Raw genomic sequence first — 57,671 nt, 5'->3', positions numbered from 1 at the left:
GAAAAGTCTAGGACAATTGAACACAAAAATTGAGGCGAATCAAGAAAAGTTACAGAAATCCCTAAATCATCTGGACACTGAACAAGAAAAGAATATGAGCCAGCTCCATAGTCGGATGGAGGAAATACAAGAGAAAATACGTGACATGCTTCATTCGCAAAATGAAAAGCAAGATCAGGTTGTCAAACAGTTGGATGAAAGAATTGAGAAGGTAACGGACTCCTTTAACACGCAAAGCATGGAGCAGGAGCATAAGGTTAACGAACTACAAAGTAGTATTGAGGAAGTACAAGAGAAAGTGACGGAATCGCTTATTGCTCAAAAAAAGGAGCAGGACGAAGAGATAACCAAATTGCGTAGTGGAATTGAGGAGACGTACACGAGTTTTAGGAATTCTTTGGAGACGCAAAACATGGAGCAGGAAAATAAGGTTAACGAACTGCGTATTAGGATTGAGGAAGCACAGCAGCAAGTAACGGACTCGCTTAACGCTCAAAGTAAGGAGCAAGAGAAAAAGATATCTGAATTACTTAATAAGATCGAAGAAATACAGGAAGATGTCTTCAATTCTTTAATCAGTCAAAGTAAGAAACATGAGCAGGACGCAAATCGATTGGATAGTAAAATCGAGAAAATTCAGGAGGAGCTCGACGAGTATCTAAACGCTCAAAATCCTTTAATTCAAGAGTTAAAAAAGTTAAAACCTAATTATCCTGTAAATCAAATTATCATAAAGGGTATACCGATAAAGGTGTCGCAGTTTATTTCAATGAATTCCAACAATGTAGTGTATTTTAAAGAAAATGAAACACTAAAGATAATTGATGGGAATAAAATTGATGGTATTGAATTTTAAAACATCTAATCTATCGTTAATACATGATTAAAAAAGCAGAAGATGAGTTTGGAATCAATCTTCTGCTCTTTTTTACAATTTAGTATTCAATTAAAATTTTAAGCCGTCAATGCTATCAACATTAAATACTTTAATGTCATTCCCTTCAATGAAATAAGCTAGTCCATTGTTGACAGTTACAAAGTTTGTAGTTTCTTTGGAATCGCCGTCAACATAAACTCGCTCTACTCGATAAGCTGGAGGTAAGGATGCGAGTAAGTCGCTTACATTCATATTATCGCCTCCTTTCATAATAATTCCTCATTGAATTAAGAGGTAATATACAATATTCTTTTTCATAAATTTATGTTTGGACAAGTGTCTATATGTTTCAGTCCAAAATGCTGATTTTTTTATAAATCGGGAATTCAAAATATTTTATGCCATTTTTGTGGACAGTTTGCGAAACTTTATGAAGTCCAAATACAAAGAATTGTATTTATGCATTCTATTTTGTTATAGTAATACCGAATCTTGAGGAGGGTTGGATATGAAAATCATCTGTTTTGGAGATAGCTTAACTCGTGGTGTAACTTTCGTAAAAGGACGCTTGAAAATTTTGAAAAACAATTATCCAAAAATCTTACAAGAGTTATTTTTGAATAACAATAAAGGTAAATTTGAAGAAGACATCCATATTATGAATAAAGGAGTTTTTAATGACAACTCCGATTTACTTATTCAAAGATTAGATCGTGACGTCATTCAAGAAAAACCGGATTATGTCATTATTGAAATAGGTGGGAATGATTGCGACTTTGTGTGGGCAGAGGTAGCAAAAAATCCTACAGATGTACATGAAGCAACGGTGCCGGTAGAACGATATATAAACAATCTGAAATCCATCGTGATAAAGATAAAGGAAGCAGGACTCACACCCATTCTTTCTACTTTGCCTCCTTTGGATCCGGTACGATACTATGAGCGAATCGTGGAGAGTTATAGCTCACAAGTGAGTGATTGGATTTGCAAAGTTGGTGGCATTGAGCATTGGCATAGCAATTACAATCGTTCCCTAAAAAAATTGGCGGAAGAATTGAATGTTATGAGTATTGATGTGAGAAGTGCTATTAAAAGGGCAGGAGATCTGAAAGATTTAATTAGTGATGATGGGATTCATTTAACGGAAAAAGGCTATAAGGTTTTTGCAGAGGAAGTTTTTCAAAAGTTAAGTAGGATTTTGGAAAATGATGCTCGAATTAAGATGGATAAAATATAAATTTTCATAAAAGCATTTGGTGCAGGGGCATTGAATGCTTTTTTACTAGAAATGAGCAAGTAGGGAGTGTCGGGTAGATGATAATTAGGGAAGCTACATTACAGGATTTAGAGTCGATCATGAACATCTATAATGAAGGAATTGAAGACAGAGTCGCTACGCTAGAAACAGATACGAAAGATCTATCCTATATGGAAGATTGGTTTCACGGTCATTCAGAACGCTACAAGGTACTCGTCGCTGAAGAAGATGGAGAAGTTGTAGGGTGGGCCTCTTTAAATCCCTACAATAATAGATGTGCTTATACAGGTGTTGCAGATCTTTCCGTTTATATAGCGAGAAATTCGAGAGGGAAGGGAATTGGAAGTAGGCTGTTGACTGCGATTGATGAGGCTGCACGCGAAAATGGCTTCCATAAAATTGTTCTTTTTACTTTTCCTTTTAACGAGTCAGGGCAAAAGCTTTACCATAAGCAAGGATATCGCACGGTCGGAATTTTTAATAACCAAGGTATACTAGAAGGAAAGTTTGTTGATGTGATGGCGATGGAGAAGCTATTAAGCTAAGGAGACCAGGCGCATTTATGCCTGGTCCCACACTTTAAAACTACTATTCTATTCTTCTTTATAAATGAAGTAATCAAAATCAGCGTGCTTGTTTTGCCCGGATGTATCTTGGCATTGCATGCCAACAAAGGCTCCTGTGAAAAAGCCTCCACCTTGAATATAATCGTCGGATAGTTTATAGGATTCGAATTCAATCGGAATCGTATTCCAATGCTCCCCATCAAAGGAGTAAGAGTATTGATAGATGTTTGTCTTTACCTCAACACGTAAGTAAGCGTATTCATTATTGTCAGGAATAATAATTTCTTTTCCCTTTAATGGTTGATCAAAAACAAAATTATCGCACGTCACAAGTTCGAGCACTCTTCCTTTTGTTTCGTGCCAAGTGATTTGAAGAGAAGTCCAATTTTGCGTATTGTAATAGTTTACTAGACCAGCAGATTGTTGGAAGGTTTCCGGTTGATAAGCTACTTTTGTTTCTGCTGTAAAATTAAAGTGTTGCCAACGTCTTGCCACAAACGCTTGTGTAAACTTAGAAGTCAAGGATTCTTTCCCATATAGTCTTAGATGACCTGGATGATCCGTTAGTGATGCAATATTCTCTCCTAATGGAATACGAAGTGATTGGAAATGAAGGTTTAAGGTTGATGAGTCAAAATCATCTTTTTCTGGGTAATCTCTTTCCCATTTCACTTCTTCTATATTTGGACCGGTTATTTCTAAGGATGGATGGTTTCCTCCGACTACATACGGCCAATCATTTTTCCATTCCAGACGCTGGATAGCAGTTTCTCTTCCTAGTGGACAAAAACCTCTTGGATCGAGTAATGGATGTCCATCACGTGGTAACGGTCTACTTGTTAGATGAACCAAAAACCATTCGTCTGTGTGTGTATGCACAATGGATGAGTGACCTGCTTTTTGCAATGGAATTCTCGGATGAGCGAAAGAGCTAATCAGTGGATTCTCTGGATGCACTTCATATGGACCACGTAAATTCTTGGAGCGAGCAATGGTTGATTGGTGATCATACTTTGTTCCACCCTCAGCTGTTAGTAAATAGTAATACCCATTTATCTTATATAGATGAGGTGCTTCTGTAAGCATAATATCGGTTCCTTTAAAAATAACTTCAGGTTTCCCGACCAATTTTTGTTGTTCGACACTAAACTCCTGTATAACGATTCCATAAAAGTTATGATGTCCAACTCTGTGGTCCCAGAGCATATTTACAAAATATTTCTTCCCATCCTCATCATGAAACAGCGAAGGATCAAAGCCGGAGCTATTAAGGTGAATTGGTTCAGACCACTCACCGTCAATGGTGTCACAAGTGACAAGATAATTATGACAATCTTTCCACTGGCCCTCCGTTACTTTAACATCCGTATAAATTAGCCAAAACTTGTCATCGTGGTAGGATAATGCTGGAGCCCAAATACCACCTGAATCAGGATTACCCATCATATTCAATTGACTTACCCGATTGAGGGGGCGTGCTACTAACCTCCAATTCTTAAGGTCCTTTGAATGGTAAATCCCTACACCAGGGAACCATTCAAAGGTTGAAACTGCAATGTAGTAATCTTCTCCTGCTCGGCAAATACTTGGGTCAGGATTAAAGCCGGGTAAAATTGGATTTTGAATCGTTGCCATGTTTCTCCACCTCTTGAAATAAATTTTTATATTGAAAATTTAAAACTCACAGTGCTTGAGAAAACTTTTGCAGATCACTATTGAAAAAATTCTCCACGACAAAGGCTGTAATTCCTAAAGCGGCAGAATGAGTGGATAGTTCGGAAAAATTAATTTCTAAATCTCTTTGTTGAAACCACAATGTGCGAGCAAGCATTCTTTTTTCTAAAGCATTTTTCAACCAGCGTTCAGCAGATGCCATACGGTTACCGATTATGATTTGCTCAGGGTTAAATATATTAATAATATTGTTAATCCCCACGGCAAGGTACTCACCAATGTGTTCGAACTGTTGGATCGCTATTTCATCTCCTGACTCTGCAAGTTCTAGTAAATTGTCTAACTCAGCAGAATCGGTCAGTAAACCTGCGCGTTTAGCGTTTTTGACAAGTGCTTGTTCAGAAGCATAAAGCTCCCAACAGCCCATACTTCCACAGCTGCATTTTGCTCCATCTATCTCAATTGTCATATGGCCGATCTCGCCGGAAAATCCGTTATTCCCTCGATAAAGCTGATTATTTAAAATAAGCCCAGCACCAATTCCAATTCCGACACTTACATATACGATGTTTTTGGCTTCTTTTCCTGCTCCGAACAATTTTTCTCCATAGGCACCTGCATTGGCTTCGTTCTCAATGATAATTGGAATGTTATACTTTTCCTTAAGAGTTGACTTGAGGTCAATATTTTGCCAGTTAAGATTAGGGGCTAATAGGATTTTTCCACTTTTGCTAACAGTACCTGGTACCCCGATTCCAATTCCGACAATTCCATATGGGCTTTCTGGTGTTAGAGAAATGAGATTATCAATCATTTCATATAATCTCTTCTTAATTTCTTCGTAGGACAAGTTATTAAATTTTATGATTTTCTCTTGGGTAATGTTTCCTTGAAGATCCGTCACGATGCCAAGCAGGTAGTTAACCCCTAAATCAAGCCCGATGGAGTATCCTGCTACTTGATTAAAGAGGAGCATGACTGGTCGTCTTCCACCGCTAGATTCACCAGGACCGTATTCATAAATCAATTGTTCTTCCATTAGCTCACTAACAAGAGAAGAGACGGTTCCCTTATTTAAACCTGTCTTTTGTGCGATATCTGCTCTTGAAATAGGGGAGAGCTGGATAATCGTTTTTAGAACCAATGCTTTGTTTTCTTGTTTTACAACATGCTGGTTCCATGTTTTGTGATTCATTAGCCGTTCAACTCTTTCTATAAATTTTGTTCTAGTATAGCACTTAATAATTTTATTATACACTTAGTTTATCCACTAGACAAACGATCTTTTCTCTGATATTCTAATCTTGAGCTTAGAAAATAAGCATCATACACTTTTTAGGGGGTTAATGTATGAAACAAAAGAAAGCGATTACATTATTATTTGCATTGTTTTTATCCATCCTTGTAATTGCTGGTTGCTCAAATTCAGACAAAGAAAAAGCTTCAGGTTCAGGTGATTCGGGCGACGAAAAAACGATTAAATTTATGCATCTTTGGCCAGAAGGCAGTTCAAAAACACATTACACAATTGTTGAAGAGATCATTAGCAATTTCGAAAATGAAAATCCAGGTGTGAATGTGGAAGTAGAAGTTTTAAGTAACGAACAGTATAAAGACAAGATTAAAGTTTTATCCACTTCTAATGAACTACCAGATGTAGGTATGACCTGGGCAGCAGGTTATTTAACACCTTACGTTGACGGCAAAAAATTTACTCCTCTAGATGATATCCTTCAAAGTGATTTAAAAGATAGTTTTGTACCTGGCACGGCAGAAGCGTATGCCATCGATGGAAAGACTTATGGTCTTCCATTAGAGTTAAACATTGCTACTATCTTCTATAATAAGGCGATTTTTGATGAATATGGCCTTGAAGCTCCTAAGACATATGACGAATTTAAAAACGTAATTAAAACACTTTCAGATAATGGGGTTGCCCCAATTGCTCTCGGAAATAAAGACCGTTGGACAGGTTCATTATGGTATATGTACCTAGCAGATCGAATTGGTGGAGCCGACGTTTTAACAAGTGCAATCAATCGTTCAGGTACATTTGAGGACCCTGCACTCGTATCTGCTGCAAAAGAGATTCAGAATATGGTTGACATGAACGCTTTTGTAAAGGGTTTCAATGGTTTGGCTGATGAGGAAGCGAAGAGTATGTTTATGAACAGTCAGGCTGCTATGTATCTAATTGGATCTTGGGATCTACCAAACTTCACTACAAATGAAGATATTCCTAAAGAATTTAGAGATTCGATCGGATTCTTTAATTTCCCAACTGTAGATGGCAAGGGTGAACTTACCAGCCATGTAGGCGGTCCTGGGGTTGGATTATTTGTTTCTGAAGATTCAGATGTAAAGGAAGAGGCCAAGAAATTTGTTTCCTACTTTGTTAAAGCGTGGGGAGAAAAATCTGTTACACAAGCAGGGGTTATTCCAGCTACAAAACTTGACGCAAGCTCACTTGAGTTACCACAAATGTATATTGATGTCTTAAATGAATTAAGTAATGCAACGAACATTACCTTGTTTGCTGATGTACAAATGAGTCCAGAAGTTGCAGAGGTTCATTTAACACAGATCCAAGCACTTTTTGGCAAGGAAGCAACACCAGAAGATTTTGCCAAAAAACATGAGGAAGCATTATCTGCACAATAAGAAAATATTAAACTTATAAATTACCAGAAAGAGAAAAGGACATTTCCTTCGTAGGTTGTCCTTTTCTTCTTAACTGATATGGGGTTGAATGATATGGATAAAGTAATGTCCAATAAATGGATCATCGCATTTTACGTTCTTCCTGCCCTTCTTTTAATTGGGATTTTTATTTTCATTCCGTTAGCCTTGTCGGGCTATTATGGGTTTATGGATTGGGATGGAATAGGTGCAATGACGTTTATCGGATTGGAAAATTATACAGCAGCACTACAAGACGTGAAATTTTGGGATAGTGCTTGGCATTCCTTTTTATTAGCCATTTTCTCTACTTTGAGCCTATTAATCTATTTGGCGATAGCGCTAATTTTGGCTTCAAAAATAAAAGGTTCAGACCTATTGCGAAAAATTTATTTAATCCCCATGCTTTTATCGTCAGTGGCGATTGCTCAGCTGTGGATTAAAATTTATAACCCTACAAGTGGTATGTTAAATCAAATTCTTTTGAAAATTGGTGTTGAAAATCCTCCTGCTTGGTTGGCAGAAACATCGATTGTCTTGTACGCCATCTTTATACCAATTCTGTGGCAATATGCAGGTTTCTATATTTTGATTTACTATGCAGCACTTAAAAATATCCCTGATTCCATTATTGAAGCAGCTCGAATTGACGGCGCATCACCTGTTCAAATCGCCCTTCGGATCAAATTGCCTTTAATCATGGGGATTGTGAAGGTAACGATAGTCTTGGCAGTTGTCGGTTCTTTAAAATACTTTGATCTTATCTATGTCATGACAGGTGGGGGACCAAATAGTGCTAGTGAAGTAATGGCCTCTTATATGTACAAATTAGCCTTTGATACCAATAATTTCGGATACGGAAGTGCGATTGGATTCTTGTTATTAATCATTACTCTTGTTGTAACTTACATTGTTCGTAAGCTGACAGCGACAAAAGAGGAAATTCAGTATTAGGAAGGAGGCTTTTTTCTTATGAAGCGGTTAGGTTCCTTTTTACTCTATTTATCATTGGCTCTTGTTGCGATATTTCAAATCTTTCCTATCGTTTGGCTATTCCTGTTCTCATTAAAAGATAATCGGGAAATTTTCTCTGGGGACCCTTTTGCTTTGCCATCCCAATTTAGATGGGAAAACTATACGAAAGTATGGGAAGGCGGTATTGGGATTTATTTTTGGAACAGCGTTTGGATTACTGCATTAGCCATTTTATTCACTGTTCTATTTGCAAGTATGGCCACTTTCGCTATCACAAGGATGAAGTGGAAGCTTAGTAAGCTCGTTCTTGGATTATGTATGGTTGGTATGATGATTCCGATTCATTCTTCGATCATTCCGCTATTTAAAATGTTCTTAAATGTGAATTTAATTGATAGTCCTTGGTCAATAGTAATCACGTATACAGCCTATAACTTACCCATTACGATTATGATTCTACTTGGTTTCTATTATACTTTGCCACGTGAGATTGAAGAGGCTGCGATTATTGACGGATGTTCTGTTCCTCAGATGTTTTTTCGGATCATCCTTCCGATGACGATTCCAGTTATGTCAACGACCGTTATTATTAACATGATTTATAACTGGAATGAATTTGTCTTTGTTAATACATTTATTAGTTCGGACCACTATAAGACGTTAACGGTTGGAATCCAAAATTTTATCGGTCAATACATGACGGATTGGGGAGCGATTGGTGCTACCTTGGTCATTAGCGTATTGCCTATATTACTTGCTTTTATTTTCTTTAGCAACAAAGTTGTTGAAGGTCTCTCATCCAGTGCAGTGAAAGGATAACTAGCCTTTTTTTGAAACGTGATGAAAGGCATGGAGAGACAGCCACATCGTGATAAAAGAAACTGTGCTAGCGCCGAAAATAAATGCTAACGCAGGTATTATGTACATGATGATTGCGATTGAAGCGAGACCTAGAAGCATAAGTAAACTATGAAGTGGATGAATGAGCATGATGAAAAAAGCATTTTTCATAATTGAAAAATTGTTTAAATCATAATGAACAAAAGCTGGAAAAAGGTAGAATACAAACAAAAGAAATAGGATCATAAAAGCAAACAACGGAGCAGATGTCCAAGATAATAATGTATCGCTTGTTTGCTGAATATAGTATAGATCAAGTCCGATGATGGCACCGACAAGCAGGAGAAATACGCCAAGTGAATTGCTTTTTAGGAAATCATTTTTATAGAATTTCCAAAAGCTTTGAAATATAGCAATCTCTGTATCTCCTCTTAACCAAGCACGAATAATAGCGTACATGGCTACAGTAGCTGGGAAGATTCCGAAGAGGAAGCCTCCTACTAATGTAAAAAGTACCCATACGAGCTGAAGGTAAGCAAATCGGGTAATCCAATTAAGAATATTGTAGATGACACTGCTCATCTTGTTCATACATTGATCTCTCCTGAACCTTTAGTTAATCACGGTTTTTCTCGATTCATTTAATGAATGAATCGGTTACTAATATCATAATGTAAACCATTTCATTAATCTATCATTTTTAGGAGGTATGTTTCATGTCTTATTTTAACAATGTCAGTAACATCAAATATGAAGGTTCATCTTCATCGAATCCTTTATCATTTAAACACTATAATCCGGAAGAAGTTATTGGCGGAAAAACGATGGAAGAAACTCTGCGCTTTGCTGTTGCCTACTGGCATACCTTCCAGGCAGACGGTTCTGATCCATTTGGAGTAGGAACAATGCTTCGTCCATGGGATCATTTAACCGGAATGGATAAAGCGAAAGCTCGTGTCGAAGCGGCCTTTGAATTTTTTGAAAAGATTAATGTTCCTTATTTTTGTTTCCATGAAGTAGATATTGCTCCTGAAGGAAGAACACTTGCAGAAACGTATAAAAATCTGGATGAAATTGTTGCCATGATTCAAGAATATATGAAAACTAGCCAAGTGAAATTGCTTTGGAATACAGCCAATAATTTCACAAATCCTCGCTGGTTACACGGTGCTGCAACAGCTCCAAATGCTGATGTTTTTGCCTATGCCGCAGCTAAAGTCAAAAAGGGATTAGAGATTGGCAAAGAATTGGGCGCAGAAAACTATGTGTTCTGGGGTGGACGTGAAGGATACGAAACGCTCTTAAATACGGATATGAAACTAGAACTTGATAACTTAGCCCGCTTCTTCCATATGGCTGTCGATTATGCAAAGGAAATTGGTTTCACAGGACAATTTCTTATTGAACCGAAGCCGAAGGAACCAACAAAACACCAATATGATTTTGATGTGGCAACTGGTCTAGCATTTTTGCAAAAATATGATCTTGCTGACCATTTCAAATTTAATATTGAAGCGAACCATGCTACACTTGCTGGTCATACGTTTGAGCATGAGTTAAGAACCGCAAGAATTAATGGAATGTTAGGTTCAGTCGATGCCAATCAAGGTGATATGTTAATTGGTTGGGATACAGATGAATTCCCTACTGATCTATATTCTACAACTCTTGCTATGTATGAAATTCTTTTAAATGATGGGCTGGGTTCTGGTGGATTGAACTTTGATGCAAAGGTTCGAAGAGGCTCATTTGAGCCGGAAGACTTGTTCCATGCACATATTGCGGGAATGGATGCTTTTGCAGTTGGTTTGAAGGTTGCTCATCGCTTGTTAGAAGATCGGGTGCTAGAGGATTTTATTTCAGACCGTTATGAAAGCTATACAACAGGTATTGGCCTCGATATAGTTCAAGGAAACACTGATTTCCATAAACTTGAGCAATATGCTCTTTCTTTAGGGGAAATCAAGAATAAATCTGGACGCCAAGAACGCTTAAAAGCGATTGTAAATCAATATTTATTAGAAGCTCAGGTGGCTTCGGTGAGATAAATCTTTGAAAAGTGTGCTGGGGTTTCGTTTTCCAGCACACTTTTCATCATCTAAACTAACAGTGGTAGGTGGGAACGATGAAATATGTAATCGGAGTAGATCTTGGAACAAGTGCTGTGAAGGTATTATTATTCAATCAATTAGGTGAAGTGTGTGCAGAAGCTTCGCAGGCCTATCCTCTTATACAAGAAAAATCAGGGTACAGTGAGCAGAATCCAGAAGAATGGGTAGATAAAACGATTAGGGCATTATCCCTGTTGGTGAAGGAATTTGACGGAGAGATTGAAGCGATTGAAGGAATCAGCTTTTCCGGACAAATGCATGGATTAGTCCTCTTAGATCAGAATAATGATGTTCTTCGAAATTCGATTCTTTGGAATGATGTTCGGACAACGAAGCAGTGTGAAACGATCTATGAGCTTGTTGGTAAAGACGCATTATTAAATATTGCTAGAAATCCGGCCTTAGAGGGATTTACATTACCTAAGCTCTTATGGGTTAAAGAACACGAACCGGATATCTATAAAAAAGCAAAAACTTTTTTATTGCCGAAGGATTATTTGCGATTCCGTTTAACAGGGGAGCTACATAGTGAATATTCGGATGCAGCTGGCACATTATTGCTGAATGTGGTCAAGAAGGAATGGAGTTCTGAAATATGTAATGCGGTTGGGGTGGATATGGAACTTTGTCCACCATTAGTTGAATCGCATGCTTTCGTTGGAACGATTACAAATGAGATCGCACAACAAACAGGGCTCTCGAATTCTACGAAGGTGTTTGCTGGTGGTGCGGATAACGCTTGTGGTGCAATTGGCTCAGGGATTTTATCGGATGGAAAAACGCTATGCAGCATCGGAACCTCGGGTGTTGTTTTGTCCTATGAGGAAGATAAAGAACGTGATTTAGGTGGGAAGGTTCACTATTTTAATCACGGGAAAGAAAATGCGTTTTATACGATGGGAGTAACGCTAGCAGCAGGCTATAGCTTGAGCTGGTTTAAAGACACTTTTGTTGCAGAGGAAGATTTTACTGCAATGTTACAGGGAATTGAGGATGTTCCTATTGGTGCGAATGGGCTCTTGTTTACGCCTTATCTCGTTGGAGAAAGAACTCCACATGCGGATGCACTGATTAGAGGAAGCTTTATCGGAGTCGATGGATCTCATAAAAGAATTGACTTCGTAAGAGCTGTAATAGAAGGAATCACGTTTTCCTTAAATGAGTCGATCGAGATTTTCCGAGAAAGCGGTAAGAAAATTGAAACGGTTGTCTCCATTGGAGGCGGAGCCAAAAATGATGTGTGGTTACAAATTCAGGCAGATATTTTTAATGCGAAAATCCAAAAGCTTTCTAGTGAGCAAGGTCCCGGGATTGGTGCCGGTATACTTGCGGCATATGGATGTGGTTGGTTTACTTCATTAAATGAATGTGCTGATTTGTTCTCGAGAGTTGTGAAAACGTATGAACCGATTGAGGAAAATGTGGTGAAGTATCAGGAGCTTTTTGCCCTTTATAAGAAGGTCTATCAACAAACCGAGGAAATAAGTCAAGGATTAGCACTTTTTCGTAAATAAGCTAGGTAGTAAAGATAGATTTTATTTGTAAAAAGTACGCTTCCCAACACTATTCCTAAATCAGCATAACTTCTTTTCGGTGGATAGATTTACTAAAAAATATTGACATTAACACTCGAGAGGAGTATCTTATTTTTGTTATTTATTAATTTAATAAATCAACCTTTTTGCTGAATCTTATGAGCGGGGGAACCATTTTGATAAACATATGTTTATCTTGGGGTGAATCTTAACAAACTAAGTTTGTTAGGAAGGGGTGCTCTCAATCCCTAATCCGACAGCTAACCTCGTAAGCACTGTGTGAGAGAAGGGTTAATGATGACATTGACCATTCTTTATTTGGAATGGTTTTTTTGTGTTCATTTTTGTATAAAAAGTCTCTCGTGTTGCACTAAGAAAGGAAGACATTTGATGAAGAAGTCGTTTGCTGTTTTTGGTTTGGGAAGGTTTGGAGGCACGTTAGTAAAAGCATTATCAGAAGAGGGTATTGAAGTGTTAGCAGTAGATATTGATGAAGCGAAAGTCAACGCCTACGCTGAATTTGCAACCCATTCCGTCGTGACAACTGAAATCGATGAAAATATTTTAAAAAAATTGGGTGTACGTAATTTTGATTGTGCGATTGTTTCCTTTGGGGACAATGTTAAATCCAGTATCCTTACATCCCTATTATTAAAAGAAGTTGGAGTTCCGCAAGTATGGGCAAAAGCGCATGATGACTATCACGCAAAGGTTCTTGAAAAGATTGGTGTAGACCGCGTAATTCATCCTGAACGGGACATGGCGCTGCGTATAGCTCACCACATTGCTTCAAAAAAAATCATTGACCATATTGAATTATCAAAGGAGTTTGGGATAGCAGAGGTTGTTGCATCAGATTTGATCAACCATAAAACGTTATCTGAATTAGATATTCGCGCAAGATTTGGATGTAATATTGTTGCGATCCAAAGAGGAAAAGAAATCTTTGTTTCACCATCGCCAGATATGGAAATTTTGAGAGGAGATGTCCTTGTGGTAATTGGTCGCAACGACGATATTACCCGCTTTGACAAGAAAGGGGTTTAAAAGATGGATTACAGAAAGGTCAATCTTTCTCCGTCGCAGCTTTTGATTGTGATTTTCTTTGTCTCGATTCTCATTGGAACGGGGTTATTAATGCTCCCTTTTGCAACAACTGAACCGATTCACTTCATTGATGCTCTTTTTACCGCAACCTCAGCCATGACCGTTACGGGGCTAGCTGTTGTTGATACTGGGAGTGTTTATACCGTATTTGGCCAAGTCATTATTGTTTCGTTAATCCAATTAGGCGGGCTTGGAATTATGTCCTTTGCAGTTCTCATTTATATGGCTCTCGGGAAGAAAATTGGCCTAAAGGATCGGATTTTACTCCAACAATCCCTAAACCAGACATCCATCGGTGGCGTGATCTATTTAGTTCGGAATTTATTCATTTTTTCATTAGCCATTGAAGGAATTGCGATGCTCTTTTTAGCGTTGAGATGGGTCCCAAATTTAGGATGGGGCAAAGGGTTGTTTTATAGCTTCTTTCACTCAATTTCCGCTTTTAATAATGCTGGTATGGCTTTATGGCCAGACAATTTAATGGGTTTTGTAGGTGACCCGATTGTTAATATTGTTATCTCTTTATTATTCATAACTGGAGGATTAGGATTCACCGTTTTAATCGAGTTGTGGAGGGAGAAGAGCTTTAAAAAAATGTCTCTCCATTCTAGATTGATGCTTGTTGGGACATTCGTGATTAATATCGTTTCCATGCTACTCATTTTTGTTTTGGAGTATAGCAATCCTAATACTCTAGGAGGTTTAGCTTCCTTATGGGATAAATTGTGGGCTTCCTATTTTCAGGCAGTGTCTCCAAGGACAGCTGGTTTTAATACGTTGGATATTGCTAGTCTTGATGAATCTACGATCTTTTTAATGCTTCTGCTTATGTTCGTCGGAGCCGGCAGCGCCTCAACTGGTGGCGGTATCAAGTTAACAACCTTCCTTGTCATCGTCCTTGCCGTTGTCACCTATTTAAGAGGTAAGAAGGAAGTTGTTGTCGGAAGAAGGTCAATTAGCTACGAAATTGTCTTCCGCTCTTTAGCCATTTCGAGTATCGCCCTTGCGTTTATTTTTGTGGCAGTGTTCTTATTGAATATAACCGAAAAGGAGCCGTTTTTGCCGTTGTTATTTGAGGTTATATCTGCATTTGGAACCGTTGGATTATCAATGGGAATTACCGCAAAACTAACAGTACTCGGAAAACTGTTAATCATTTTTATGATGTTTTTAGGAAAACTAGGACCACTCACGCTCGTCATGTCTTTAGCGAAACAGGATAATACAAAAATTCGCTATCCAAGTGAGAATATTCTTACGGGGTGAGGAAATAGTCACTTCAATCGAAAAGCCGCCATATGGAATATGGTGGCTTCTTAATTGTCCAATTTATCAGGTTGCTCAACCACTCGAAGAAAGACATCTACAATGTCAGGATCGAATTGGGTTCCTTTATTTTGCACAATTTCATTTAGAGTAGAATTTAGGTCTAGTTTCTCTCTATAGACCCGCTGGGAGATCATAGCATCAAAGGTATCTGCTACAGCAACAATACGTGCCAATAAAGGGATTTCTTTCCCTTTGAGTCCATTTGGATACCCTCTACCGTCATATCTTTCATGGTGATATAAAACAATATCTAAGACCCCATTTTCAGAGAAGTTTGTGATATGCTTAATGATTTTATAACCAATATCCGGGTGAGTTTTAATAATATTGTATTCCTCTTCAGTTAATTTTCCTTTTTTTCTTAATATATGCTCAGGAATGCCAATTTTTCCGATATCATGAAGCAGGCCACCAATTCGGATGATGTCGCATAATTCCTCCGATAAATTCATCTCCCTTGCGATTTCCACGGCATATTTCGAGACATTCTCAGAATGATGCCGTGTATACGGGTCTCTAGAGTCTAATGCATTGGCAAGTGCTGTTGTAAGTTCAAAATAGTCTTTTCTTACTTTTTGAACATATCTCATTAAAGCTCTGGAGATAAAAGATATTAAAAGGTAAGTAACTAAATAACTCAAAAACGTTGTAATGGTGGGCAAGGGATCTGGAATGAGGTAGAACCTGCATGTCACTACAAGAGTTGTCAGAAGGATGATAACGAAGGCGGAGTAATTGTAGAATCCAATTCCCAATAATATGACAATAAAAATATATATTAAATACATATTGTTTTCATCTTTAAAGACAAATCCATTAAGGATACTCCCTAAACTCCACAAAATGAAAAAGCCGTAACGAAAGTATTTAGGATAGCTTAGCCATGTATGAAACATGTACAGAGACCTCCATGAGCTCAGGTATACATTCACTTATTTACAATTCCCGAATTCAAAAGGAGTTATGTGTAGTAACATTGGGTGAAAATAAAAGAAGCCCCAAGTAAAACATACCTGGGACTACCTGCATTTAGAAATATAACACTTTTTCACCTGTTTCCTTGGTTTCCATAAATCTTAATTGCTCTAGTGCCTTTTCAGAAACAGGTTTACTAAAATAATATCCCTGTGCATACAAAAGATTGTTTTTTAGTAAGTATATTAACTGTTCCTCTGTTTCGACACCTTCGCAAACTACTTCGAGTTGTAACTCTTTTGCCAAAAATAATACTGCATTAATCACTGTTTGTGCCTTTTTGCCATCTTCATTCCCAACATCCTGAATAAAGGTTTTGTCGATTTTGATCTTGTCAATTGGCAGCTGTTTGAAATAGATTAATGAAGAATACCCTGAGCCAAAATCATCTAAAGAGACACTAACCCCTAATTGTTTTAGTTCACTTAATCTTTGTGATATTTCATCAAGGTTCTCTAAAAAGGCAAGTTCTGTAATCTCAAACTCAAGCAAATTTGGTGGGATATTTGCTTCCTTAATTGCTTTTACTATCTGCATCGTATTTGTCTGAGTTCGTAACGAGTTCGGAGAAAGGTTAATAGCAAATTTGACACTAGAATAACCTTTTTCAATCAAGTTTTGATATTCATACCCAACCTGTTTGATGATCCAAATGGTAATCTCATCAATGAGCCCTGTTCTTTCACAAATCGGTATAAATTCATCAGGTCCAATGTTCCCAAGGACAGGGTGTTTATAGCGCAATAATACCTCCAAACAATTGGTTATGCCAGTTCGGATATTTACTTGTGGCTGATAGGCAAGTTGAAACTCTTCGTTACGGATAGCTTGCTTTAAATCGTTCTCTAATAAAACTAAGCGGTCGAATTTTCTTTCCAGCTCATCTGTATAAAATTTGTATGAGTTTCTCCCGGCTTGCTTTGCTTGATATAGTGCTTGGTCAGCATGCGAGATTAATGTGTGTTTATCTAGACCATTTTTAGGATACATACTGATTCCGATTGAACTTGTCGTAACGAAGCGATGTTCATTTATAACCCAAGGACTTTGCAGTGCACTAATAATTCCTTCTGCAATGGATGCAATTTGTTCTTTTGAATGGATATCCGATAATATGACGGCAAATTCATCGCCTCCCAACCTGTAAATGGAATCAGGTGATGGTATTTCTGCCTTAATTCTTGTAACAATTTCTTTTAAGAGACTATCCCCAATATCGTGCCCCATCGTATCATTCACCCATTTAAACCGATCACAATCTAGGTAGAGAAGGGCAAATTGTTTATTTTTGTTCTCAGATTCATTTAAGGTATGAACCAATTGATCATGAAAATACCTCCGGTTTCGAACCTTGGTAAGCGAGTCATAATAGGCTAAGCGTTTTAATTCTTTCTCATATTGTCTTCTCTCGGAAATATCCCTAGTTACGACAATATAATGACTAAGCTCGTTGTTTTCATTCAAAAAAGGGGAACAGTTTGCTTCAACATCAATATAATGGCCGTATTTATGCTGTCTGCGATAAACCATAGTGGTTGGCTGCGGATTTCTTTTCATTTTTTCATACATTTTGAGAATTCGTGGTGAATCATCAGGGTGGACATCCATTTGAAAATGCTCTCCTTCTAATTCTTTTGGCTCAAATCCTAATAATATTTTATGAGAGGGAGAAGCATAGAGTACAAGTCCGGATTTATCTACAATTCGAATTAAATCGGTAGAGTTCTCAGCTATTAATCGATATTTCTCTTCGCTAGCACGAAGCCGTTCCTCAGCTTTTTTTCGCTTGGAAATATCTCTTGTGATGGCCGCAAATCCATCAATATTGCCGTGTTCATCTTTTAAGGTTGAAATAGATGTATTTACATAGATCTGAGAGCCATCTTTTCTAATAAATTGCTCTTCCCAATTATTTATTGTCTCACCATTTAGTAAAGATTGGCGTTTTTGCTCTTCTACTTCTTTTAAATTAGGGGGGACAATAGGTAAAAACTTACCCAAAATCTCTTCTTTTGACCAACCAAACATTTTTTCGAAGGCCGGATTTACATAAACAATTTCACTATTCAAATTGGTGATGTTAATGGCGTCAACGGTATGGTTTAAAAAATAGGTAAGCTGTTCATTCGTTTTGTGAAGATTCTTTCGCGCCCGGTCCTGTTCTGTTATATCCTGAATTACGACAAAAACACATGGATATTTCTTTTGATTCAGAAAAGGAATACATTTTAGAGTTAAAATGAGGATAGTACCATTTTTGTGGAAACCATGTACCTGAACTTCCTTGGTCTTCCCAATTATTGATTGCCCAAATTGTAAGCTAAAAAGAGTGTGATGCTTTGAATCCAAAAGTGATAAAAAGCTCTGCTCATTGACTTCTCCCAATTCATAGCCAAATACTCTTTTTATAGAGGAATTGCCATCAATGATTTTTCCATTACGGTCTAATATGAAAATGGCATCCGAATCTTGTTCTATTGAGGAATAAATAGTTGCTATATTTGAATTGTTGTTTCTATACCGGATCTTTCGGTAAAAAACTGCAAAAATAATGAGTGTACACAACAAAAAATATAAAAGTGCTTTCATCTATCTTTACGCCCCTTTGTACATCACATAAATTACTTTAGACCTATTTGTGAATTTAATAGTAACAAATTACAATCTCCTTTTTTAAAAATATTGGGGAAATGGAGATTTTACGGTCTAAAATGTCAGAATACCTGACTGTTTAGTGGGATTTTCTGCCTAAAACGTTGTCGAAAACTGTAGAAAATGTCAGTTTTGGGGAGAATATTCAGGTTGTCAGTAAGAGTAATCTTTAATATGATGAGAGATATTCTAAGAAATAGGAGAAAAGTGATGGAATATTCGGGTATTTTGGATGTGAAGCTTGTACTAATATCTGTAATGGTTTCTATAATTGCGTCTTTTGCATCATTTACTATGATAAGTAGGTATCGAGATTCAACATATAGCCAAAAAAAATGGCTTGTTTTTAGTGCGTTCATCATGGGCGTTGGAGTATGGACGATGCACTTTATTGGCATGTTAGCATATGATACGCATCACATTGTTACTTATCATTTAGGATTAACTCTACTCTCCTTATTAGTACCGATTATCTTATCTTATTTTGGGTTTTCTATCATAAACTTTTGTAAACCATCTCTTTTTAATATATGTAGTTATGCTGCGATAATGAGTTTTGCCATTATTAGTATGCATCATCTGGGAATGGAATCCTTAAATCTAGAGGACATTATGAGCCATGATATCTTTACGATTATCATCTCGCTACTTATCGCATTTTTAATTTCAGCTATATCCTGTACTCTTCTAATCAGTAACAAAGAAGATAGTCGAAATTTCTCATTATCAAAGATGATTACTAGCTCTATGATAATGGGATTGGGGATTTCAGGGGTACACTATATTTCCCTTATGGCTGTTAGGATAATTGGTATTCTTCCATCAAATCAGCTTCAAAATATTGATGGTTTATATTTGTTCACCAATGGGTTAACTGAAGATGCGCTTGCATATGGAATAGGGATTGCTACCACTTTAGTGATCACCGTTATTTATGCCATTACTTATATTGATAAAAATCAGGCAACGAAGCAACAAAGAGTTACGGAAGCTTATTATAAGTCGATTCTAGAACATAATCCCAATGTCGTGTTAACAGTGGATACAACGGGAGAAATCAAGAATGTCAATTCTAAAGTAACGGAAATATTAAAGTATCAAAAGGAAGAGCTAACTTCTAAGATGCTATTCACTCTTTTTAACACTGGGGAGCAAGAGGTAATCAAAAAGAAATTTCAGACTCTACGAGAAGGTAATAATAAGGATTTTGAAACATGGATGAAGAGTGGCGATGGCAAATGGATTCCTGTAATGGCTACCCTTATCCCGATCATAATAGATCATCAATTTGTCAGTGTCTTTGTCATAGCAAGAGACAACAGGGATATAGTCGCTTATCAAGGACGAATCAAAAAATCACAACAAAGTTTAATGAATACACTTCGCAGACAGCAGGGAATGACATTTAAGATCATTAAAGTCGGTGATGATTTTATTCATACGTTAGCGGAAGGAGCACTGTTTTATCGTCATCATTGGAATCCGAATTATGTTTTAGGAAAAAGGGTGTCCGAATTTCTTCCGGAGAAAAATGCCTCAGCTATATTAGTTAGCTATAACAAAGCATGGGGTGGTGAAATCACAAGTTTTGAGACTCACTTTAAAGGTGTCGATTATTACGTTACTCTTAGCCCTGTGATTAAGAACGGCAAAGTGGTAGAAGTTATCGGCTCTGGTGTCGATATAACGGATCGAAAAAAAGCAGAGCAGCTCCATCGACAAGGGGAAAAGTTTTATCATAATGTCCTAAATGAGATGGCAGAAGCGATAATGATTTGCACAGAGGACCATAGATTAATCCCACTAAATCATAACTTTCATCGAATGTTTGATGTCCAAGAAGACCAACCGTTTAATTGGTTCAGAGATAGACAGACGTTCCATTTAATTGATGAAAGTGGGAACTTATACAATGATTCTCCTGTAGAGAATACCTTTAGGACGAAAGAGGCTATAACGAAGTTGGTCTTAGGTCTGAAAAAAAACGATCAGATTAAATGGTTCTCAGTGAATACGAAGCTTCTAGAACCTCTAAGTATAAAAGATAGGCCTGAAGTGCTCATGACTTTGTCTGATATTACCTGGCAAAAAGAACAGGAAATGAAGCTTAGAGAAGTGAATGCTTTGATCACAACCTTAATTGACAGTTTACCATATGGAGTTATCGTAACGGATAGTGATGTGAATATTACTGCTCTAAATTTAGCGTTTTGTCGAATCTTTGAAATGGATGGGCCGATTCTGGATTATGTTGGGAAAAGCATTCATAAAGATGTCCCAGTTACTATTTTTAAGGATACGGAAAAAGAAATAGAAAGGTATCTTAAAATTTTGACTAATTATCAACCGTCCGTAGATGAAGTGATTACCAATAAGGAGCGTGTCTTAAAGAGAATATACTCTCCGTTTGAGATTGATAATGAGAACAGACACCATTTATGGATATTTGAAGATATCACCATGCAAAGGAAGATGGAGCAGGGAATCATTGAGGCGAAGGAAGAAGCAGAGAAATCCAATTTAGCGAAATCAGACTTCTTATCAAAAATGAGTCATGAACTCAGAACACCGTTAAATGGAATCCTTGGATTTTCCCAGCTACTTGAACTCGATTCAACACTTTCTCCACAACAGCAAAGCTTTAATCAGGAAATACTAAAAGGCGGACGTCATTTGTTGAGCCTTATCAACGAAATACTTGATCTTGCTCGAATTGAAACAGGGAAATTAAAGATTTCAAATGATCTATTCAAAATAGGGAATGTAATAGACGAATGCGTCAGGATTGTGGAATCAAGTGCCAAAGTGAAAAAGGTTTCGATTGTAAGCGAAACAAGTGAATGCTTTGATAAATATGTGTATTCAGACCAAGTCCGTTTAAAGCAAATTATCATAAATTTATTAGACAACGCGATTAAGTATAATCGTGAAGCTGGAGAAGTAGAAATTCTTTGCAAATGCTTGGATACATTTATCGAAATTCGTGTGAGGGATACTGGAATGGGTATTCCTATAAATGAACAGAAATCGATATTTGAACCTTTCTATAGATTGGAGCATTCCCATATTGAAGGGACAGGGATTGGATTGGCGCTTGTCAATCAAATTGTTCAATTAATGGGAGGCGAAGTAGGGGTAAGCAGCACTCCTGGTGTAGGAAGTGATTTTTGGGTTAGACTGCCACATGAACAAATGTTAGGGAAAAAAACGACTGATTTAACCGTACGATCCCAAGTTTCTGTATTTGCTGATGAAGGTGCTTATCGCATTTTGTATATTGAAGCTCAACCTTCAAATCTGCAATTGATGGAACGAATTTTTGAGAAGATACCGAATTACTCGTTAATGTATGCTTTAAATGGAAAAACAGGTTTAGAGATTGCAAAGAGTCAGCAACCGGATTTGATTCTGCTAGATCTTCACCTTCCAGATATGAGTGGATTTGACGTATTCGAACGATTGCAAGTTAGTGTTGAAACTAAGGATATTCCTGTGATTGCGTTAAGTGCGAATGCGATGGAAAAGGATATTAAGTTAGCTATAGAAATGGGATTTAGCGAATACATCACAAAGCCTTTTGATCTCTCACACTTACTAAATACGATAAAGAAAAATTTACCACTTAATATTTCGTGAAGAGTTATCTGTTATGGATAGCTCTTTTTTTGATCGTTATTGTCGAAAAGTGCTGTTTTTGTCTCTTTATGCCCAACTATTGTATTGAAATGTCGATATCATGGCCTATCGTGTCCCTAGTCAAATAGACATAAAATAGTAAAAAAGTTACATTTATCACACAAAGATTTTCGTGTTCTCTCCTCTTATATTACTAGTTAAAGCTAGTGAATATTATACACAACCGCCGGTGAAGGAGAACTACAAAGGGGTGAATAAAATGGGACAATCCATCCTCTCAAGAGGTAAAGACATAAAGGAAGCAATTCAGCAAGGGCTAGATATATTGGGAACGAAGCAAGAACAAGTCTCCATCGAGATTATTCAACAGGAATCAAAAGGTTTTATGCGTATTCGCTCAAAGGAAGCAGTTGTGAAATTGACGAAGCTTGAAGAGGAACGGAAGCAATTCAAAGAGGAGTCTTTTGAAGTTTCCTTAGAAGAAATAGAGCATTCTATATCAAAGGTGATAGAGAATATAGAACAAGTCCCATATAACACAGAAGTTGCTGATTTATTCAAAAGGGAACAAGGCTCATTTGTTCCAGAGGACAATGTAGGCAAGGTTTGGATCAAAAACGGAAGGATTCATTGCGAGCCTACCGAACTGAAGTATCCTACGATTACGGTTTGCAAAGGAGTCAAGCTTCTGAAGAATGGTGAATTGGTGAAAGGAACAGCGGTAGCGACAAAAGAGGACCAATTTGAGATAGAGACGATTGAGGAAACGGTCGAACCTAATTGGGAAATCACAATGGACGCGCAAAGACTAAATGTAATTTTACGTGTGGAGCCAGGTTTTCGAAAGAGTTATAAAGTTAAAGATATGGAGCCAGACTTTCACATAAATATCGAAGCAGAAGAGAAGATAGAAGTTATCAATAATCTCGAATATAAAAGAATACTAGAGGAATTAGAGGAACTACGTGTCGTTCATGGTTTTAATCATAGTGAAATTGTGAAAGCCGTAAATACAGAAAAGCCAGGCCGATATGTTATAGCTACAGGGATCGCGCCGAAGGATGGAGAGAACGGTCGAATTGAGATTTTAACGGAAACGAAAAACAAGGTAGGTCCAAAAGAGCGTGCGGATGGTTCCCTTGATTTTCGCGAAGTAAAGGAAATTCCGACTGTACAAAAAGGACAAGTTATTGCACTTGTTCATATGCAAACTCCCGGATTGCCAGGGGCTACGGTAACGAATGAGCCGATTCCGCCAAAGCCGACTTTTCCTTTATCGATACATACTGGAAAAGGTATAGCAATGATTGAAAATGGTACAAAAATTGTGGCTACTGAGTCTGGACGGCCGATTATCGAAAGTAAGGGATTACTGACCAAAGTCTCGATTATGCAAAAATTCGTTCATCCAGGAGATATCAATTTTACCTCAGGTAATCTTCGTTTTAAAGGGGACATAGATGTTCTTGGTAATGTTGAGGATGGCATGCTAGTTGAAGCGGAGGGTCAAATCAGTATATATCGAAATGTCTTTTCAAGTACTATAACTTCTCGAGAAACTGTGATTGTTAGTGGAAATTCGATTAATAGTACGATCTCTGCTGGGCAACAAAATGTTTTTGCTTCTGAATTGATTTTTGTATTAACGCAAATTCAGGAACAAATGGTTGCGATGAATGCATCCATCAAGCAGTTAATGAACTTGCCTGCATTTAAGACGACCGATTTTGCTAGAAAAGGACTTCTTTCATTAATCAAAATATTGGTTGAAAAGAAATTTAAGCCTCTAATAATCTTTGTAAAACAGTTCAGCGAACTGACAAAGAGTGGAAGCCAGTCGATAAATAGTGAATGGCTCATACTAGAGGAACAATTAAGATTATGTTTTCTTTCGTCGATTTCAAATGAGTATCATACCCTTGATGGGTTGAATTCACTATTAATAAGAATAGAAGAAATGATTGAAGATCATGATCCAGAAAAGGATAAGGACTGCTTAGTTGAGATGAAATATGCTCATAACAGTATTATTTTTTCAGGCGGAGATGTCCTCATTAAGGGCCAAGGGTGCTACAATTCAAAAATTCATGCAGGTGGTAATTTAGTCATTCATGGTGTCTTAAGGGGAGGAGAAGTATATGCAAGGCTTGGAGCAACGATTAAAGAAACTGGTTCTGATGGTGGAGTTGTCAGCAAAATAATGGTTCCAAGCAATGGGAAGATAAAGATCGGACACGCAAAAGAGGGTACAGTGATCCAAATTGGGAAAGCAAAATATACTTTCCAAAAAGAGCGAAAAGAAATAACAGCAAGATTAGATGAGAATGAAAGAATCATTTTTTAAATTGAGAAGAGGAGCTTAAATATGTTTTCCTATAATCTAAAGCACGATAACCTCTATGCAACTATTCAATTTCATGGAGATTTGGATATTGAAGTAACCGAAATGATGGAGTATGAAATTATTCCTGCTCTTCAGCAATTCTCTCACATAGAGATTGACTTACAAGAGGTACCATTTGTTGATTCAACAGGGATAGGCTTGTTACTGAACTTAATTCAAACGTTTAAAAAGGGTGAGGATGGAGTTCAAGTCACCATTACGAATATCCAACCTTTGGTTAAAGAAGTATTTGAAATGCTCCAGCTTGCAGATATTTTGGGTGATGAAGTCCTATCCTTTCATAGTTGAGAAGAGGTTAAACCTTTATGAAACATTTGGATGGTAAGGCATAATGTACCGCTTTGAAGTAATTTACTATGTGTCGATGAATTAAATATAGACTTCCTACGATAATAGCAAACTTATTGAAAAATAAGGACGCAAAGCTACGGATCTAAGGCTGTATTACCTGAATGAGGAAATAAAGCTATGACCGCCGGGTTACCGAAAAGGATTGGAAAAATGTTGTTTGTTGATATGCAGATTAAATAGATCTGTATACGACGAATGGACGCTCACCAATCATTTTTGGTGAGCGTTTTTTAATACAAAAAGAGAGCGAGGACTTAAATATGAGCGTTGAAATAAAAAAAGGATTAATCGAAGAGCATGTACGAGCAATATTAGATTTAATTGGTGAGGACACAACTCGAGAAGGCTTATTAGAAACTCCTAAACGTGTAGCAAAGATGTATGGCGAAGTGTTTGCGGGGGTAGGAGTCGATCCTGAAACAGCACTTACAACTACATTCGCAGAAGATTATGACGGCATGGTTGTAGTGAAGGATATTAATTATTACACATTTTGTGAGCATCATTTAATCCCGTTCTTTGGAAAGGCTCATATTGGGTACATCCCAAATGGAAGAGTCATCGGTCTAAGTAAATTTGCGAGATTGGTAGAGTTAGTTGCACAGAGACCACAGGTACAAGAACGTATGACAACCCAAATGGCGGATGCCATTATGAATGTCCTTAACCCAGAAGGGGTCATCGTTAGTGTAGAAGGTCAGCATCTATGCATGTGTGCAAGAGGTGTGAAAAAGCCTGGTTCAGCTACTGTGACCACTGTTAAAAAAGGTGCTTTTCAAAACAATGTAGCTCTTGTTGAAGAATTTGAGCGTGCTCTTGCAAGAGACTAATAGGAGGAAAATATATGCTTTATCTCTCAAGAAAATTGTCCTTTTCAGCCATGCATTCATACCGGATTGAGCATTGGACGGAAGAACAAAATGAAGCTACTTTTGGTCCTTGTGCAAATAAGAATGGTCATGGGCATGATTACACATTGGAAGTGATGGTCAAAGGAAAGCTTGATTCCGAATCAGGCATTGTTGTGAACATTACAGATATTGATAAGGTGGCAAAATCATTTGTCGAAGAAAAACTAAATGGGAAATTTTTAAATAAGGAAAATGACTTCTTCAAAGAAAATATTCCAACAACAGAAAATTTAGTTTCATATATTTGGGATGCGTTAGGTGGGAAGCTAGAAAACTGTCAACTACACAAAATTCGCTTGAGAGAAAGTGATTTTCTATATTCTGAAAAGGAGAATGCCCCTATGGTTCGATTAACAAGAAAGTATCATTTCAGCACAGCTCACAGATTGCATAGTAATCAATTAAGTGACGAGGAGAATTTAGATATATTCGGTAAATGCAATAATCCATATGGACATGGACACAACTATTATCTAGAGGTAACAGTTCGTGGAGAACAAGATCCGGTGACAGGTATGATTGCTGATTTAGCGAAAATGGACCAAATTGTCGACCGAGAAATCCTTCAAAAGTTTGACCATAAACACTTGAATTTAGATACGGAAGAGTTTAAAGAGATCAATCCAACCTCTGAAAATGTAGCAGTGGTGATTTGGCAATTACTTGCACCGAAGCTAGGAAAGCTATTCAAGATTGGTTTGTATGAAACAGAAAAGAATTACTTTGAATATTACGGTCCTGGAGTAGAAGAAAATGGAGAATAGAGTGACGTTAAAAGGAAAAACGATTGCGATAACTGGTTCTAGTCGCGGAATTGGAAAAGCAATAGCACATGCTATTCGTCAGACTGGTGGAAATCTCGTTCTTGGAAGTAGGAGTAATGTAAAACAACTAGAGGAAAATGTTTTGCAATTACCTGTGGATGTTACGGATGAGGAATCTGTAAAAGGATTCTATGAAGAAGCTGTTAAGCAGTTTGGAACGATTGACGTCCTTATTAATTCAGCGGGCTTCGGCGTATTTGAAAGTGTTCTTGACTCGCGAACGGAAGATTTTGATCGCATGATGGCAGTCAATCTACGTGGGACCTATTTAACTTGCAAATACTTTGGTCAGCATATGGTTGGAAACGGTGTTGGTCACATCATCAATTTAGCCTCGATAGCGGGTACAACAGCTTTGCAAGGCTGCGGTGGATATTCTGCATCAAAATTCGGAATTATGGGTCTAACAAAGGTTTTGCAGGCTGAGCTTCGTCACAGAGGGGTACAAGTTACATCTGTGGTGCCCGGATCAGTTAGTAGTACTTTTTGGGATGAGATCGACCCGAAGCCAGAGATGTCTAATATGATTCCTGTAGAAACAATTGCGAGTCATGTACTTTTTCTAATTAATCAGCCAAAAGGCGCTTTTGTCGACGAGATCACGATTATGCCGCCTCTTGGAATATTATAAGGAGGCACGTTTAAAGTTGGGACGGTTTTTTAGTAAGTTTAAAAAATCTACTGAAACAAAATATATAGAGCTTCCGTCTCCGCCCTCAGATATATCGTATGCAGAATTAATTTTTAAAACCAACCGAGGCTTTCTTGCAAAAAAATTGGGTCAGTATCTTAATCTAGATTCCCTAGACTGGGATGCCTTGTTCTATATGTCTCTTTCTACGAAGACCTACCCATCAATAGAAGAATTAAAGGAAACGGAAATGACTCTCTACTTGGCGGATAAAATGTTGGAATGGGGCAGAGAGCAAAAAGACATTGTAAAAGAAATCAAGAATTTTAACATCCATGTGAATTATCAAAATGCAATGTTGAAAGCATATGAAATTCATCAAAACGATTTATTTTCTCGTCTGTCTTCTGTAAAAGAAAATAAGGATATGGCCAAAGAAGATGTGGAATGGAGAATTTATCGTGATGTCATCCATGCAGCTAGCCAAGGAAAGTTTTTGCTCATTTCAAAAGAAGAGCTAGCGCATTATAAAAAAGGTCATGTTTTTTGCGAAGGTACGATTAAAGAAAGCTCCGATATTCCAAAAAATCGTAATCTAGCAAAAGAGAGATTTGAACAAAGAGAGTTAAGTAAAGCAAAAATGATGAGCTGGTTACTTGTATTATCCGAAGCCATTACAAACACAATCAAGCATGCTGAAGAAGGGAAAATGACCTTGATTGAAAATGAAGAGACCAGTGAGATTAGGTTTGTGATCGAAGATAAAGGTCCAGGTTTTCCTCTTGAACAGTTACCTAAAAAAGTGTTGTTAGCGGGGTATTCGACGAAAAAATCAATGGGACAAGGTTTCACCCTAATGATGAAAATGGCAAAGCAAATTTTCTTATACACATCATCAAGTGGATCTACGATCATTTTGACATTTGATGCTTGGGAAGAGAAAGAGGTGCAACTAAGTGTTATCAACTGATATCCAAAAAAAAAGAATGACTACCATTGATAAGACACTCTTAACGGCAAGTCTATTCGAAGGGTTTTGGGACCGTTGGATTGTACATGGGGTTTCCTATCATGATTTAGCAAAGCTACGACACTCGATCATAACAAAGGAACATTGGTTTAAAACTTGGAGCGAACTAGCAGAGGAAAAATACACAATGGCCGAATCAATAAAAAAAGTCGGGCTCGTGGAACAAGCGGAATTCATTTATCGTACAGCAGCCCTCTATTATCAGCTGAATCAATGGTTAATCCCTGAACATGGTGGAGAAAAATTAGATTGGCTGAAGCAAAGTTTACGAGTTGTTAAGAAAGCGGATCAACTGTCTGATTATAAAACGGAATATGTGGAATTCCCTATCGATGAGCACAGATATTACGGCCGAGTTCGAATTCCAAACAATCCAAAAGGCGTCATCATCATTATCAATCCTATTGATTCAACAAAAGAAGAGCTCTTTTCTTATGAGATGGATTTTGTTGAAAAAAATTATATAGTTGTTAGCTTTGATGGTCCAGGTCAAGGAGAAACGTATACAAGGCATGGATTAAAAGCGACAAGAGTGTGCTGGGAACGATTTGTGGACATGGTCATTGAATATTCATCGAATACTTTTCCCGCTCAAGACATTTTTCTTTTTGGGACAAGCTCTGGAGCAGCGTGGGCTATTTATGGAAGTAGTAATAAAAAAGTCTCCAAGGTAGTAGCAGTTTCACCGGCATTTAGAAATGAAGAGATTCAAATGCCTGATTATTTCATGGAAAGAATGTTTGCTGTTTCGGACGAAGAAATCATTCCAGACTATGCACAGATCAATCTACAAGGGCCTGTTTTGCTCGTCCATGGGAAGAAAGATGTGATGGTGAAGGATGAAGATATCTATGGCTTATTTGATAATCTCCCTTCTGGAAAAATACTTCTCAAGTATGAAGAAGAAGGGCATTGCTGCAATTACAGGCTACCGGAAATTCGCACAAAAGCGATGGAGTGGTTTCAAGGAAAGTGGGGCGTGAAGGGTGAGTTTTGAAGAGTTTAGACAAGTCATTGCTGATATCTCTAAAGTACCTTTAGAGAAAATTCATAAGGATGCGTCTTTTCGTGATGAGTTAGATGTGGATTCCTTACAAATGGTGAACTTAATCGTAGAGCTCACAGCTAGATTTAATTTAGGTTCATTCAATTTACAAAGTGATAAAGATTTAGAAACAGTTGGAGCATTGTATCAATTGATGACAATGGAGGAGAGTTAATAATGAATAATTTCTATGATTGGATTTTTGACCAAGAGCATGACCTCAACAAGGAGATTCTTTCCACCCAACGAGGCAATTTTTCTTATAGAGACATTCAGCAGGGTGTTGAAAAATATGTGCAACTGTTTGAAACGTTAGGGGATATAAAGGGGAAGAGAATCGCATTGATAGTGCCTTCCGTTTATGATTTTACTTCTTTAGCATTGGCAATTAGTAAACTACAGGGAATCACTGTACCACTTAGTCCGCTTCTACGCCATGAAGATTTAATTTCTGTTTTAGATTTTGTTAGTCCTCATATAGTTTTTACAGTGACTGAACATAATGGATTTCAGTTATGGGAGACGATTAATCAATGGGCTGCTTCAAATCTAAAAGAGACGATTATTTTGGAAAATAAAGCGGATATGAAATGGAATCAAACTATTCATATCGGTGAAAAAAATCCCCTTGAAGAAGGACAGATTCAAATTATTGGATGTACATCAGGAAGTACCGGCACTCCAAAAGGGATTGTATACGATGTAGATTTTGTCCAAAGGGTTGGAAAAGGGATTAACATAGGGCTGGATATTGTTGATAATGATAAACTATTTCTTTTAGCTCCGGCAACGGGGGTGTTCGGATTAGCGTGGATACTATCAACTATGCAGTCTAAGACACATTTGGTGCTATCGGAGAATTTCAATTTTCCAGAGATCATTCAACTATTCGAAAGCCACGCTAGCCAAAAATTCATTACGACGCCATCTCTATTTAAGGCTATGGACTTATTTGGTAAATCCTTAGGGAAGCAAGTATTAAATCAAGTATCTTTACTATCTGTATTTGGAGAATTAGTGACCAAAGAATTTTTACAAACTTATTCTGACTTCCCAGCTAAGATCATGAGCTTTTTAGGAATAACAGAGTTTGGAACGGTAATGTACACAGAAAACGATATTCGAAATGATATGAATTGGACCTTGTTACCTAATATCAAATATAAATTTGACTCACTATCGGAAGAAGGCATTGGCGAACTCATATATCAATCAGAACGACCATTTTTAGGTTATTATCAACGACCTGATTTGACTTCTGAAGTATATAAAGATGGATGGTTTTTCTCAGGTGATCTAGGAAGAACCAACGATGATGGAAAAATTGAACTTGTAGGCCGCAAAAAAGACATGATCAAAAAAGGTGGTCAGCAAGTTATTCCAGGAGAGATTGAGAACGTCTTAGAAAAACACCCGGATGTGTTAAGAGTAGTTGTCGTTGGAATTCCGCATCCTGTTTTTGGAGAACAAATTATTGCGTTTGTGCAAAAGAATAGGAGCGACCTACACAGGCAGGAACTATATGAATATTGTAATCTTCGTATTGCTAGATACAAGATACCAGATCAAATAAGATTTATTGAAGAATTTCCGATGGTGCAAGGGAAAATAGATAAAGTAGCATTACGTAAGAAAGCTACTGAGCAGGAATAAGAGGTGAGGTGAGCAGATGACTAAAAAACAAGTTTCACTAAGGAAGCAATTCTTAACACGCACTTTAGGGATAATGGTGATTATTTCAATTATATCAAGCGGTGTTCAATTATACTTGATGAAAGAACAAGTTAATTATGAACTTGATACTCAAACTAGTTTAATTTCACAAAGCATTAATCAGGGGTTTAATGGAAGTGATTTGGCCTCAAAAAGTATAGAACATCAAATTGATTTGAAGATGGCAGGATATTTAAAATATATTGGAGAAATTCTTGATGAATCAAATGCTGAAGAGCTTACGGATACTGAACTAATCAAAATTAAAGAAAACTTAAATCTTGCTGGCTTGTCCATTTTAGAGAAAAAGGATAATGACATTGTTGTTGTCAAATCTACTGATCCAAATGAAATCGGCTTTAGCACGAGAAGTTTCGGTGATATGGTTTATCAACAAACTGAAAAGGTGTTAATGGGAGAAGATATCCAAATTCCTGAATTATACTCGGATGAAGGATTAGTTATTTTACCCATTATGCAATCCGGAACCTATCAAGACAAACCAGTATTTTTCAAATATGCTTATTTTCATAAAGAAGGAACAAATTATATTTTGAATCCTTATATTTCTGCTGATGAAGTCTATCAATTCACCGAAAGTGTGGGACCTGAATCATTAATTAAAGATATTGAGAAGGAAAATCCGTTCGTTAAGGATATTTCCATTTTAGATCCAAATGTTTTTCAAAATCCTGAGTTGGAAAGTCAATATTGGCCACCAATGAAGAAAATAGTGTATGGAGATTTTCAATATCAATCAAAAAATGATCCAGAAATTTTGAAGAAGATGGTTAAGAATCCTAAGATTCAAAAATTTGTTGAAAAGGTAGATGGAAAGAAAATTTATAAGTTATTCTTGCCGCAGAAGAATGGGCAGGTTATTCATATTGCATTTGATTATGAGAAAATAATCTCTCCTTTACATCAACAATCCATTATTTTGATTGTAACGGGAATTATAGGGATTGTAAGTATTTTCCTCTTAATCTATCAATTATTTAATAGAATCTATATCAATATTCAGAAAATCACTACGCAAATAGATCTATTAAAAGATGGGGATTTAACAGCGGAAAGTGATGTCAATGATGGCAGTGAGTTAACGAAACTTTCCATTGATTTGAACGTTATGGCGAGTAATTTGAATCAATTTGTGAAAGAAATTGAGGCAGAAGCAAGTAAAACACAGATGTTATCTGAAGAATTGGAAGAAGAAGCATCACAGTCTGTCGAGAAAATATATACCCTCTCAACAGAAACGACTTTGAAGGCAAGAGAACAATTATTCGAAATCACGGAGTTCTTGGATTCAGTAGAAAAGGTGTTAGAATCACATAGTCATCACGAACACGTGAAAGATATCCTTGGTAAGATGGACAAAATGCGCGAAGTAGCCAATGAAAGAACGGCTGCAACTACGAATACAACGATAACATTATCTGATTTACTACAATCCTTGTATGGCCAATCTCAAGAGCTTTCTGAAATTGCCAGCAACCTAATGCAACAAATGAGTAGGCTGAAGCTATAAACGGGGAGGAGTATAAATGGAGTTAACCATTCAAAGTAAACAAACAGGATCGACAAAGACATTAAAGTTAAAGGGAATTTTGGACATTTCTACTAGTAGTATAATTGAACCTTATTTAGAGGAATTAGATAACGTTGAGAGGCTGATTTTTGATTTTAGTGAGTTGGAGTTTATTGATTCAACAGGAATTGGTTCCATCATGAATGCCATTTATCTTTCTAAGGAGAAGAACTTCAAACTAATCTTTAATGGTGTCGATGAAATGACACACCAAGTATTTGAAACGGTGGGATTATACCATATCTTAGAGGAAATTCATAAGGAGGACATTTGATGTATTTTGATAATTTCACCTTTCATTTTGATCAAGGTACTCCTGAAAATGAACTTGAAAAATCCTTACAGAGAGAAATAAATCTTGCAAGGAATATTCAAACGTCTCTTTTAAATGGAAAGACTCCTAAGGTTGAGGGAGGACAAGTGTCCGGGAATTCTTTGCCTGCAAGGCTGATTGGTGGAGACTATTATGATTTTTATCCATTAGTTAATGGGAAAATTCGTATTGTCATTGGCGATGTGATGGGAAAAGGAATTCCAGCTGCGATGCTGATGATTTTGACAAGGGGAGCTTTTCGAAGCGCAGCAGAAAGTACACAAGGTCCTGGTGAAACGTTAACAGCCATGAATCAAGCGATATATGAGGATTTAAGGACATTAAAATCGTTTGTTACTTTGTTTTGTGCTGATTGGGATCCGAAGTCTGGAACTTTCACTTATGCGAACGCAGGGCATCATCTTCCTTTATGTATTAGAGGAAAAAGTAATACGATTGAAGAACTTCCGAAAGTAAAAGGAATTATGGTCGGAGGTCTCCCTAATCAAATTTATCATGAGGAATCCATTCAACTAGAAGATTTAGATATGGTCTTTTTCTATACGGACGGCATTATTGAAGCCCAAAATAAAGAAGGGGAACTATATCAAATCACACGTCTAAAAGAGACCTTGTTGCAGTGTAAAGAAAAAGATGTCAAGGAAGTAGAAAAAGCGGTAATTGACACAATTAACCATTTTACATCAGGGGTTCCACAAAAAGATGATATTACGATGGTTTTATTAAAAGTATTTGATAGTAAGGCGGATATTACCAGCTTTAATTCTCCTATATTTTAATCCAATGGTATTAAAAATGAGCGATTAAAGCGATCTATTTGATGTAGATCGCTTTTTTTGATCCTAAAATGGTTATCTTAAGAATAGGAAGAGTCTCCTATTTTTTATAGAAGTGTAGGAATAGGAGTACGTGGGGATATCTTGAATCAACCAATTGATTCAAAATAAGGATAACATATTCATCCGATGAATAATTCATATTCATTTTACTGAAAATGAATGTACTTAGGTCCAGCAGTTGGACTTTCTAGAATAATTTCATATAACGAACAAAACAAGGGGAGAGATGTAAATGGAGAAAATAAGAGTGATAATAGCAGATGATGACCTCTCTTCCAGAACCATTTTAGTCCATTTTACAAAGCTTTTGCCTGAATATGAAGTGATTGGTGAGGCAACAACGGGAGAAGAACTCATTCAATTGGTTGTAAAGGAAAAGCCCGATTTAGCTTTAGTAGACATTAGTATGCCAGACTTAAATGGGGTTGAAGCTTCTAAAGCTTGTAAAGAAATTCATCCTAATTTACAAGTTATTTTTACGACGGGGCACGATGATTATGCGGTTGAGGCATTTAATTTATCGGCAGTTGATTACATTGTAAAGCCGATTGAAAGAACCCGTTTATTCATTGCATTGGAAAAGGCAAAAAAGATGATTGGGTTTCAGAATAAAGCAGAAACTCCAGCACCAAAGAATATTAGTAAACTTGCTATAAGGTCGAACAATACTTATTTATACATTTTAATAAATGATATTCTCTTTATTGAAAAACAAGGTAGAAAAACCATTATTCATACAGAGTCAGAACAATTTGAAACATCAGATCCCCTGCAAAATCTTATGGACCGTTTACCAGAGAACTTTTCTAAAACACATCGCTCCTATTTGGTTAATTTGAGAAAAGTAGCTAAAATTGAGGCGTCCGGTGAAACATATCTTGCATTCTTTTATGGGACTGATAAGAACGCTTATATTTCGAAATTGAAGATCAATGAAGTTCAGGAATTATTGTGTCTGTAACTAAAAATAGTTTTGTGAAAGAGCAAGGCTTGAATGATTTTTTCAAGTTATGCTCTTTTCTTGTATAGTTTCAAAATGTATGATTTGGAAGTAAAATACAAAAATTGCTTCTAACTATCCAAGCTTAAACTACTTCTAATTTTTCTGAATATGGTAAAATTGTGTTAGATTTTTCAATTTTGCAAGCCTGTGAGGAGGAATAGCGGTGGGAACCATCAAACAAATCTCCGATGAACTAAAAGAGTGGATTGTTACAACTCTTAATAGTGGAGTTAGTCCGGTTGTCATAGCAGATGCCCTTGTGAAAAAAGGTTTTAATCCAAGGTATGCTTACGAAAGTCTTTTTCAGATTGTTGGAAATGGAGCAGTAAAGTCGCCTGAAGCAAAGAGTGAGCTCCCATATCAATATGAAATACCCGCGATTGGTCAAAGAGGAAATACGATTTATACAAGTGACCGTGAAATTAAGGTGCTTGCAAGAATTGAAAAGCCGTTCATCCTTCATTTGGACAATGTTCTAAGTGATGATGAATGTGATGAACTAATCAGTTTATCAAAAGAGAGATTACAGCCGTCACGAGTGGTGGATTCTGTAACGGGAGAAGAAAGAGTAGTACCTGGTCGAACGAGTAAAGGCATGTATTATACGATTCATGAAAATGATCTCGTCACAAAGCTTGAAAAAAGATTCGAAGAACTTACTCAGTATCCTGTTGAAAACGGTGAAGGACTTCAAGTGCTGAACTATCACGTGGGAGAAGAGTATAAGGCCCATTTTGATTATTTTCCTTCTGGGAAGGTAGATGAGAAAAAAGGTGGACAACGTGTTGGAACTCTACTACTCTATTTAAATGATGTAGAAGAGGGCGGCGAAACGATTTTTCCAAAGGTGGGAGTCTCCATTGTTCCGAAAAAAGGCTCAGCTGTTTATTTCCACTATACGAACAGTCAAAATCAAGTCGATCGCCTGTCCGTACATAGTAGCATTCCCGTTGTAGTCGGGGAAAAATGGGTAGCGACCAAATGGATTCGTCAAAATCCGATCTACTAATCGTTTAGGAACACATCAATTTGTAAATAACATAATAAAAAAGGATGTTTACAATCCGTGAAACTCATTCAAAAATTATTTTCGAAAGAGAAAAAGCTGACGGTTGAATTTTGTGAGAGAAATCTTGATCGTTTTTTATCTGAAGAAACGTTCCCGAAATACAATGCTTTTTTCAACGAAAAAAATGTGAACTATAAGGAATATGAATGTCAAAGCAAGTGTAAGGAATGCAAAAAAGCACCTTACGCCATGATCAATGGTGAGTTTGTAACAGCAGAGACTTCTGAGGCGTTATTGGAAAAAATGAAGAAACAGCTTCATGAATGAATCCAGATATTCGACAAACCTAGAAAAAATCGCCATAATAGGTACTATATATACAATGTGATTAGCGTAGAAAACGCATCAACAAAGATTAGAAAGGTGAGTTGAGAATATGGATCAAGTTTCTACCTTTAAAGAAGTAATGGGCAATTACCCCACGGGCGTTACGGTTGTCACGACGATAGATGAAAATGGAACCCCACTTGGGTTAACGGTGAACTCATTTGCTTCTGTATCGATTGACCCGTTGATGATCCTTTGGTCGATTGATAAAAAGGTTTCATCTTATGAACAGTTTGTCAAAACGGATAAATTTGCGGTGCATGTATTGGCAGATGATCAAAGCGATATTTGCTCGCTTTTTGCCATGAAAGGTACGGACCGATTTGGCAGCTGCGAATGGCAAACTTCTAAACATAATCTTCCCATTATTTCGGGAGCACTAGGTGTACTACAATGTAAAACTTATAAAACGGTCGAAGCAGGAGACCATATGATTCTGATCGGTGAAGTAATCGACATCGTTAATGAGAACAAGGACCCGCTATTATACCATAGAAGAAAATTTGGGAAAATTCCTGGAGAATTTTATAAGTGAACATTTAAGTACCTTTCCGTTATAATGGAAAGGTACTGCTTTTTTTTTCGAGAGGCGAAGGGCCTTTTATATAGATTTTAATTTCAGAAAGGTGATTTAAAAATGGAAAACACAGAACAATACCGAGTGTTGTTATATTATATGTATGTCCCAATTGAAAACCATGAGGAGTTTGCTGCACAGCATCTTCAGTTATGTAAGGAACTAGGTTTAAAGGGAAGAATTCTTGTTGCTCATGAAGGAATTAACGGAACTGTTTCCGGAACATTTGAAGCAACGGAAAAATATATGCAAGCAATGAAGGCTGATCCTCGTTTTGCAGAGATGGTCTATAAGATCGACGAATCAGAGGGTCATGCATTTAAGAAAATGCACGTTCGTCCACGTAATGAATTAGTTACGCTGCGTTTAGAGGATGATATCAATCCAAACGAACTTACTGGAAAGCATTTAAGTCCGAAAGAATTTTTCGAGGCTATGCAGGATCCTGATACAGTTGTAATCGATGCGCGTAATGATTATGAGTTTGACTTAGGTCATTTCCGTGGTGCGGTTCGACCTGATATTCGAAATTTCCGTGAGCTTCCACAGTGGATTCGCGAAAACAAGCAGAATTTTGAAGGTAAAAAAGTTCTAACTTATTGCACTGGTGGTATTCGCTGTGAAAAATTCTCTGGATGGTTAGTACGTGAAGGCTTTGAGGATGTAGGTCAGCTTCATGGTGGAATTGTGACTTATGGTAAAGATCCAGAAGTACAAGGTCAATTATGGGATGGACAATGCTATGTATTCGATGAGCGTATCGCTGTACCTGTAAACCGTGTGGAGCATGTTATAGTGGCGCGCGACCATTTTACTGGTGAACCTTGCGAGCGTTATGTGAATTGTGCAAACCCTGAGTGTAACGATAAAATTTTTAGCTCAGAAGAAAATGAACACAAATACTTACGTAGTTGTTCACATGAATGCCGCGTTCATCCAAGAAATCGTTATGTTGCCCAACATGGGTTAACTCCTGAACAAGTAGAAGAGCGCTTAGCAATTATTGAAGAATCTTCTACTTTGGCATAATTGAAGGCGAAATAGTAGTAAAATCACCTTATAAGTTGGATAATAGAAAGTAGCAGACAATCAATGAGGTGAAAAAAATATGAGTTTTACTGTAAGTCAAGAAGCAGCTAAGTGGTATAAAGAAGAAATGGACTTACAAGAAGGCGACTACGTTCAATTTTTTGTGAAATTATATGGTGGTATTCCGACTGTCCATCCGAATTACTTTCTAGGGATTTCATTCGGAAAAGCAGGAAACATTGCGGTGAAGGATGAAGTCGAAGGAATTACATTTTTCTTTAATGATAAAGATGCATGGTTCATCGATGAGTACAACCTTAAAATCGAAGCAAAAGATGATGACGTCGAATATATCTTTAATCAAAAATGAGCTTGGAGTTTTCTCCACGCTTTTTTTTTATGTTCTAGGGAGGGAGTAGCGTTACTTAAATCTAATTAATGACTTACCGCACCCCAAAGTGGTAGAAAGCATTCAAAGTAAGATGCCCTATCCTGAATCGAGTAACCAGAGAAAGGAACATAGGCGGAGATTTTCCGGTTGGATTTAGAATGAAGGTCGTTTCAGGATATATAAGCGGAGTATTTCCGATAATACAAAGAAAAATCCTTCATTTTGAAGTTTTTCGAGCCAATAAGCGTAATTTCTCCGTCTATATAAGCCTTTTTAAATACTAATTACTAATTAAGCGGAACTTTTCCGTCTATTATTCGAATCAGGTGCTTAACCATAACCCCCAACTGCCGTTCTCGAGACTTGATGCGAAAAACGGAACCTATTAAGTTTTCATCCCGTTGCTTTTTCCAAAACGTTCACAGTTCTGTCAAAATGATTCTGATAATTATAAAAATTACTTGTTATAATGTAAGTGTAAGAGATAAGTTAACATCTTTGGAGGCTCAACCATTCGTGTTCGTTCCGACTGTGAACGAGTATAAAGGTTATTCCTAGTTAATATTCGGGAAGGTGGAGCAACTGTCAAAGTTTTGGAGGGTAAAATATCATACTGTTCAATTGAGTGTCTGGGAATGAAATACTCTTGTTGTAGATGGGGTGGATCACAACCATAAGTTTCAATTGAAACTGAAAATAGTGTGGTATCTCATTATCCTTCAAAAATGCACACATTTGCTAAGAACTAATGATCCGGATAAAGGAATATTGAGCTTAAGTCGGTGCTAATCCGACAGAAATTGTTTCATTAAGGGATTTGAATTCCATTTTAACCATGTGAATTAATTCCTTCTTCGGAACAAACACACATCGCTAAATATCATTAATCTCGTGTTAGCTCCTAACGAGATTAATAGTGAAAATTATTTTGGCTGATGTCATGGTTGGGTCTCCAAAGATGTTAATGTTAAAAAGCTCCCCCTCAAGTAGACAACTGTTGCTAGAGGGGGAGCTTTTTTGCGTTCCTATAAAGTTTCTTAAATTTGTCATAAAAAAGTAAAAACTATTTTCCAAATTGAACATAAATATAATATACTATATATTAATAAGTATAACACATTTAGTAATGAACAGAGATATATAACATCATTATTCAAGTGGATACGGGAGGGAAATGGGATTTTGGAAGGGAAGGAAACAGTATTTGTCGTATCAGATTCAGTTGGAGAGACCGCTGATTTAGTCGTAAAAGCTGTGGCTACACAATTTAATGGTGGTTTTGTGGAAGTAAAACGTAATGCATTTGTAGCAGATTTCGCTGATATCGATGATGTATTGGTAATGGCGAAGGACGTTCCATCCATCATTGCTTACACCATCGTGATTCCATCTCTTAAGGAATATCTCGATAAAAGGGCAGAAGAAGAAGGTCTTGCAACTGTGGATTTATTAAATCCGTTGATGACTGCTTTTAGTAAGACATTTAATAAAAACCCAAAAAATCAGCCAAAGCTGATGAGGCAACTTGATGATTCCTATTTTAGAAAGATTGAAGCGATTGAATTTGCGGTGAAATACGACGATGGCCGTGATCCTCGTGGACTTCTTCGTGCTGACATTGTGCTGATTGGCGTGTCGAGGACGTCAAAAACACCATTATCCATGTATTTAGCTCATAAAGGCTTCAAGGTTGCAAATGTTCCACTCGTACCAGAGGTGGCGCCACCAGAGGAACTTTATCAAATTCCACGAAGTCGATGCGTTGGCCTTATCATAAGTCCAGATAAGCTGAATTCCATTCGAAAAGAACGACTGAAGAACCTTGGATTAACTTCTGAGGCGAACTATGCAAGTTTTGAACGAATCCTAGAGGAATTAGAATACGCAGAAAAAATCATGAAAAGAATTGGTTGCCCAGTCATCAATGTGTCGAACAAAGCAATCGAAGAAACTGCTGATTCCATCTTAAAAATACTGAAAAGATAAAGTGGGGAGGAGCTTTTATAATGAAAAAATTCGTCTATATGTTCAATGAAGGAAATAGCAGCATGAAGGAATTACTGGGGGGAAAAGGAGCTAATCTAGCCGAAATGACCTCGATTGGTCTGCCTGTTCCTTTTGGCTTTACGATATCTACAGAAAGCTGTAATGCCTACTATGATGCGGGGAAAAAGATTTCTCTAGACGTGCAAGAGCAAATTTTACAAGCGTTAACTCAACTTGAGGAGTCGACTGGGAAACGATTAGGAGAGCCATCTGATCCATTGCTTGTTTCTGTCCGCTCAGGTGCTGTTTTTTCGATGCCAGGGATGATGGATACGATTTTGAATTTAGGGATGAACGATGAAACGGTTGAAGGAATGGCCAAGCTAACAAACAATCCACGCTTCGCCTATGATTCATACCGCCGTTTTATTCAAATGTTTTCCGATGTTGTCCTTGATGTGGATGTCTTTTTCTTTGAACAGCTTTTAGAAGAATATCGTGAAAAGCATGGATACAATTCCGACCCAGAATTAACAGCAGAAAATTGGCAAGAGGTTATCGCTGGTTATAAAAAAATCGTCAAAGACCGGACACGAAAAGAGTTTCCTCAGGAACCAAAAGAACAGTTATTTCTTGCGATTAATAGTGTGTTTGATTCTTGGAACAATCAGCGGGCGATTGTGTACCGCCGTTTAAATAAAATTCCGGACCATTTAGGAACCGCGGTGAATATTCAGAGCATGGTCTTTGGAAACACAGGAGACGAGTCAGGAACTGGCGTTGCTTTTACACGGAATCCTTCGACTGGTGAAAATGTGCTGTACGGGGAATATTTAATCAATGCTCAAGGGGAGGATGTGGTCGCGGGAATTCGTACGCCACAACCAATTGCGACACTTGAAAGTGAAATGCCAGAGGTGTTTCAACAGTTTGCTGAAACCTGCCATTTACTTGAGCAGCATTATCAGGATATGCAGGACATTGAATTTACAGTTGAACGAGGAAAGCTATTTATCTTGCAAACGAGGACAGGTAAAAGAACGGCACAAGCCGCGATTCGAATTGCAGTTGAAATGGTAGAGGAAGGCATCATTGATAAAAAGACTGCACTTCTTCGCGTCGATCCTGAGCAACTAAATCAGCTTCTGCATCGACGAATTGATGAGTCTCATCCACGCAACCGTTTAGCAAAAGGACTTCCAGCTTCACCAGGTGCGGCAACAGGAGCTGTTGTATTTGATGCTGATGAAGCGGAACAGTTAGGGAATGATGGAAAAAGGGTGATCCTTGTTCGACCGGAAACGACGCCAGATGATATTCATGGCATTATCGCTGCGCAAGCAGTCGTAACAAGCCGTGGAGGAATGACGAGCCATGCAGCCGTTGTCGCAAGAGGAATGGGGAAAGCATGCATTTGTGGTTGTGAAGCACTAAAAATTGATTTAAAAGAAAAGCAATTTCGTATCGGGGGTACCGTTGTGAATCATGGGGATGTGATTACTATTGACGGGGCAACTGGAGAAATCATGCTAGGTGAGATTCCAATGATTGAACCACAGCTTTCTGAGGAATTCCAATTGCTTTTAGCATGGGCGGATGAAGCAAGAAAGCTAGGTGTACGTGCCAATGCTGATAATCCAGAGGATGCACAAAAGGCGTTTGAATTTGGCGCAGGCGGAATCGGGTTATGCCGAACGGAGCATATGTTTATGGATGCGAAGCGCGTACCGATTGTGCAAAAAATGATTTTAGCTTCGAATTTGGAAGAACGTGAGGCTGCTCTAGCTGAATTATTACCCATGCAGCAGGGGGACTTTGAAGGGATTTTCGAAGCGATGCAGGGATTCCCGGTAACGATTCGATTGTTAGATCCGCCGTTACATGAGTTTTTACCAGATAAAGAGGAACTGTTAGTTGAGGTAACGAAGCTACAGATTCTTGACCCAAGTTCTGCAGAATTGGTGGAAAAAGAGCAATTGTTGAAAAAGGTTCGTCAGTTAGATGAATTCAATCCAATGCTTGGCCACCGCGGTTGTCGTCTCGGGATGATTCATCCTGAAATTTACGAAATGCAGGCAAAAGCGATATTCTACGCGATTGCAAAGCTAGTCGATAAAGGGCTAGAGGTAAAACCAGAAATTATGATTCCACTTGTGGGTCATGTCAATGAGTTAAAGGAGATGCGTCAGCTTGTGATCGATGCCGCTCTCCAGATCCAAGAGGAAACAGGAAAAACGTTCGATTATTTAATCGGAACGATGATCGAAATTCCACGTGCAGCTTTGACTGCTGATCAAATTGCCGAGGAAGCGGATTTCTTCTCTTTTGGGACAAATGATTTAACACAGACGACGTTTGGCTATAGCCGAGATGATGCAGAAGGAAAGTTCTTGCAGGCGTATATTGAAAACAAAGTGTTGCCGGAAAATCCCTTTGCTGTCCTTGACCAAGAAGGGGTTGGGAAGCTCGTTGAAACAGGCGTGAAGCTAGGAAGGGCAACAAAGCCACAGCTTAAGACAGGAATTTGTGGGGAGCACGGCGGTGAAAAGAGCTCGATTGAATTTTGCTATCTCACCGGTCTCGATTATGTGAGTTGTTCACCTTATCGTGTGCCACTTGCTCGACTCGCTGCCGCACAAGCTACAATTCGTCATGAGGCAGTTGAAAGGACATTGCAGACACAAATTTAGATTTGGGAGAGGAGAAAAACGCTGAAGTCGTTTTTCTCCTCTTTTGATTTTCATCTGGTAAATACGTGATCGTGTGCCCGAAATACGCAATCCAATCAAAACATACGTAATTCCGCTTGGATTCCGTGCAATCCAAGCCCTAATTCCGTACATTCCAACTAAAACAAATATAGTTTGTATACAAACTATATTTACACAAACTAAAATTTGGGTTATAATAAACATATTGTTCAAGTGGAGGGAATCACCTATGTCGATGGATAAATTTATTGGCTCTGCATCAGTTCGTCTTAGTAAAAAAATGACACGCATTATCAATCATTATTTGAAGCCATACCATATAACGACTGAGCAATGGGCTGTCTTAAGAACACTCCATGAATCCGATCAAATTACTCAAAAGGATTTGTCTGTTAGAACGGATAAAGATCAAGCGACTCTTACGAAAATTTTAGATTTAATTGAAAATAGGGAGCTAATCAAAAGAGTTCCTAATCCTACTGATCGTCGCTCCTTTTTAATTGAAATTACCGATAAAGGAGCCTCTTTGGTTGAAGAACTGACCAATTTTATCGAAGAAATATTCACAAAAATCGTCAACGGAATTGAGCATGAGAAGCTAGCTACTTTTCAGGAAGTTTTACATTCGCTAGAAACGAATATTGAACATTTACTAGAAATAGAAGAATAAAAGAAAGAAGGCGCATCTATGAAAGAAACATCAAAATTATGGACAGGACGTTACATGGCCATTGTGGTAATGGCTTTTTTATTTTTCATTAGTTTGCAAATGTTAACGGCAGGATTTCCGGCTTATATTACGGACGTAAAGGATAATCCAACACAAGGGGGATTAATGACGACGGTCTTTATGCTGGCAGCGATTATTACTCGTCCCCTAATTGGTTACTTGATGAATAAGGTTAATATGATGATTTTAAACTTTGTAGGCTTGAGTTTTGTTGCTATTACGATTGGGTTGAGCTTTAATCAGGAATCGGTAGCAATACTATTGCTTTTACGAGCCTTTCATGGGATTGGATTTGGGATATTAACAACCGTCCTTGCGACAATGGCAACGAACATCATTCCAACCAATCGTCTTGGCGAGGGGATTGGCTATTATGGCATGGCTACTAGCGTAGGAACAAGTATCGCGCCGATGTTGGCACTTTCCATTCTTCAATATTTTTCCTATAATTTTATGATCATCTTGACATTCCTTTTAACGATAGCCACTATTATAATTTCCTTTTTCGTTAAACCTTCAAAGACATCTCAGCCTGTAAGAAAGAAAATCTCCTTCAAAGCATATGCTTTTGATAAAAATGCACTATTTCCTGCTATCATGACAATCTTTTTTACGATCTCATTGGGCGGTGTCATTAGCTTTATGGGTGAATTAGGAAAAGATGCAGGCCTAGGAAATTCAATTCCCTTTTTCTTTTTAGTGCTATCGATCATGATGGTTCTTATTCGCCCGATTTCTGGTCGCTTATTTGACCAATATGGCCATAAGGTCATCATTTATCCAGGTGTAACGAGCGGTATCATTGGTTTATTTTTGCTATCCATTACGGAAGATACATGGTCATTGCTTCTAGCAGGGCTGTTCTATGGAATTGCCTATGGAGTTGTTACACCGACACTGCAAGCTATTGCTGTAAGAGCAGTGGCAAAAGAAAAGCAAGGGACTGCCAATGCGATGTATTTCTCCGGAATGGATCTTGGAATGGCTATCGGCTCAACGGGACTTGGTTTTATCGCGTCTTATAAGGGCTATCATTTTATTTATGGATTTTCAATTGTGTTCTTAATCGTATTGCTTATTGTATACACTCTAGGCCTTGTAAAAAGAAAAAAGGATGCAGCAATAGTAGCTAATGCATCCTAAATAGAAGCCCTCCATTCATCAGAAAGGAGGGCTTCATTCTTTTTAATTAATTTCTACATTTCCGCTCGAAACGTCGATTTCAATTTCATGCTTGCCAGATCCATGAGTACCTTTAATCTCATGTTTGTCTTGATTCTCCACTTTTAAAGGAAAATTACTTGAAATGTTACCTGAGCCTGTTTCACCTTCCAAAGTAAAATCTGCTTTATCCGGCAAGTCTAGAGTAACATTCCCAGAGCTTACATCGATGCTAATTGAATCCCTTAATTCAGCAAACTGTGCGTCAAATCTTCCGGACGAAATATCAGCCTCTAATTCACCAGCAAAATCGGAAATTTTCACATTGCCAGAACTAACATCGACACTAGTCGTTTTCGAATCAAGCGAATGGATTTCTACATTTCCTGAAGAACCATCAAAAGCAAATTCATTCACAACTAAGTCATTCAACTCAACATTTCCAGAACTCATATCTAAAATAAGATGATTCAGTTTAAAAGGCTGTTTAGCCGATTCTCCGGATAATTCCAAATTACCTGAACCAATATCAATTACCATGTCTTCCTTGTAATCTTCTGGAACATACACGTTAAGCTTCGAGTGGTTGAAGAAATTGAACCATGAGAACCACTTTTGTTTGTATTCAACAGTAATCGTATCGCCTTTTTGCTTAACTGTTACCTTCCCTTTTCCTGTAAGTTGAGCTTCTAAATCATCGCGATTTTCTGGAATAATTGTGACATTGGCTGATGCAATGTCAAACTCAATATTGTCAATTTTATCAGAGATCTCCGCTTTCATTTGGTCCTTATTCGCAAACCAGGTAAGGTTACCTATTGTAGTAAATAGAATATAACCCCCAGCAATGATTAAAAATATCAATAAAATTCGTTTCATTGTCAAAATTTCCTCCGTCAATTTATTTATAATCCCATCATAATAGAAAGTACAGGAATAATCATTGATCCTAAGCTTTATTTTGAACTACGGCTGAAGTCGTAGTTAGGAATCCTCCGTAAAGTTTTGATATTTGTCACTTTACATACCCTATGAGGGTATAGTAGTATCTAAATTAAAGGAGGTTATGCGATTGGAGATGAAGGAAAACTGTGGTCATGAGCATAATCATCGAAAGAGCCACCATTCAGAGGAAACGAAGAAAAGCTTAGTGACTCGATTAAATCGAATCGAGGGGCAAATTCGTGGAATTAAAGGTTTAATCGAAAAAGATACCTACTGTGATGATGTCATCACGCAAATTTCAGCAACAACAGCAGCTTTAAATGGTGTGGCAAAAATTTTACTAGAGGCCCACATGAAAAGCTGTATTGTCGATAGAGTTCAAGAAGGCGATCATGAAGCGATTGATGAGTTGCTTGTAACGATTCAAAAGCTGATGAAAAAATAAAGAAAGAGGGTATACAGAATGGAAAATGTGATCTTAAACGTAAAAGGGATGTCATGTGGTCATTGTGTAAAAGCTGTTGAAGGTAGTGTTGGTGAACTTAAAGGCGTGGACAGTGTCAAAGTAAACCTTGAAGAAGGTACTGTGGCTATCGATTTTAATAGCGAAGAAGTTACTCTTGAGCAAATTAAAGAAACAATTGACGATCAAGGCTATGATGTAGCGTAATTTAATATAAAGGTACGTGCTACGATACAAACGAGCACGTTCTTTTATCCTGTTAATATACCCTATAAGGGTATGGAGGCGAACGAAATGAAAGAAACGAATATGCAAATAACAGGGATGACCTGTGCGGCTTGTGCGACTCGTATTGAAAAAGGCTTGAGAAAACTTGAGGGAATTGAAGAGGCGAATGTCAATTTAGCTCTGGAACGATCTTCTGTGAAATACGATCCACAGGTTATAAATGTGGAGGCAATTCAAAAAAAGGTGCGGGACCTTGGCTATGATGTTGTGACGGAAAAGGCGGAATTTGATATTACCGGCATGACTTGTGCTGCTTGCTCTGCCCGAATTGAAAAAGGACTCAATAAACTAGAAGGCGTAACTATTGCCAATGTTAACCTAGCTTTAGAGAAGGCAACAGTGGAGTACAACCCAACCGAACTTTCAACAACAGACATCATTAAAAAAGTGCAGGCTCTTGGATATGGAGCCCGAACGAAGGACCCGGGTAAAGAGTCGGTCGACCATCGGGAAAAAGAGATCAAAAAGCAGACCGTGAAATTTATATTTTCCGTACTGTTATCCTTGCCTTTATTATGGGCGATGGTCGGGCATTTTGAATTCACATCCTTTATTTATGTACCAGACTTATTTATGAATCCATGGTTCCAACTAACGCTCGCAACTCCAGTGCAATTCATCATTGGGGGCCAGTTTTACATTTCTGCTTTTAAAGCTTTGAAAAATAAAAGTGCAAATATGGATGTTCTCGTCGCATTAGGAACTTCTGCTGCGTATTTTTACAGTCTGTATTTATCGATTGATTCAATCGGTATGCACGCTGGGCATACAGTGGAGCTTTATTATGAAACAAGTGCCATTCTTATTACGCTCATTATTTTAGGAAAGCTGTTCGAAGCCAAGGCCAAAGGGCGTTCTTCTGAAGCGATTAAAAAACTGATGGGTTTACAGGCAAAGACGGCTATTGTCGAGCGTGAGGGAGTCGAGGTTGAAATTCCATTAGAGGAAGTCGTAAGCGGAGATATTTTTCACGTGAAGCCTGGTGAAAAAATACCAGTGGATGGCGTAATTACAGAAGGGTTCTCGGCAATCGATGAGTCGATGTTAACTGGGGAAAGTGTCCCGGTTGATAAAAATGTTGGTGATGATGTAATTGGAGCTACCATTAATAAAAATGGCTTCCTAAAGGTGAAGGCAACTAAGGTCGGGAAAGATACCGCTCTTGCGCAAATTATCAAGGTGGTGGAAGAGGCACAAGGATCTAAAGCGCCGATCCAACGATTAGCTGATAAGATTTCAGGGATATTCGTGCCAATTGTGGTAGGACTTGCGGTTCTTACTTTCCTCGTTTGGTTCATTTTTGTCACACCAGGAAATTTTGCTGAAAGCTTGGAAAAACTGATCGCGGTTCTTGTTATTGCTTGTCCGTGTGCACTTGGATTGGCAACTCCTACATCGATTATGGCAGGATCAGGTCGTGCTGCGGAGTTTGGCATTCTGTTTAAAGGTGGAGAACACTTAGAAATGACGCACCGCATCACAGCAGTTGTGTTAGATAAAACAGGAACTGTGACGAATGGAACACCTGTATTAACCGACGTTTTTACGGAAATGAATGAGGCGGAATTTTTAGCATTGGTAGGAAGTGCCGAAAGAAAATCAGAACATCCGCTAGCGGTGGCTCTTGTTGAAGGCATAAAAGGGCGAGGAATTGAGTTAAAAGATGTGTCTGATTTTGAGGCAATACCTGGGTACGGTATTCGTGCCATTGTTGGTGGACAGGAGCTCTATGTTGGAACGCGAAAATTGATGGGTCTCAAAGACATTGATTTCAGTCCGGCAGTAGAGCAAATGAACGGGTTAGAAAAAGAAGGCAAGACAGCGATGCTCGTTGCCGTGGACGGCCAATTTGCAGGACTTGTTGCGGTGGCTGATACGATTAAAGATACATCTGTGGCAGCGATCAAGCGACTTAAGGACATGGGCTTAGACGTGTACATGATTACAGGGGACAATGAAGAAACGGCAAAGGCAATTGCGAAAAAGGTGGAAATTGACCATTATATCGCGGAGGTTCTTCCTGAAGGAAAAGCGAATGAAGTGAAGAAGCTGCAAGCACAAGGGAAGAGGGTTGCGATGGTCGGAGATGGTATTAACGATGCTCCAGCCCTAGCTGTAGCGGATATTGGTATGGCAATTGGAACAGGAACCGATGTGGCGATGGAGGCCGCTGATATTACCCTGATTCGAGGCGACTTAAATAGTATTGCCGATGCCATTTTTATGAGTAGAAAAACCATCCGCAATATTCAGCAGAACCTCTTCTGGGCATTTGGTTATAATACACTAGGTATTCCAATTGCTGCCGTTGGATTCCTTGCTCCTTGGTTAGCCGGGGCGGCGATGGCATTTAGTTCGGTTTCGGTTGTTTTAAACGCGCTGCGGTTGCAAAAGGTGAAGCTTTAAGTTTGGTAGAAGAGTATCCGATTAGGGGTACTCTTTTTTCAGAAGAAAGTATCTACCGCCACTCATTTTTAAAAAATCATGTATACTAAACTACTAGATACAGCAAGAGATGTCCGAAAAAAGGTAATTAACGAAAACAGCTACATATACTTTAATAGATTTTGAAATGGAGGTAGGAGAAATGGAACTATTTGAAGCACTGAAAGCAAGACGAAGCATTGGGAAAGTACAGCTAGATAAGGAAGTACCGAAAGAACTCATTGAACAAATCATAGAAGCGGCTACATGGGCACCGAATCATCATCGAACAGAGCCTTGGCGATTTTTTGTTTTAACGGGCGATGGACGTAAACCTCTAGGGGAGACACTTGCGCGAATCGCAGCAAAGGGGATGGATGATCCGAGTACTGAAGAAAATCAGGGTAAACTGGAAAAAGCGCGAAAAAATCCATTTCGTGCTCCAGTTATTATTGTCGCTGCGGTTGAACCGAGTGAAGGTGACAAAATTATTTTACAAGAAGAGTATGCAGCTGTTCATGCAGGGGTTCAAAACATGCTCTTGGCAGCTCATGCTCTAGGACTTGGGGCAGTTTGGAGAACTGGTAAGCCTGCTTACGATCCGGAAATGAGCAAGCAATTTGGTTTATCAGACAAGGGAGAGGTAGTCGGATTTGTCTATGTAGGCTATCCTGATATGACACCAGCTCCTAGAAAAAGAAGAGCTGTTTCAGAAGTGACGAAATGGATTGATAAAGAATAGGAATTAACGAACTAGCGGCGCTCACAAATGTGAGCGTCTTTATTATTTGCACGGGATTCCTTATTCTGTAAAAATGAGAATAAATAGGAGGGAATGACATGAATAAAGTTGTGATTGTAACGGGAGCAGCAAATGGCATCGGAAGAGGTATAGCCCTCGCATATGCAGAAAAGGGAGCAAAAGTAGTCCTAGCAGATATCAACGAAGAAAAAGGAAAAGAGCTAGAACGACAACTTAATGCTAAATTCGTCCGAACGGATGTCAGAAGTGAAGAAGACATCCAAAACTTAATGAAAACAACGATAAATAAATATGGAACCATCGATATTCTTATAAACAATGCAGGAATTAGCAAGTTCAAGAATGTGTATGATTTATCACTGACCGAATGGGACGATGTTCTTAATACGAATTTAAGAAGCGTCTTCATTTGCTCAAAGGAAGCGGCTAAATATATGCGCCAGAACGCAAATGGTGGAGCGATTGTTAACATTGCCTCAACGAGAGCAATCATGTCAGAGCCCAATTCAGAAGCTTATGCTGCTTCAAAGGGTGGCATTGTGGCGATTACGCATGCATTAGCAGCATCGCTATCAGAGGACCGCATTACAGTTAATGCCATTTCTCCTGGCTGGATTGAAACGGGAGACTATGGGCAACTATCTGAAAGAGACCATGCTCAGCACTTCTCGAAACGGGTCGGGAAGCCAGAGGATATTGCGAGGGGCTGCATGTATTTAACGGAGAATGATTTTGTGACAGGTGAGAATTTGGTCATTGATGGTGGTATGACAAGAAAAATGATCTATGAAGAATGATCTATGAAGAATGATTAGAGAGCCATAATTGAATATTTGTCAAAAAAATTACAATTTCGTTCATCGACCTCTTCTTTCTACCTTTTAACGGTTGAATTTTGGAAATTTTTTATTTATAATGAAACCGTACTTAGAATGATAATCATTTTCAATTATCGTTCCAAGAATAACCAGATAAAGAGGATTATACATGAGACTTTGGATGTTGATAATTGCAGCTATAGTCCTGTCTTTTCTATCGCTATTTATTGGAGCCATTGATATTAAGCCGAGCGATTTGCTAGATTGGGAGTCAGATGAAACACAAATTTTCCTAATTAGTCGCGTGCCTCGTCTAATGGCAATCATATTGGCGGGGGCAGGAATGAGTATTGCCGGTTTAATTATGCAGTCTTTGAGCAGAAATAAATTTGTCTCTCCAACGACTGCCGGAACACTAGATGCTGCGAAACTAGGAATCTTAATTTCTATGCTATTTTTTACAAATACAACATATTTGCAGGAAATTATTTTCTGCTTCGCCTTTGCTTTAGCAGGAACCCTTGTTTTTATGCAAATTCTAGATCGTGTTAAATTTAAAGATGTTATTTTCGTGCCACTAATCGGGATCATGTATGGGAACATTTTGTCCTCGATTACAACATTCTTTGGATATGAAGCAGATCTTCTGCAAAATATTTCATCATGGTTAATGGGAAGCTTCACACTAGTTATATCAGGACGGTATGAGCTTCTTTATGTAAGTATTCCAGCGGTTATTTTAGCCTATTTGTATGCCAATAAATTTACCGTTGCTGGGATGGGGGAGGATTTTGCGAAAAATTTAGGACTTAGCTACAAGCTTGTCTTAAATATCGGTCTGATCCTTGTTGCTATTATTTCTACAACTGTCGTACTAACTGTAGGGGTTATTCCGTTTCTGGGTTTGATTGTACCTAATATTGTTTCTCTTTATTTGGGTGATAACTTACGAAAAACCATTCCACACACAGCTGTACTCGGAATCGTCTTTCTATTAATCTGTGACATTCTAGGACGTGTTATTATTCATCCTTATGAGATTCCGGTTAACGTTACAGTAGCCGTAATCGGTAGTGCGATCTTCTTAATTATGTTATTTAGGGGGAGAGCCTATGCGAAAAAATAGTACGAAGTTGATTCTCTTAGCAGTTCTAGCAATTGTTAGTATATTACTGTATGCATTTTATGATATTAAAGGTGGTTTTGATTACGCCTTTCCAAGACGAATGATTAAGATTTCGGCAATGGTTGTAACAGGGATTGCTATTTCGTATTCGACCGTGGTGTTCCAGACCATTACTCACAACCGAATTTTAACTCCTTCCGTAATGGGCCTCGATTCCATGTACCAAGTAGTCCAAACAATCATTTACTTTTTTGCAGGGTCCATGTCGATATGGGTATTGAACAGATATTTAAATTTTGGTGTCGCCATTCTAGCAATGGTACTATTCGCACTGGTTTTATATCGATTCTTATTCCGTGCCGATAAGCACCCTATCTATTTACTCCTTTTAATCGGAATGATTTTAGGGACGCTGTTAGGTAGCTTTGTGACCTTCCTGCAAGTGCTGATTGATCCTGTGGAATATTTAAGCTTGCAAAGTCGCTTATTTGCGACCTTCACAAATGTTAAGGCTGACTTATTATATATTTCAATTGGGATATTGCTATTAGCGTTTATTTACGGTTATCGCATTATGGGGAAACTAGATGTCATGTCACTTGGGCGAGAAAATGCGATCAACCTAGGTGTCAATTATGACCGTATGGTGATGAATATATTGGTTTTATCCTCTGTATTAATTGCCACTTCAACGGCTCTAGTAGGTCCAATTACGTTTTTTGGCTTAATTGTGGCAAATCTGTCGTATCAGTATTTGGTTACATATAAGCATTCTGTGTTAATTTTAGGAGCAAGTTTAATTAGTATTATTGCCTTAGTCGGGGGACAATTCTTAGTTGAGCATATTTTAGAATTACGTACGACATTAAGTGTCATTATTAACTTTGTTGGTGGTATTTACTTTATTTACTTATTATTAAAAGAAAGTAGGGCAGCAGGATGATTGAAATCAAAGGGTTAACGAAGCGATTTGGGAAAAAGCCTGTTGTAGAAGACGTATCTGTCAAAATAGAATCTGGCACGATTACATCGTTTATCGGTCCAAACGGTGCGGGTAAGTCTACACTCCTTTCTATGGTAAGCCGCTTATTAAATGCCGATACGGGAGAAGTACTACTCGATCAAAATAATGTGCAAAAATGGAAATCGAATGAATTTGCAAGACGTGTTTCCATCCTGAAGCAATCAAACTATATTAATGTTCGATTGACGGTACGAGAGCTTATTGCTTTTGGACGCTATCCTTATTCAAAAGGCCGACTTACAGCAGAAGATGAAAAATTTGTAGATCAAGCGATTGAATATATGAACCTGAATGAGATGCAGGATAAGTTTTTAGATGAATTATCAGGTGGTCAAAAGCAGCGTGCATTTATTGCCATGGTTATCGCGCAAGATACAGACTATATCTTACTTGATGAGCCTCTAAATAACTTAGATATGAAGCATTCTGTCCAAATTATGAAGATTTTACGTAGACTTGTAGATGAGCTTGGGAAGACTGTTGTCATCGTCTTGCATGACATCAATTTCGCGTCTGTCTATTCAGATCGTATTGTTGCATTGAAGGACGGAAAACTTGTGAAAAATGGACCAACTCATGAAATCATTAACTCTGATGCCTTGCGCGATATATACGATATGGATATTCCCATTCAAGAACAAAATGGATGTCGCATTTGTGTTTACTTTAATTCTCACACGTAATTCGATAGAGCCTAGAGAAAAGTTTAGTTTAACTGGTTTCTCTAGGCTTTTTTAGGAAATGGAACCGCTCGAATAGGGCTATGATAGAGTCCAATAATTGCTTATATTGATGTGCGATTAAAAATTTTCAATTATTTTACAAGATGGTATTGACGGAATAGAATCCTGTCTTTATAATGAGAATTGTTATCAGTGATAATGATTATCATTACCAGTATAAAAAGAAAAATACATAAGGAGAGAAGAATCATGAAAAAATGGTTACTAGCTAGCTTATTAGTAGCAATGTTTTTAACACTTGCTGCATGTAGTTCAAGCGAAGAAACAAAAACAGAAGAGAAGGATACAACAGCTACTGAAGAACAATCAGCAGAAACGGAAGTAGCAGGGGAACAAAGTCCAGCTTATCCAATGACTGTATCATCTACAGTTGCTTCTTCTGAAAGTGAAGAAAGCGGTACAGTGAATTTTGAAGATGTGACATTCGATAAAATGCCAGAAAAAATTGCCGTATTTGACTACGGGTTCTTAGATACACTAGATGCACTTGGAGTTGAAGGAATTGTAGGGGTTGCAAAAGACTCTAACTTACCATCACACCTTCAAGCTTATTCTGCAGACGAATACAAGAGCATCGGTAATTTAAAAGAGCCATTACTAGAAGATATCGCTGAAATGGCTCCAGATGTTATTTTTATCTCAGGTCGTCAATCAGCATTTTATGAAGAACTAAAAGAAATTGCACCAGTTGTATTTGTTGGTACTTCCCAAGATGACTACTGGAACACATTCTTAGCTTCAGTAGACCTTGCGGCAGAAATGTTTGGAAAAGAAGCAGAAGCGAGAGAGTATCTTGCAAAATTTGATGCTGCATTAGAAGAAGTTAAGACTTTAGCTGGTAACTATGATACGTCATTAGTAACCATGTACAACGAAGGAAAATTATCTGGTTTCGCAACAAACTCTCGTTTTGGTTATATCTATGACATCTATGGCTTCAAGCCAGTAACTGAAGATATCGAAGCTTCTTCTCACGGTTCAAACTTCGGCTTCGAAGCAATTCTTGAGTTTAACCCACAAGTATTGTTCGTTATCGACCGTACAGCAGCTACAGGTGGAGAGTCTAACATCGAAGCAGATATGGAAAACGATATCGTGAAGAAAACAGAAGCATATAAAAATAACCACATCATCTATCTTGACGGTCCACTTTGGTACCTAAGTGGTGGCGGCTTGCAATCTGAACTCGCTAAGATTGAAGAGATTTTAGCTGAATTAAAGTAGGAACAAACAAAGCTGTTCTTATAATATGTGAAGTATCCCTTTCCCTATAAAATAAAGAACTCGACCAAAATTATGGTCGAGTTTTCTTTACGTCTGTTTTTGACTTCTTATCCTTATTTCTTTTGTTTCCTTTGCTATTATCTCCACTTATTTCTTGAGAGAATTCTGTATCAGGTGCGTTTTGATTTTTACTTCCCTTGTTATATTTTTTGGTCATCTGCATAACTCCTTTTTTCTTTATTTTGTCATTTACGTTCTTGAATTATGCAAAAAAAAGACCTCTCAATTAAGAGGTCCAGAAAAAGGGGGAATTACACTTGTGTTAATAGTATTACCGCCTTTGAGAGATTTATTCATGGAAATCTAAATTAATTTATTCATATGATAGATTTCGCCATTTACTACTTTCCCTGAAAGTAATAAATCGATTAGTGCATTCGCTACAGTATCAGCACTACGCAAATGTCCTTCTTCCTTATAGCTCTTAAACTTTTCAATATCATGAAAGGCTTCCTTAGAAGAGGAACGAATCGTCTGCTGCATATCTGTGTCCATAATGCCAGGGCTGAATCCAATCATAACGTGATTTCCATTAGAGGTTTCTTGCTCTAGTGCTCCTGCTTGAGTAAACATGTTCACAGCTGCTTTTGTACTACAGTATATGCTCCAGCCATGGATAGGACGTTCTGCTGCACCTGATGTTACATTAATAAAAGTTACTTTAGATTTCGCTAAGCGTTGTGTCAAAAGGTTAGTGATAAGAATAGGGGCAAGGAAATTAATGTTAAGATTTTGCACGACAGACTCGGGAGCGAGCTTGCCAACTGTTTCAATCGGCTCCACAACCCCTGCGTTGTTAAATACCCATAACTCATTCGTACCGCTTAATTTTCTCACAATCTCAGTAAAAGTTATTTCAATGCTTTTTGGATCTGAAAAATCACATCGAAAATGAGCATAAAATAGCTTCTTATCCTCTGCAAGCTTCCGTAAATCCTCATTTTCTTTTCTTGAGACAGAAAAGATGCCAAACTCTTCGTTTATTAATCTTGTGGATATTGCTGCACCTAACCCTTTTGAAGCGCCTGTTATAATCGCATATTTCATTTTTGTCACCAGCTTTTTTTTCCTCTAGTATACTGGAAAGAAGGAAATCTTTCTAAGGGGTCCCGTTGACAGCTTCAGCTTCAAAGTAGTATGCGCTAAAAATATCTGCAAAGGCTTCGACACTGTGTTGCAGCTCTGACCATTCATTCTCTACTCCTCCAAATTCGACTAACAAGGCGCGATCGGAAAGGTCTTGATTGTATATCCCATTTCCTTCATTTTTTCCTTTCTTTAAAACGCCTCGGCTTATGCCTGGGTATTTTTCCTTTAATTTCTTATCGAGCTCCATCGCGATTTGAAGATTTTGTTCATAATTTTTATGCTCCTTACCTACAACAAAAAACAGTTTGGCATAGGATTTTCCATTAATCACTTTCGTTGTTATATCTTTCTCAGATGCATCACGATGAATATCAATGAGAAAATTCAAGTCGCTATTGGTCGCCATTGCTTCCTGTACGATTTTACGAGACAGAGTATAAGAGTCATAGTAGTCTAAATTGTTCTCAAACAATTTTTCCGTCATATTCGTTGTATCGTGCACCGTACCAATTCCTCTTTGATTCAGTGCATCAGCAAGCATCCCGCCTACACCGACTATATTCACCTTGTCATTAGAACTTACTGCATTAACAGGTTCAGTAACACCCTTTAGTAAAGGCATAAATGATTCCCAGCTATGCGTGTGGTAAATGAGGACAGGTCTTTTTCCAGGTGCAATTGGAGTTGGCTCATTTTCTTCGGCTTGTAATCTCTCTTCCGCAATTTCTCGTTCTTTTAATAAAACTTCCATAGGTGGTGCGGATTCGATTGGTAAAGTAGTGAAATCGGTGCCTTCCCCAGCCACGACAATTTCTGTATCAAAAATAGAGTAGCCAGGGAGCTCTCTCCCGAGAAAGGTACGGATATCAGTTGGTTTAACATTGGCAAAGAATGCGAAGGCAAGATCGGAAAATGAGTAAGGCCAATTTTCTTCTGTTCCATGATAAAAATAGTGATTCTCCGTCTGGAGGATGCGAACGAGTAAATCATTTGTTGTGACTTCATCGGACCAATCTTTTAGTTGTCCAGGAGTAAGTGGGCGGGAGTAGGTAGAGATGAGTCCAGCGATGATTAACGTGAAGATAATTCCAAAAAACCAACCATTAAAATAAGGGAAAAAATTCATTCTATTATGCAATAGAATTCCTCCATTTCTTTCCGAGGCAAAAGTAGATCAATTGCTTGTATGTACTTTATATATATATTGGACTATCTCGCTGGTTAGAAGTGAATCATGGAGATTGAACTAAGGGCGTTTTTCCATCGTGCAAACGCCTTTTCTATGTGGACTAGTGGAAGAGCCCACAACCGTAGTGGGGCATCGGCATATGAATTAATATAAGCGCTCAAGGGGGTGAGATGGTTGGGAGAAATGAATGACAAAATGCAAGAGGTGTCCAAAGCACTACTTGGAATGCGTGTAAAGGATGTATTTAAAAAAGATGGCTTAAAGTTAAGGGAACTTTCAACTGAGGATAAAGATCAAATCAGGAATCTATACAAAAACTTGGAACAACAAGTAAATGAATTTGTGAACAGGTCACAAGCCAAAAAAGAATCAGTTTCACCAGAAACAGTTGAGAAAGCAAAAAGAACCCGAAGAACTTTAAGGGACAAAGTAAGAAAGAAAAAATAAGAAGCAAAGGAGAGATATGAATGTTAGGTGGAAGAACAGAGTACGTACAAGATGAAAGATACGGATCTAGCAGATGCAATACATGCGGCCACAGTTCATGCCAATGTGGAAGAGGCAATGTTGGAGGCGAGTTCAGAAGATTTAACGCGCTAGACCCAACTAGCCAATTCCCTTTTTCTGATAACGAAGCTGCTATT

54 protein-coding genes and 2 riboswitches (2 of these 56 running past the window's edge) are annotated in these 57,671 nt (G+C 37.9%); of the genes, 44 read left to right on the top strand and 10 right to left on the bottom strand.

Annotated features, from left to right (window positions below):
• Positions 1 to 856, top strand: the 3' portion of a protein-coding gene (locus FAR12_RS01095; protein ID WP_126405391.1) for a coiled-coil domain-containing protein. It extends 416 nt beyond the left edge of the window; only the last 856 of its 1,272 coding nucleotides appear in the window; its start codon lies off the left edge, out of view; it ends in the stop codon at positions 854 to 856.
• Positions 857 to 946: 90 nt separating this feature from the next.
• Here the strand turns inward: FAR12_RS01095 and FAR12_RS01090 are convergent, their stop codons facing one another.
• On the bottom strand, positions 947 to 1,129 hold the full coding sequence (locus FAR12_RS01090) for a hypothetical protein (RefSeq protein WP_126405390.1): 183 nt from the start codon (positions 1,127 to 1,129) through the stop codon (positions 947 to 949).
• A gap of 256 nt (positions 1,130 to 1,385) precedes the next feature.
• Between FAR12_RS01090 and FAR12_RS01085 the strand changes: the two genes are divergently transcribed.
• Positions 1,386 to 2,114: an SGNH/GDSL hydrolase family protein gene (locus FAR12_RS01085; protein ID WP_126405389.1), complete on the top strand. Its 729-nt coding sequence runs from the start codon at positions 1,386 to 1,388 to the stop codon at positions 2,112 to 2,114.
• A gap of 77 nt (positions 2,115 to 2,191) precedes the next feature.
• Positions 2,192 to 2,680 carry an arsinothricin resistance N-acetyltransferase ArsN1 family A gene (locus FAR12_RS01080; RefSeq protein WP_126405388.1) on the top strand — a complete coding sequence of 163 codons (489 nt, stop codon included), beginning with the start codon at positions 2,192 to 2,194 and terminating at the stop codon, positions 2,678 to 2,680.
• A 48-nt stretch (positions 2,681 to 2,728) separates the two neighbouring features.
• Here the strand turns inward: FAR12_RS01080 and FAR12_RS01075 are convergent, their stop codons facing one another.
• A complete protein-coding gene (locus tag FAR12_RS01075) occupies positions 2,729 to 4,336 on the bottom strand; it encodes a glycoside hydrolase family 43 protein (RefSeq protein ID WP_126405387.1) in 1,608 nt (535 codons plus the stop codon).
• Positions 4,337 to 4,382: 46 nt separating this feature from the next.
• Complete coding sequence (locus FAR12_RS01070; RefSeq protein ID WP_126405386.1) at positions 4,383 to 5,570, bottom strand: ROK family transcriptional regulator; 1,188 nt, start codon at positions 5,568 to 5,570, stop codon at positions 4,383 to 4,385.
• 155 nt (positions 5,571 to 5,725) lie between these two features.
• On the opposite strand from FAR12_RS01070, the gene FAR12_RS01065 reads away from it, so the two are divergent.
• The 3 genes from FAR12_RS01065 (at position 5,726) to FAR12_RS01055 (ending at position 8,848) form a co-directional block, all read left to right on the top strand.
• Positions 5,726 to 7,036 carry an extracellular solute-binding protein gene (locus tag FAR12_RS01065; protein ID WP_126405385.1) on the top strand — a complete coding sequence of 437 codons (1,311 nt, stop codon included), beginning with the start codon at positions 5,726 to 5,728 and terminating at the stop codon, positions 7,034 to 7,036.
• Positions 7,037 to 7,129: 93 nt separating this feature from the next.
• A complete protein-coding gene (locus FAR12_RS01060) occupies positions 7,130 to 8,008 on the top strand; it encodes a carbohydrate ABC transporter permease (protein ID WP_126405384.1) in 879 nt (292 codons plus the stop codon).
• Between the two features lie 18 nt (positions 8,009 to 8,026).
• The gene (locus FAR12_RS01055) at positions 8,027 to 8,848 is read left to right on the top strand and encodes a carbohydrate ABC transporter permease (RefSeq protein WP_126405383.1); all 822 of its coding nucleotides are present in this window, start codon (positions 8,027 to 8,029) and stop codon (positions 8,846 to 8,848) included.
• Here the strand turns inward: FAR12_RS01055 and FAR12_RS01050 are convergent, their stop codons facing one another.
• On the bottom strand, positions 8,849 to 9,460 hold the full coding sequence (locus FAR12_RS01050) for a YesL family protein (RefSeq protein ID WP_126405382.1): 612 nt from the start codon (positions 9,458 to 9,460) through the stop codon (positions 8,849 to 8,851).
• A 125-nt stretch (positions 9,461 to 9,585) separates the two neighbouring features.
• Here FAR12_RS01050 and xylA point away from each other — a divergent pair, with 125 nt between their 5' ends.
• The 4 genes from xylA to FAR12_RS01030 all read left to right on the top strand — a co-directional run bounded on the left by xylA (position 9,586) and on the right by FAR12_RS01030 (position 14,888).
• Complete coding sequence (gene xylA, locus FAR12_RS01045; RefSeq protein WP_126405381.1) at positions 9,586 to 10,917, top strand: xylose isomerase; 1,332 nt, start codon at positions 9,586 to 9,588, stop codon at positions 10,915 to 10,917.
• Between the two features lie 77 nt (positions 10,918 to 10,994).
• Positions 10,995 to 12,494, top strand: a complete 1,500-nt coding sequence (xylB, locus tag FAR12_RS01040; protein ID WP_126405380.1) for a xylulokinase — start codon at positions 10,995 to 10,997, stop codon at positions 12,492 to 12,494.
• 158 nt (positions 12,495 to 12,652) lie between these two features.
• Positions 12,653 to 12,806: riboswitch (cyclic di-AMP (ydaO/yuaA leader) on the top strand.
• A 99-nt stretch (positions 12,807 to 12,905) separates the two neighbouring features.
• The gene (locus FAR12_RS01035; protein WP_126405379.1) at positions 12,906 to 13,562 is read left to right on the top strand and encodes a potassium channel family protein; all 657 of its coding nucleotides are present in this window, start codon (positions 12,906 to 12,908) and stop codon (positions 13,560 to 13,562) included.
• A 3-nt stretch (positions 13,563 to 13,565) separates the two neighbouring features.
• The gene (locus FAR12_RS01030) at positions 13,566 to 14,888 is read left to right on the top strand and encodes a TrkH family potassium uptake protein (protein WP_126405378.1); all 1,323 of its coding nucleotides are present in this window, start codon (positions 13,566 to 13,568) and stop codon (positions 14,886 to 14,888) included.
• Between the two features lie 50 nt (positions 14,889 to 14,938).
• Here FAR12_RS01030 and FAR12_RS01025 read toward each other — a convergent pair whose 3' ends face one another.
• Together FAR12_RS01025 and FAR12_RS01020 are read right to left on the bottom strand one after the other, a co-directional pair.
• Positions 14,939 to 15,541, bottom strand: coding sequence for an HD-GYP domain-containing protein (locus FAR12_RS01025; protein ID WP_246010266.1), 603 nt, complete (start codon positions 15,539 to 15,541; stop codon positions 14,939 to 14,941).
• 439 nt (positions 15,542 to 15,980) lie between these two features.
• Complete coding sequence (locus tag FAR12_RS01020) at positions 15,981 to 18,515, bottom strand: sensor domain-containing protein (RefSeq protein WP_126405376.1); 2,535 nt, start codon at positions 18,513 to 18,515, stop codon at positions 15,981 to 15,983.
• Between the two features lie 213 nt (positions 18,516 to 18,728).
• On the opposite strand from FAR12_RS01020, the gene FAR12_RS01015 reads away from it, so the two are divergent.
• The 23 genes from FAR12_RS01015 to FAR12_RS00910 all read left to right on the top strand — a co-directional run bounded on the left by FAR12_RS01015 (position 18,729) and on the right by FAR12_RS00910 (position 44,853).
• A complete protein-coding gene (locus FAR12_RS01015) occupies positions 18,729 to 22,214 on the top strand; it encodes an ATP-binding protein (RefSeq protein WP_170972040.1) in 3,486 nt (1,161 codons plus the stop codon).
• 259 nt (positions 22,215 to 22,473) lie between these two features.
• Entirely contained in the window at positions 22,474 to 24,558 is a 2,085-nt protein-coding gene (locus FAR12_RS01010) for a FapA family protein (protein WP_126405374.1), read from the top strand.
• A 21-nt stretch (positions 24,559 to 24,579) separates the two neighbouring features.
• Positions 24,580 to 24,906 (top strand): STAS domain-containing protein, encoded by a 327-nt coding sequence (locus FAR12_RS01005; RefSeq protein WP_126405373.1) that lies wholly within the window; start codon positions 24,580 to 24,582, stop codon positions 24,904 to 24,906.
• Between the two features lie 96 nt (positions 24,907 to 25,002).
• Positions 25,003 to 25,106, top strand: a riboswitch (cyclic di-GMP riboswitch).
• Positions 25,107 to 25,229: 123 nt separating this feature from the next.
• Positions 25,230 to 25,799: a GTP cyclohydrolase I FolE gene (gene folE, locus FAR12_RS01000; protein WP_126405372.1), complete on the top strand. Its 570-nt coding sequence runs from the start codon at positions 25,230 to 25,232 to the stop codon at positions 25,797 to 25,799.
• Between the two features lie 14 nt (positions 25,800 to 25,813).
• Positions 25,814 to 26,644, top strand: a complete 831-nt coding sequence (locus FAR12_RS00995; RefSeq protein WP_126405371.1) for a 6-carboxytetrahydropterin synthase — start codon at positions 25,814 to 25,816, stop codon at positions 26,642 to 26,644.
• Positions 26,634 to 27,335 (top strand): SDR family oxidoreductase, encoded by a 702-nt coding sequence (locus FAR12_RS23190; protein WP_170972039.1) that lies wholly within the window; start codon positions 26,634 to 26,636, stop codon positions 27,333 to 27,335. The genes FAR12_RS00995 and FAR12_RS23190 overlap by 11 nt, the downstream gene beginning before the upstream one ends.
• Before the next feature lie 16 nt (positions 27,336 to 27,351).
• The gene (locus FAR12_RS23185) at positions 27,352 to 28,305 is read left to right on the top strand and encodes an ATP-binding protein (protein WP_170972038.1); all 954 of its coding nucleotides are present in this window, start codon (positions 27,352 to 27,354) and stop codon (positions 28,303 to 28,305) included.
• Positions 28,292 to 29,362 carry an alpha/beta hydrolase family protein gene (locus FAR12_RS00985; RefSeq protein WP_246010265.1) on the top strand — a complete coding sequence of 357 codons (1,071 nt, stop codon included), beginning with the start codon at positions 28,292 to 28,294 and terminating at the stop codon, positions 29,360 to 29,362. The genes FAR12_RS23185 and FAR12_RS00985 overlap by 14 nt, the downstream gene beginning before the upstream one ends.
• Positions 29,352 to 29,585, top strand: a complete 234-nt coding sequence (locus FAR12_RS00980) for an acyl carrier protein (protein WP_126405370.1) — start codon at positions 29,352 to 29,354, stop codon at positions 29,583 to 29,585. The genes FAR12_RS00985 and FAR12_RS00980 overlap by 11 nt, the downstream gene beginning before the upstream one ends.
• Positions 29,586 to 29,587: 2 nt before the next feature.
• On the top strand, positions 29,588 to 31,063 hold the full coding sequence (locus tag FAR12_RS00975; protein ID WP_126405369.1) for a class I adenylate-forming enzyme family protein: 1,476 nt from the start codon (positions 29,588 to 29,590) through the stop codon (positions 31,061 to 31,063).
• Positions 31,064 to 31,079: 16 nt separating this feature from the next.
• Positions 31,080 to 32,654, top strand: coding sequence for a methyl-accepting chemotaxis protein (locus FAR12_RS00970; RefSeq protein ID WP_126405368.1), 1,575 nt, complete (start codon positions 31,080 to 31,082; stop codon positions 32,652 to 32,654).
• 16 nt (positions 32,655 to 32,670) lie between these two features.
• Positions 32,671 to 32,988: an STAS domain-containing protein gene (locus FAR12_RS00965; RefSeq protein WP_126405367.1), complete on the top strand. Its 318-nt coding sequence runs from the start codon at positions 32,671 to 32,673 to the stop codon at positions 32,986 to 32,988.
• Positions 32,988 to 33,827 (top strand): PP2C family protein-serine/threonine phosphatase, encoded by an 840-nt coding sequence (locus FAR12_RS00960; RefSeq protein ID WP_126405366.1) that lies wholly within the window; start codon positions 32,988 to 32,990, stop codon positions 33,825 to 33,827. Before FAR12_RS00965 ends, FAR12_RS00960 begins: the two co-directional genes overlap by 1 nt.
• 292 nt (positions 33,828 to 34,119) lie before the next feature.
• Positions 34,120 to 34,848: a LytR/AlgR family response regulator transcription factor gene (locus FAR12_RS00955; RefSeq protein ID WP_126405365.1), complete on the top strand. Its 729-nt coding sequence runs from the start codon at positions 34,120 to 34,122 to the stop codon at positions 34,846 to 34,848.
• Positions 34,849 to 35,053: 205 nt separating this feature from the next.
• Positions 35,054 to 35,899, top strand: coding sequence for a 2OG-Fe(II) oxygenase (locus FAR12_RS00950; RefSeq protein WP_126405364.1), 846 nt, complete (start codon positions 35,054 to 35,056; stop codon positions 35,897 to 35,899).
• Between the two features lie 57 nt (positions 35,900 to 35,956).
• Positions 35,957 to 36,226, top strand: coding sequence for a DUF1450 domain-containing protein (locus tag FAR12_RS00945; RefSeq protein ID WP_126405363.1), 270 nt, complete (start codon positions 35,957 to 35,959; stop codon positions 36,224 to 36,226).
• Between the two features lie 109 nt (positions 36,227 to 36,335).
• On the top strand, positions 36,336 to 36,821 hold the full coding sequence (locus tag FAR12_RS00940) for a flavin reductase family protein (protein WP_126405362.1): 486 nt from the start codon (positions 36,336 to 36,338) through the stop codon (positions 36,819 to 36,821).
• Between the two features lie 102 nt (positions 36,822 to 36,923).
• Positions 36,924 to 37,892: an oxygen-dependent tRNA uridine(34) hydroxylase TrhO gene (gene trhO / locus FAR12_RS00935; RefSeq protein WP_126405361.1), complete on the top strand. Its 969-nt coding sequence runs from the start codon at positions 36,924 to 36,926 to the stop codon at positions 37,890 to 37,892.
• A 79-nt stretch (positions 37,893 to 37,971) separates the two neighbouring features.
• Positions 37,972 to 38,262 (top strand): HesB/YadR/YfhF family protein, encoded by a 291-nt coding sequence (locus FAR12_RS00930; protein ID WP_126405360.1) that lies wholly within the window; start codon positions 37,972 to 37,974, stop codon positions 38,260 to 38,262.
• Between the two features lie 1,203 nt (positions 38,263 to 39,465).
• Entirely contained in the window at positions 39,466 to 40,269 is an 804-nt protein-coding gene (locus FAR12_RS00925; RefSeq protein ID WP_126405359.1) for a pyruvate, water dikinase regulatory protein, read from the top strand.
• Positions 40,270 to 40,289: 20 nt separating this feature from the next.
• Complete coding sequence (gene ppdK, locus FAR12_RS00920) at positions 40,290 to 42,959, top strand: pyruvate, phosphate dikinase (RefSeq protein WP_126405358.1); 2,670 nt, start codon at positions 40,290 to 40,292, stop codon at positions 42,957 to 42,959.
• 250 nt (positions 42,960 to 43,209) lie between these two features.
• On the top strand, positions 43,210 to 43,650 hold the full coding sequence (locus FAR12_RS00915) for a MarR family winged helix-turn-helix transcriptional regulator (RefSeq protein WP_126405357.1): 441 nt from the start codon (positions 43,210 to 43,212) through the stop codon (positions 43,648 to 43,650).
• 18 nt (positions 43,651 to 43,668) lie between these two features.
• Positions 43,669 to 44,853, top strand: a complete 1,185-nt coding sequence (locus FAR12_RS00910; RefSeq protein WP_126405356.1) for an MFS transporter — start codon at positions 43,669 to 43,671, stop codon at positions 44,851 to 44,853.
• 42 nt (positions 44,854 to 44,895) lie between these two features.
• Here FAR12_RS00910 and liaG read toward each other — a convergent pair whose 3' ends face one another.
• Complete coding sequence (gene liaG / locus FAR12_RS00905; protein ID WP_126405355.1) at positions 44,896 to 45,750, bottom strand: LiaG family protein; 855 nt, start codon at positions 45,748 to 45,750, stop codon at positions 44,896 to 44,898.
• 199 nt (positions 45,751 to 45,949) lie between these two features.
• On the opposite strand from liaG, the gene FAR12_RS00900 reads away from it, so the two are divergent.
• The 9 genes from FAR12_RS00900 (at position 45,950) to FAR12_RS00860 (ending at position 54,689) form a co-directional block, all read left to right on the top strand.
• Complete coding sequence (locus FAR12_RS00900) at positions 45,950 to 46,261, top strand: metal-sensing transcriptional repressor (protein WP_170972060.1); 312 nt, start codon at positions 45,950 to 45,952, stop codon at positions 46,259 to 46,261.
• An 18-nt stretch (positions 46,262 to 46,279) separates the two neighbouring features.
• Positions 46,280 to 46,486 (top strand): copper chaperone CopZ, encoded by a 207-nt coding sequence (gene copZ, locus FAR12_RS00895; protein ID WP_126405353.1) that lies wholly within the window; start codon positions 46,280 to 46,282, stop codon positions 46,484 to 46,486.
• A gap of 87 nt (positions 46,487 to 46,573) precedes the next feature.
• Entirely contained in the window at positions 46,574 to 48,973 is a 2,400-nt protein-coding gene (locus FAR12_RS00890; protein WP_281275622.1) for a heavy metal translocating P-type ATPase, read from the top strand.
• Positions 48,974 to 49,154: 181 nt separating this feature from the next.
• Positions 49,155 to 49,733, top strand: coding sequence for a nitroreductase family protein (locus FAR12_RS00885; protein ID WP_126405351.1), 579 nt, complete (start codon positions 49,155 to 49,157; stop codon positions 49,731 to 49,733).
• A gap of 98 nt (positions 49,734 to 49,831) precedes the next feature.
• Entirely contained in the window at positions 49,832 to 50,551 is a 720-nt protein-coding gene (locus tag FAR12_RS00880) for a glucose 1-dehydrogenase (RefSeq protein ID WP_126405350.1), read from the top strand.
• Between the two features lie 190 nt (positions 50,552 to 50,741).
• Positions 50,742 to 51,698 carry an ABC transporter permease gene (locus FAR12_RS00875; protein WP_126405349.1) on the top strand — a complete coding sequence of 319 codons (957 nt, stop codon included), beginning with the start codon at positions 50,742 to 50,744 and terminating at the stop codon, positions 51,696 to 51,698.
• The gene (locus FAR12_RS00870; RefSeq protein ID WP_126405348.1) at positions 51,685 to 52,641 is read left to right on the top strand and encodes an iron chelate uptake ABC transporter family permease subunit; all 957 of its coding nucleotides are present in this window, start codon (positions 51,685 to 51,687) and stop codon (positions 52,639 to 52,641) included. The genes FAR12_RS00875 and FAR12_RS00870 overlap by 14 nt, the downstream gene beginning before the upstream one ends.
• Positions 52,638 to 53,405, top strand: coding sequence for an iron ABC transporter ATP-binding protein (locus FAR12_RS00865; protein ID WP_126405347.1), 768 nt, complete (start codon positions 52,638 to 52,640; stop codon positions 53,403 to 53,405). Before FAR12_RS00870 ends, FAR12_RS00865 begins: the two co-directional genes overlap by 4 nt.
• A 249-nt stretch (positions 53,406 to 53,654) precedes the next feature.
• Positions 53,655 to 54,689, top strand: a complete 1,035-nt coding sequence (locus FAR12_RS00860) for a siderophore ABC transporter substrate-binding protein (RefSeq protein WP_126405346.1) — start codon at positions 53,655 to 53,657, stop codon at positions 54,687 to 54,689.
• 70 nt (positions 54,690 to 54,759) lie between these two features.
• On the opposite strand, the gene FAR12_RS23180 is transcribed toward FAR12_RS00860, so the two are convergent.
• The 3 genes from FAR12_RS23180 to spoIIP form a co-directional block, all read right to left on the bottom strand.
• On the bottom strand, positions 54,760 to 54,906 hold the full coding sequence (locus tag FAR12_RS23180) for a hypothetical protein (protein WP_170972037.1): 147 nt from the start codon (positions 54,904 to 54,906) through the stop codon (positions 54,760 to 54,762).
• Positions 54,907 to 55,052: 146 nt separating this feature from the next.
• On the bottom strand, positions 55,053 to 55,796 hold the full coding sequence (locus FAR12_RS00855) for a (S)-benzoin forming benzil reductase (RefSeq protein ID WP_126405760.1): 744 nt from the start codon (positions 55,794 to 55,796) through the stop codon (positions 55,053 to 55,055).
• Positions 55,797 to 55,848: 52 nt separating this feature from the next.
• On the bottom strand, positions 55,849 to 56,964 hold the full coding sequence (gene spoIIP / locus FAR12_RS00850) for a stage II sporulation protein P (protein WP_126405758.1): 1,116 nt from the start codon (positions 56,962 to 56,964) through the stop codon (positions 55,849 to 55,851).
• 237 nt (positions 56,965 to 57,201) lie between these two features.
• Between spoIIP and FAR12_RS00845 the strand changes: the two genes are divergently transcribed.
• Positions 57,202 to 57,474, top strand: coding sequence for a hypothetical protein (locus FAR12_RS00845; RefSeq protein WP_126405345.1), 273 nt, complete (start codon positions 57,202 to 57,204; stop codon positions 57,472 to 57,474).
• Positions 57,475 to 57,494: 20 nt separating this feature from the next.
• A protein-coding gene (locus FAR12_RS00840) for a spore coat protein (RefSeq protein ID WP_126405344.1) crosses the window boundary here: on the top strand, positions 57,495 to 57,671 show its start. Its footprint extends 363 nt past the window's final position; the window shows 177 of its 540 coding nt (coding positions 1–177); its start codon is at positions 57,495 to 57,497; its stop codon lies off the right edge, out of view.

Source organism: Bacillus yapensis (assembly GCF_005280205.1).
In the GTDB taxonomy this organism is placed as follows: domain Bacteria; phylum Bacillota; class Bacilli; order Bacillales; family Cytobacillaceae; genus Robertmurraya; species Robertmurraya yapensis.
This window is presented reverse-complemented; position numbering and strand designations above follow the sequence as displayed.

What these genes read in the sequence shown, in the direction of transcription:
- trhO (WP_126405361.1), top strand. Translation starts at nt 36,924, where the DNA reads ATGGAAAACACAGAACAATACCGAGTGTTGTTATATTATATGTATGTC.
- FAR12_RS00975 (WP_126405369.1), top strand. Translation starts at nt 29,588, where the DNA reads ATGAATAATTTCTATGATTGGATTTTTGACCAAGAGCATGACCTCAAC.
- FAR12_RS00970 (WP_126405368.1), top strand. Translation starts at nt 31,080, where the DNA reads ATGACTAAAAAACAAGTTTCACTAAGGAAGCAATTCTTAACACGCACT.
- FAR12_RS01075 (WP_126405387.1), bottom strand. Translation starts at nt 4,336, where the DNA reads ATGGCAACGATTCAAAATCCAATTTTACCCGGCTTTAATCCTGACCCA.
- FAR12_RS00960 (WP_126405366.1), top strand. Translation starts at nt 32,988, where the DNA reads ATGTATTTTGATAATTTCACCTTTCATTTTGATCAAGGTACTCCTGAA.
- FAR12_RS01025 (WP_246010266.1), bottom strand. Translation starts at nt 15,541, where the DNA reads ATGAGATATGTTCAAAAAGTAAGAAAAGACTATTTTGAACTTACAACA.
- FAR12_RS01055 (WP_126405383.1), top strand. Translation starts at nt 8,027, where the DNA reads ATGAAGCGGTTAGGTTCCTTTTTACTCTATTTATCATTGGCTCTTGTT.
- FAR12_RS01010 (WP_126405374.1), top strand. Translation starts at nt 22,474, where the DNA reads ATGGGACAATCCATCCTCTCAAGAGGTAAAGACATAAAGGAAGCAATT.
- FAR12_RS01050 (WP_126405382.1), bottom strand. Translation starts at nt 9,460, where the DNA reads ATGAACAAGATGAGCAGTGTCATCTACAATATTCTTAATTGGATTACC.
- ppdK (WP_126405358.1), top strand. Translation starts at nt 40,290, where the DNA reads ATGAAAAAATTCGTCTATATGTTCAATGAAGGAAATAGCAGCATGAAG.
- FAR12_RS00930 (WP_126405360.1), top strand. Translation starts at nt 37,972, where the DNA reads ATGAGTTTTACTGTAAGTCAAGAAGCAGCTAAGTGGTATAAAGAAGAA.
- FAR12_RS01030 (WP_126405378.1), top strand. Translation starts at nt 13,566, where the DNA reads ATGGATTACAGAAAGGTCAATCTTTCTCCGTCGCAGCTTTTGATTGTG.
- FAR12_RS00940 (WP_126405362.1), top strand. Translation starts at nt 36,336, where the DNA reads ATGGATCAAGTTTCTACCTTTAAAGAAGTAATGGGCAATTACCCCACG.
- FAR12_RS01080 (WP_126405388.1), top strand. Translation starts at nt 2,192, where the DNA reads ATGATAATTAGGGAAGCTACATTACAGGATTTAGAGTCGATCATGAAC.
- FAR12_RS00855 (WP_126405760.1), bottom strand. Translation starts at nt 55,796, where the DNA reads ATGAAATATGCGATTATAACAGGCGCTTCAAAAGGGTTAGGTGCAGCA.
- FAR12_RS00900 (WP_170972060.1), top strand. Translation starts at nt 45,950, where the DNA reads ATGAAGGAAAACTGTGGTCATGAGCATAATCATCGAAAGAGCCACCAT.
- FAR12_RS00860 (WP_126405346.1), top strand. Translation starts at nt 53,655, where the DNA reads ATGAAAAAATGGTTACTAGCTAGCTTATTAGTAGCAATGTTTTTAACA.
- FAR12_RS01065 (WP_126405385.1), top strand. Translation starts at nt 5,726, where the DNA reads ATGAAACAAAAGAAAGCGATTACATTATTATTTGCATTGTTTTTATCC.
- FAR12_RS01085 (WP_126405389.1), top strand. Translation starts at nt 1,386, where the DNA reads ATGAAAATCATCTGTTTTGGAGATAGCTTAACTCGTGGTGTAACTTTC.
- FAR12_RS01020 (WP_126405376.1), bottom strand. Translation starts at nt 18,515, where the DNA reads ATGAAAGCACTTTTATATTTTTTGTTGTGTACACTCATTATTTTTGCA.
- FAR12_RS00880 (WP_126405350.1), top strand. Translation starts at nt 49,832, where the DNA reads ATGAATAAAGTTGTGATTGTAACGGGAGCAGCAAATGGCATCGGAAGA.
- FAR12_RS01070 (WP_126405386.1), bottom strand. Translation starts at nt 5,570, where the DNA reads ATGAATCACAAAACATGGAACCAGCATGTTGTAAAACAAGAAAACAAA.
- FAR12_RS23190 (WP_170972039.1), top strand. Translation starts at nt 26,634, where the DNA reads ATGGAGAATAGAGTGACGTTAAAAGGAAAAACGATTGCGATAACTGGT.
- copZ (WP_126405353.1), top strand. Translation starts at nt 46,280, where the DNA reads ATGGAAAATGTGATCTTAAACGTAAAAGGGATGTCATGTGGTCATTGT.
- FAR12_RS23180 (WP_170972037.1), bottom strand. Translation starts at nt 54,906, where the DNA reads ATGACCAAAAAATATAACAAGGGAAGTAAAAATCAAAACGCACCTGAT.
- FAR12_RS00865 (WP_126405347.1), top strand. Translation starts at nt 52,638, where the DNA reads ATGATTGAAATCAAAGGGTTAACGAAGCGATTTGGGAAAAAGCCTGTT.
- FAR12_RS01090 (WP_126405390.1), bottom strand. Translation starts at nt 1,129, where the DNA reads ATGAATGTAAGCGACTTACTCGCATCCTTACCTCCAGCTTATCGAGTA.
- FAR12_RS00885 (WP_126405351.1), top strand. Translation starts at nt 49,155, where the DNA reads ATGGAACTATTTGAAGCACTGAAAGCAAGACGAAGCATTGGGAAAGTA.
- FAR12_RS00890 (WP_281275622.1), top strand. Translation starts at nt 46,574, where the DNA reads ATGAAAGAAACGAATATGCAAATAACAGGGATGACCTGTGCGGCTTGT.
- FAR12_RS00915 (WP_126405357.1), top strand. Translation starts at nt 43,210, where the DNA reads ATGTCGATGGATAAATTTATTGGCTCTGCATCAGTTCGTCTTAGTAAA.
- FAR12_RS00955 (WP_126405365.1), top strand. Translation starts at nt 34,120, where the DNA reads ATGGAGAAAATAAGAGTGATAATAGCAGATGATGACCTCTCTTCCAGA.
- FAR12_RS00910 (WP_126405356.1), top strand. Translation starts at nt 43,669, where the DNA reads ATGAAAGAAACATCAAAATTATGGACAGGACGTTACATGGCCATTGTG.
- xylA (WP_126405381.1), top strand. Translation starts at nt 9,586, where the DNA reads ATGTCTTATTTTAACAATGTCAGTAACATCAAATATGAAGGTTCATCT.
- FAR12_RS00875 (WP_126405349.1), top strand. Translation starts at nt 50,742, where the DNA reads ATGAGACTTTGGATGTTGATAATTGCAGCTATAGTCCTGTCTTTTCTA.
- FAR12_RS01060 (WP_126405384.1), top strand. Translation starts at nt 7,130, where the DNA reads ATGGATAAAGTAATGTCCAATAAATGGATCATCGCATTTTACGTTCTT.
- folE (WP_126405372.1), top strand. Translation starts at nt 25,230, where the DNA reads ATGAGCGTTGAAATAAAAAAAGGATTAATCGAAGAGCATGTACGAGCA.
- xylB (WP_126405380.1), top strand. Translation starts at nt 10,995, where the DNA reads ATGAAATATGTAATCGGAGTAGATCTTGGAACAAGTGCTGTGAAGGTA.
- FAR12_RS00995 (WP_126405371.1), top strand. Translation starts at nt 25,814, where the DNA reads ATGCTTTATCTCTCAAGAAAATTGTCCTTTTCAGCCATGCATTCATAC.
- liaG (WP_126405355.1), bottom strand. Translation starts at nt 45,750, where the DNA reads ATGAAACGAATTTTATTGATATTTTTAATCATTGCTGGGGGTTATATT.
- FAR12_RS00965 (WP_126405367.1), top strand. Translation starts at nt 32,671, where the DNA reads ATGGAGTTAACCATTCAAAGTAAACAAACAGGATCGACAAAGACATTA.
- spoIIP (WP_126405758.1), bottom strand. Translation starts at nt 56,964, where the DNA reads ATGAATTTTTTCCCTTATTTTAATGGTTGGTTTTTTGGAATTATCTTC.
- FAR12_RS01035 (WP_126405379.1), top strand. Translation starts at nt 12,906, where the DNA reads ATGAAGAAGTCGTTTGCTGTTTTTGGTTTGGGAAGGTTTGGAGGCACG.
- FAR12_RS00870 (WP_126405348.1), top strand. Translation starts at nt 51,685, where the DNA reads ATGCGAAAAAATAGTACGAAGTTGATTCTCTTAGCAGTTCTAGCAATT.
- FAR12_RS01005 (WP_126405373.1), top strand. Translation starts at nt 24,580, where the DNA reads ATGTTTTCCTATAATCTAAAGCACGATAACCTCTATGCAACTATTCAA.